The 57,671-nt window shown below is 40.8% G+C and carries 49 protein-coding genes, 1 pseudogene and 1 riboswitch (1 of these 51 running past the window's edge); of the genes and pseudogenes, 9 read left to right on the forward strand and 41 right to left on the reverse strand.

Features of this window, described 5'->3' with window-relative positions:
- Positions 1-183, forward strand: a 183-nt coding sequence (locus ACQKKO_RS07470) for a hypothetical protein (protein WP_498645813.1), incomplete at its 5' end; no start/stop codon positions are given.
- On the opposite strand, the gene ACQKKO_RS07475 is transcribed toward ACQKKO_RS07470, so the two are convergent.
- From ACQKKO_RS07475 to ACQKKO_RS07505, 7 genes are all read right to left on the reverse strand, one after another.
- Complete coding sequence (locus tag ACQKKO_RS07475; protein WP_498645815.1) at positions 177-794, reverse strand: peptidylprolyl isomerase; 618 nt, start codon at positions 792-794, stop codon at positions 177-179. The genes ACQKKO_RS07470 and ACQKKO_RS07475 overlap by 7 nt on opposite strands.
- A gap of 12 nt (positions 795-806) precedes the next feature.
- The gene (locus ACQKKO_RS07480) at positions 807-1,340 is read right to left on the reverse strand and encodes a DUF4269 domain-containing protein (RefSeq protein ID WP_498645817.1); all 534 of its coding nucleotides are present in this window, start codon (positions 1,338-1,340) and stop codon (positions 807-809) included.
- 11 nt (positions 1,341-1,351) lie between these two features.
- Positions 1,352-1,879 carry a hypothetical protein gene (locus ACQKKO_RS07485; RefSeq protein ID WP_498645819.1) on the reverse strand — a complete coding sequence of 176 codons (528 nt, stop codon included), beginning with the start codon at positions 1,877-1,879 and terminating at the stop codon, positions 1,352-1,354.
- Positions 1,880-1,944: 65 nt separating this feature from the next.
- Positions 1,945-2,256 (reverse strand): MGMT family protein, encoded by a 312-nt coding sequence (locus tag ACQKKO_RS07490; protein ID WP_498645821.1) that lies wholly within the window; start codon positions 2,254-2,256, stop codon positions 1,945-1,947.
- A 14-nt stretch (positions 2,257-2,270) separates the two neighbouring features.
- Positions 2,271-3,608, reverse strand: a complete 1,338-nt coding sequence (locus tag ACQKKO_RS07495; protein WP_498645823.1) for an MFS transporter — start codon at positions 3,606-3,608, stop codon at positions 2,271-2,273.
- 134 nt (positions 3,609-3,742) lie between these two features.
- Entirely contained in the window at positions 3,743-5,287 is a 1,545-nt protein-coding gene (locus tag ACQKKO_RS07500) for a PH domain-containing protein (RefSeq protein ID WP_498645825.1), read from the reverse strand.
- Complete coding sequence (locus ACQKKO_RS07505; RefSeq protein WP_498645827.1) at positions 5,280-5,774, reverse strand: PH domain-containing protein; 495 nt, start codon at positions 5,772-5,774, stop codon at positions 5,280-5,282. The genes ACQKKO_RS07500 and ACQKKO_RS07505 overlap by 8 nt, the downstream gene beginning before the upstream one ends.
- Positions 5,775-5,881: 107 nt before the next feature.
- Here ACQKKO_RS07505 and ACQKKO_RS07510 point away from each other — a divergent pair, with 107 nt between their 5' ends.
- The 4 genes from ACQKKO_RS07510 (at position 5,882) to ACQKKO_RS07525 (ending at position 11,038) form a co-directional block, all read left to right on the forward strand.
- Entirely contained in the window at positions 5,882-7,573 is a 1,692-nt protein-coding gene (locus tag ACQKKO_RS07510) for a DUF2207 domain-containing protein (protein ID WP_498645829.1), read from the forward strand.
- A 196-nt stretch (positions 7,574-7,769) separates the two neighbouring features.
- The gene (gene map / locus ACQKKO_RS07515) at positions 7,770-8,513 is read left to right on the forward strand and encodes a type I methionyl aminopeptidase (RefSeq protein ID WP_498645831.1); all 744 of its coding nucleotides are present in this window, start codon (positions 7,770-7,772) and stop codon (positions 8,511-8,513) included.
- A gap of 110 nt (positions 8,514-8,623) precedes the next feature.
- Positions 8,624-9,481, forward strand: coding sequence for a DUF1206 domain-containing protein (locus tag ACQKKO_RS07520; RefSeq protein WP_498645833.1), 858 nt, complete (start codon positions 8,624-8,626; stop codon positions 9,479-9,481).
- Between the two features lie 72 nt (positions 9,482-9,553).
- On the forward strand, positions 9,554-11,038 hold the full coding sequence (locus ACQKKO_RS07525; RefSeq protein ID WP_498645835.1) for an NAD(P)H-binding protein: 1,485 nt from the start codon (positions 9,554-9,556) through the stop codon (positions 11,036-11,038).
- A 182-nt stretch (positions 11,039-11,220) separates the two neighbouring features.
- Here the strand turns inward: ACQKKO_RS07525 and ACQKKO_RS07530 are convergent, their stop codons facing one another.
- From ACQKKO_RS07530 to ACQKKO_RS07550, 5 genes are all read right to left on the reverse strand, one after another.
- Positions 11,221-12,639 (reverse strand): glycoside hydrolase family 1 protein, encoded by a 1,419-nt coding sequence (locus ACQKKO_RS07530; RefSeq protein WP_498645837.1) that lies wholly within the window; start codon positions 12,637-12,639, stop codon positions 11,221-11,223.
- A gap of 12 nt (positions 12,640-12,651) precedes the next feature.
- On the reverse strand, positions 12,652-14,502 hold the full coding sequence (locus ACQKKO_RS07535) for a beta-glucoside-specific PTS transporter subunit IIABC (RefSeq protein WP_498645840.1): 1,851 nt from the start codon (positions 14,500-14,502) through the stop codon (positions 12,652-12,654).
- Positions 14,503-14,654: 152 nt separating this feature from the next.
- On the reverse strand, positions 14,655-15,500 hold the full coding sequence (gene licT, locus ACQKKO_RS07540; protein ID WP_498645841.1) for a BglG family transcription antiterminator LicT: 846 nt from the start codon (positions 15,498-15,500) through the stop codon (positions 14,655-14,657).
- A gap of 222 nt (positions 15,501-15,722) precedes the next feature.
- On the reverse strand, positions 15,723-17,321 hold the full coding sequence (locus ACQKKO_RS07545) for a putative polysaccharide biosynthesis protein (RefSeq protein ID WP_498645843.1): 1,599 nt from the start codon (positions 17,319-17,321) through the stop codon (positions 15,723-15,725).
- A 77-nt stretch (positions 17,322-17,398) separates the two neighbouring features.
- On the reverse strand, positions 17,399-18,673 hold the full coding sequence (locus tag ACQKKO_RS07550) for an ATP-binding protein (protein WP_498645845.1): 1,275 nt from the start codon (positions 18,671-18,673) through the stop codon (positions 17,399-17,401).
- Positions 18,674-18,893: 220 nt separating this feature from the next.
- Between ACQKKO_RS07550 and ACQKKO_RS07555 the strand changes: the two genes are divergently transcribed.
- Positions 18,894-19,676 carry a formate/nitrite transporter family protein gene (locus ACQKKO_RS07555; RefSeq protein ID WP_498645846.1) on the forward strand — a complete coding sequence of 261 codons (783 nt, stop codon included), beginning with the start codon at positions 18,894-18,896 and terminating at the stop codon, positions 19,674-19,676.
- 44 nt (positions 19,677-19,720) lie between these two features.
- Here the strand turns inward: ACQKKO_RS07555 and ACQKKO_RS07560 are convergent, their stop codons facing one another.
- From ACQKKO_RS07560 to ACQKKO_RS07580, 5 genes are all read right to left on the reverse strand, one after another.
- Positions 19,721-20,425 carry a YczE/YyaS/YitT family protein gene (locus ACQKKO_RS07560; RefSeq protein ID WP_498645848.1) on the reverse strand — a complete coding sequence of 235 codons (705 nt, stop codon included), beginning with the start codon at positions 20,423-20,425 and terminating at the stop codon, positions 19,721-19,723.
- A 291-nt stretch (positions 20,426-20,716) separates the two neighbouring features.
- Positions 20,717-23,032 carry an alpha-xylosidase gene (gene yicI, locus ACQKKO_RS07565; RefSeq protein ID WP_498645849.1) on the reverse strand — a complete coding sequence of 772 codons (2,316 nt, stop codon included), beginning with the start codon at positions 23,030-23,032 and terminating at the stop codon, positions 20,717-20,719.
- A gap of 62 nt (positions 23,033-23,094) precedes the next feature.
- Positions 23,095-24,096, reverse strand: coding sequence for a substrate-binding domain-containing protein (locus ACQKKO_RS07570; RefSeq protein ID WP_498645851.1), 1,002 nt, complete (start codon positions 24,094-24,096; stop codon positions 23,095-23,097).
- Positions 24,097-24,225: 129 nt separating this feature from the next.
- Entirely contained in the window at positions 24,226-26,055 is a 1,830-nt protein-coding gene (locus ACQKKO_RS07575) for an ABC transporter permease (RefSeq protein WP_498645853.1), read from the reverse strand.
- Positions 26,056-26,069: 14 nt separating this feature from the next.
- Entirely contained in the window at positions 26,070-26,828 is a 759-nt protein-coding gene (locus ACQKKO_RS07580; RefSeq protein WP_498645855.1) for an ABC transporter ATP-binding protein, read from the reverse strand.
- 373 nt (positions 26,829-27,201) lie between these two features.
- Between ACQKKO_RS07580 and ACQKKO_RS07585 the strand changes: the two genes are divergently transcribed.
- On the forward strand, positions 27,202-28,143 hold the full coding sequence (locus tag ACQKKO_RS07585) for an aldo/keto reductase (protein ID WP_498645857.1): 942 nt from the start codon (positions 27,202-27,204) through the stop codon (positions 28,141-28,143).
- A gap of 282 nt (positions 28,144-28,425) precedes the next feature.
- Here ACQKKO_RS07585 and ACQKKO_RS07590 read toward each other — a convergent pair whose 3' ends face one another.
- The 5 genes and pseudogenes from ACQKKO_RS07590 to ACQKKO_RS07610 all read right to left on the reverse strand — a co-directional run bounded on the left by ACQKKO_RS07590 (position 28,426) and on the right by ACQKKO_RS07610 (position 32,231).
- Positions 28,426-29,004, reverse strand: a complete 579-nt coding sequence (locus ACQKKO_RS07590) for a TetR/AcrR family transcriptional regulator (RefSeq protein WP_498645859.1) — start codon at positions 29,002-29,004, stop codon at positions 28,426-28,428.
- Positions 29,001-29,710: pseudogene (locus ACQKKO_RS07595) on the reverse strand (MBL fold metallo-hydrolase). The gene ACQKKO_RS07590 and the pseudogene ACQKKO_RS07595 overlap by 4 nt, the downstream one beginning before the upstream one ends.
- A gap of 93 nt (positions 29,711-29,803) precedes the next feature.
- A complete protein-coding gene (locus ACQKKO_RS07600; protein WP_498645860.1) occupies positions 29,804-30,415 on the reverse strand; it encodes a TetR/AcrR family transcriptional regulator in 612 nt (203 codons plus the stop codon).
- Positions 30,375-31,655, reverse strand: a complete 1,281-nt coding sequence (locus ACQKKO_RS07605) for an MFS transporter (protein WP_498645862.1) — start codon at positions 31,653-31,655, stop codon at positions 30,375-30,377. The genes ACQKKO_RS07600 and ACQKKO_RS07605 overlap by 41 nt, the downstream gene beginning before the upstream one ends.
- 84 nt (positions 31,656-31,739) lie before the next feature.
- Positions 31,740-32,231: a MepB family protein gene (locus ACQKKO_RS07610; protein WP_498645864.1), complete on the reverse strand. Its 492-nt coding sequence runs from the start codon at positions 32,229-32,231 to the stop codon at positions 31,740-31,742.
- Between the two features lie 380 nt (positions 32,232-32,611).
- Between ACQKKO_RS07610 and ACQKKO_RS07615 the strand changes: the two genes are divergently transcribed.
- On the forward strand, positions 32,612-33,781 hold the full coding sequence (locus ACQKKO_RS07615) for a hypothetical protein (RefSeq protein ID WP_498645866.1): 1,170 nt from the start codon (positions 32,612-32,614) through the stop codon (positions 33,779-33,781).
- Between the two features lie 77 nt (positions 33,782-33,858).
- Here the strand turns inward: ACQKKO_RS07615 and ACQKKO_RS07620 are convergent, their stop codons facing one another.
- The 14 genes from ACQKKO_RS07620 to ACQKKO_RS07685 form a co-directional block, all read right to left on the reverse strand.
- Positions 33,859-35,400 (reverse strand): sensor histidine kinase, encoded by a 1,542-nt coding sequence (locus tag ACQKKO_RS07620; RefSeq protein WP_498645869.1) that lies wholly within the window; start codon positions 35,398-35,400, stop codon positions 33,859-33,861.
- Entirely contained in the window at positions 35,397-36,104 is a 708-nt protein-coding gene (locus ACQKKO_RS07625) for a response regulator transcription factor (protein ID WP_498645871.1), read from the reverse strand. Before ACQKKO_RS07625 ends, ACQKKO_RS07620 begins: the two co-directional genes overlap by 4 nt.
- Before the next feature lie 572 nt (positions 36,105-36,676).
- Positions 36,677-37,930 (reverse strand): cytosine deaminase, encoded by a 1,254-nt coding sequence (codA, locus tag ACQKKO_RS07630; protein ID WP_498645873.1) that lies wholly within the window; start codon positions 37,928-37,930, stop codon positions 36,677-36,679.
- A 23-nt stretch (positions 37,931-37,953) separates the two neighbouring features.
- Positions 37,954-39,180 (reverse strand): cytosine permease, encoded by a 1,227-nt coding sequence (gene codB, locus ACQKKO_RS07635; protein WP_498645875.1) that lies wholly within the window; start codon positions 39,178-39,180, stop codon positions 37,954-37,956.
- Positions 39,181-39,412: 232 nt separating this feature from the next.
- Positions 39,413-40,378: a carbohydrate kinase family protein gene (locus ACQKKO_RS07640; RefSeq protein ID WP_498645877.1), complete on the reverse strand. Its 966-nt coding sequence runs from the start codon at positions 40,376-40,378 to the stop codon at positions 39,413-39,415.
- A gap of 59 nt (positions 40,379-40,437) precedes the next feature.
- A complete protein-coding gene (locus ACQKKO_RS07645; RefSeq protein WP_498645879.1) occupies positions 40,438-41,409 on the reverse strand; it encodes a Gfo/Idh/MocA family protein in 972 nt (323 codons plus the stop codon).
- 32 nt (positions 41,410-41,441) lie between these two features.
- Positions 41,442-42,023 (reverse strand): GNAT family N-acetyltransferase, encoded by a 582-nt coding sequence (locus ACQKKO_RS07650; RefSeq protein ID WP_498645881.1) that lies wholly within the window; start codon positions 42,021-42,023, stop codon positions 41,442-41,444.
- A 78-nt stretch (positions 42,024-42,101) separates the two neighbouring features.
- Positions 42,102-42,743: a YesL family protein gene (locus ACQKKO_RS07655; protein WP_498645882.1), complete on the reverse strand. Its 642-nt coding sequence runs from the start codon at positions 42,741-42,743 to the stop codon at positions 42,102-42,104.
- 15 nt (positions 42,744-42,758) lie between these two features.
- On the reverse strand, positions 42,759-45,083 hold the full coding sequence (locus tag ACQKKO_RS07660; protein ID WP_498645884.1) for a glycosylhydrolase-like jelly roll fold domain-containing protein: 2,325 nt from the start codon (positions 45,081-45,083) through the stop codon (positions 42,759-42,761).
- 25 nt (positions 45,084-45,108) lie between these two features.
- Complete coding sequence (locus ACQKKO_RS07665; RefSeq protein ID WP_498645886.1) at positions 45,109-47,415, reverse strand: helix-turn-helix domain-containing protein; 2,307 nt, start codon at positions 47,413-47,415, stop codon at positions 45,109-45,111.
- 95 nt (positions 47,416-47,510) lie between these two features.
- The gene (locus ACQKKO_RS07670; protein ID WP_498645888.1) at positions 47,511-48,386 is read right to left on the reverse strand and encodes a carbohydrate ABC transporter permease; all 876 of its coding nucleotides are present in this window, start codon (positions 48,384-48,386) and stop codon (positions 47,511-47,513) included.
- 16 nt (positions 48,387-48,402) lie between these two features.
- Positions 48,403-49,323 (reverse strand): ABC transporter permease, encoded by a 921-nt coding sequence (locus ACQKKO_RS07675; RefSeq protein ID WP_498646324.1) that lies wholly within the window; start codon positions 49,321-49,323, stop codon positions 48,403-48,405.
- Positions 49,324-49,443: 120 nt separating this feature from the next.
- Complete coding sequence (locus ACQKKO_RS07680; RefSeq protein ID WP_498645890.1) at positions 49,444-50,958, reverse strand: extracellular solute-binding protein; 1,515 nt, start codon at positions 50,956-50,958, stop codon at positions 49,444-49,446.
- Between the two features lie 473 nt (positions 50,959-51,431).
- Positions 51,432-51,878 (reverse strand): DUF4385 domain-containing protein, encoded by a 447-nt coding sequence (locus ACQKKO_RS07685; RefSeq protein ID WP_498646326.1) that lies wholly within the window; start codon positions 51,876-51,878, stop codon positions 51,432-51,434.
- 118 nt (positions 51,879-51,996) lie between these two features.
- Between ACQKKO_RS07685 and ACQKKO_RS07690 the strand changes: the two genes are divergently transcribed.
- The gene (locus ACQKKO_RS07690; protein ID WP_498645892.1) at positions 51,997-52,188 is read left to right on the forward strand and encodes a hypothetical protein; all 192 of its coding nucleotides are present in this window, start codon (positions 51,997-51,999) and stop codon (positions 52,186-52,188) included.
- Between the two features lie 44 nt (positions 52,189-52,232).
- Here the strand turns inward: ACQKKO_RS07690 and ACQKKO_RS07695 are convergent, their stop codons facing one another.
- The 5 genes from ACQKKO_RS07695 to ACQKKO_RS07715 form a co-directional block, all read right to left on the reverse strand.
- Positions 52,233-53,048, reverse strand: coding sequence for an arylamine N-acetyltransferase (locus ACQKKO_RS07695; protein WP_498645894.1), 816 nt, complete (start codon positions 53,046-53,048; stop codon positions 52,233-52,235).
- Positions 53,049-53,319: 271 nt separating this feature from the next.
- Complete coding sequence (locus ACQKKO_RS07700; RefSeq protein ID WP_498645897.1) at positions 53,320-54,144, reverse strand: MetQ/NlpA family ABC transporter substrate-binding protein; 825 nt, start codon at positions 54,142-54,144, stop codon at positions 53,320-53,322.
- 27 nt (positions 54,145-54,171) lie between these two features.
- Positions 54,172-54,852, reverse strand: a complete 681-nt coding sequence (locus ACQKKO_RS07705) for a methionine ABC transporter permease (protein WP_498646328.1) — start codon at positions 54,850-54,852, stop codon at positions 54,172-54,174.
- Positions 54,845-55,873 (reverse strand): methionine ABC transporter ATP-binding protein, encoded by a 1,029-nt coding sequence (locus ACQKKO_RS07710; RefSeq protein ID WP_498645899.1) that lies wholly within the window; start codon positions 55,871-55,873, stop codon positions 54,845-54,847. The genes ACQKKO_RS07705 and ACQKKO_RS07710 overlap by 8 nt, the downstream gene beginning before the upstream one ends.
- A gap of 161 nt (positions 55,874-56,034) precedes the next feature.
- A riboswitch (SAM riboswitch) is annotated at positions 56,035-56,137 on the reverse strand.
- Between the two features lie 68 nt (positions 56,138-56,205).
- Positions 56,206-57,671, reverse strand: the 3' portion of a protein-coding gene (locus tag ACQKKO_RS07715; protein WP_498645901.1) for a YecA family protein. It continues 652 nt past the right edge of the window; only the last 1,466 of its 2,118 coding nucleotides appear in the window; its start codon lies beyond the right edge, outside the window; it ends in the stop codon at positions 56,206-56,208.

Genomic DNA, 57,671 nt, shown 5'->3' on the forward strand with positions numbered 1-57,671 from the left:
CGATGGACACCCTTGCCGTCAGCTAACAGTTCCTACTGCCAAGCCTGTAGTGGACTTTCACCACCAAGTTATCACCCATGCTGGGCGCACACACGAATGGCGAATGATTCAATTGAAGAATCATTCGCCATTTTTTCATTCATTTTTAGTTTTGTCTCAGGCTCGTTCTTCGTTTATTATTGAACAACAATCGTTTCAATCACTTGCTCTTGACCTTCAACTGGTTTGTCACTTGCGTCTGTTTCGACGGATACAATCTCATCGACAACATCCATACCCTCTGTAACCTTACCAAAGGCTGCATATTCTCCGTCAAGATTTGTTGAGTCTTCCACTACAATAAAGAACTGGCTTCCTGCTGAATCAGGGTCCTGACTGCGTGCCATGGAAACGACTCCGCGTTCGTGACTCAAATCATTTTCAAATCCGTTACTGGAAAACTCACCTTCTACTGAATGTCCTGGTCCACCTGTGCCGTTGCCATCCGGGTCTCCGCCTTGAATCATAAATCCAGGAATTACACGGTGAAAGGTTAATCCGTTATAAAAGCCATCACTGGCGAGTTTCACAAAATTTTCTACGGTTTTAGGTGCCACATCAGGATAGAGCTCCATCACAACCTCTCCCCCGTTTTCCATCGTCATTGTCACAACCGTTGGATTCTCAAGGTCAATATCGACTTCGTTTGCAGTTGATGCATCTTCATTTTCATCTGGCCCTGATGTTCCACAACCGCTTATGATAAATAAGCTTGTCATGATAGCCGCAGTTATTGTTTTAGTCCATTTCACCATTCATGTCACTCCTTAAATGATTCCTCGTTTTTTTCCATACTGAATTAATTCGTGATACGCATCACCTTTTAGTTCAAGTATTTCACAAAAAGCAGGCTCTGTTTTCACTCCTGCGCGCTTTAAAGTAAGGACTTGCTCTCGCATGGAATCCTCTTCCCTTAAAAGCGCTGCCTCAATCACCATGTGTACATAAGCATTCTGTTTGGTAACAGGGACTGGCTGCGAAAACAACTCAATATCAAAACCTTTGTAGCTGAAGTTCGCTTTAAGAGTAGGAGTGCCTCTGACCTCGTAACGCTTCGTACGAAACTCTTGAAAATCTCCATAAAGCCTCTGCATTTCTTGCTGCACTTGGTTGTGAAGCGGGCTATCAATTTCCATAATAATATCCAAATCAGACGTATCCAAATCAAGTCCAATTGGAATCGTCCCACATAAAACAGGAGAATAGATGGACCACATTTCCATAATGTTCAGGTCTTGAATCACTTGATACACACATCGTTGTTTCTCGGTTCCTTTTGATAAACCATTTAATGAGAGCATTCTCCTCCCCCTTAATCATTGATGATAACTTCCGTCTCCCCATTGGCTTTCGTTAGCGTAATGACATTGAAATCAGAGAGGCTTTGACTTTCATCTAAGAATCCACTATAGTTGCCATCGTCCTCTTCTATTTCAAACTGAGCAAGCTCCTCATCGTCTTTTTCAAAGGTAACATGCTCGATGTCCGCCGCATCCTCTCGTTCTAGTAGAATGCCGCTATGTCTTTCAATCCCTGCTAGTGAGACTAAACTAATTCCTTCAGTCACATTGTTTTTTTGTGCCTTTGCTTGAATCAAGTCTTCACCTGATGCCGCCTCTATCATGCCAATGTGGTCCGTATCTTCAAAGAAAAAAACAGATGGACCGTGCTCTTTTTTCTTATGAATTTGAAGAATGGAAACGTTCTGTTCCTTTACATATGTAAGCCCTTTATCAAATGCGCGCTCTGAGGGTGTTGGATAAAATCCAACAAAGTAGATCGCAATCCCAATTAAAGCCACGATTGCAATCCCTAGCGAAACCCATTTTCTTTTTGTCACACCGTTCTCCCCATTCCATAGTACAGTCTTCTCCTATTTTAAGGTGAATAATCAAACTTGTCTAATCACCTTTCCCACATGCAGGAAGAAAGATTAATACAACCATTCAGATGAAAGGGAATTGATTCTGTTTCTAGAAGCTCACGCTGTGTGAACCCTCCTCTAAAAAGAGTACGATCAGGTGCGGGTTCACCTGATCGTTTCACTACACGATGACTAGGAAGTCCAGCAGGTGCCTGCCGCATCGCCCACCCCACAACTCTTGCATTGTGAGGCTGTTCAAGTAGTCGTGCGATCTGACCGTACGTAGCTACTCGTCCTTCTGGGATTTTCTCAACGAGTTCATATACTTGTTCAAAGAAAGAAAGCTTAGTCATGTACGTATCCCCCGTTAGGATAAAGAAGATTCCTCTCTACCCTCTTTTGGTAGTGAAAACTGAAACCATAAATAGATAACCAGCGAGCATAAGATGAGTGCAAATAAACAAACATACACAAACCCATACTCATGAATGATGGACACATTGACGTGAAAGGAAATCAAGATTCCACAGATTGCAACGGATAGTGATCCACCCATGAACTGAGCGAGCTGCATCATGCCCATACCAGATCCAATAAACTCATCAGGTAAAATTCTTGATACCTCATTATTTAACGCGCTTAGAGTTGCAGAGAAAGCGGGTGAGAAAAAGAGATATCCAATTAAAATGACCAGTGGTGACACTGATGTGAACAGCGCAAACACAGCGGCTACTGCTGCGAGAAACACATGCCCCCACAATAAGAATTTCCGATTTCCTAGCTTATCAATTCCACGGCCTACATAACGTGAAATAATGGCTGTCACAATCGCGCCGGGTGCAATGATAAATCCGATATTCATCGCAGATGTTCCAAACTCATTGGCGAGTACGAGTGGCATGAGAAACAGATTTCCTAGGTTTAGTGACATCACACAAAAACCTACTGCTAAAAGCTTTAAGTAAGGAGGCTGCTTTAAGAGCTCCTTTCGTATAAAGGTAGGCTTGTCACGATTCACATAAAACCCATGGATTACAATGGTAACGACACATATAATGAGCAACCAAATAGAACGTTGGGTCACAGCCAATAGCAATGTAATGGTATTAATGACAGTTAACAAGCCACCAATTACATCAAATTGAAACGCTTTTGGCTCTTCTTTTGGAAGGAGCGGAATAATGACCGGGAAGATTAAAATAACCAAACAAGTGATAGCAAACAGTCCAGACCAACCAAAGGTCTGATAGACAACACCACCAACAATGGGTCCCATCCCAAATGCCATGGCACTCGCAGCTGAAATTAAGGCAAGCGCACTTCCACGTCGTTCATATGGAATGTAACGACTCACAATAATCATACCAAGACCTGCAATCGCTCCTGCTCCTGCTGATTGCAAGATTCTTGCCAGAAGAAGCGTGTTAAAGTCAGTAGCAAAGATTCCCGAAACAGAACCGGTTGTCAAAACCGCTACACCGATCGCAATAAGAAGCCGAATAGAAACAGAGTCAGACAGGCGGCTATAAATTACTGTCGTCAAAGCGTAGCCTATGGAGTAGCTCGATATAATCCAAGAACCGAGCTCAGCCGTTACATCTAATTGTCCAATAATGCCTGGTATCGACACATTAAACATGGTTGTATTCATAATAACAATAAAAAGTCCAAACGCCCAAAGTGGCACGATTATTCGATCATTCATTCTTTTTCATCCCAATCTAAGTCATATCGAAACATTATAACGCAAATCAGATTGGAATGCTTACTTCGGGAACCTAACTACTTTTCAACAGAGTGAAGAAAAACGTTAACATAATGCTCTTGCTAGCTCATGCTTTATTTTAAATCATCTTCCTCTAAATCTATATCAACCTCGTTAAGTTCGCCCTCATCATTGTTATTTTTCTCGACATAAACGTGATAACGTTCGTTAACGAACTGTTCGTACCACATATAATAATCGTAGGCCTCACTCTCTGGGATATCGTTAATTATGATAATCTGGACCGGTTTTCCACGAGTTGCGACTTGAATAGACGCGAGCCCAAACCGGCGCTGCAGCCAGGAGCGGGCAATTGTTACCTCTTCCACCTTGTTCATACCGGTTGTCGTCAACTCGTTAAACACACCACCTAATTCATACTGCGTAATCGATTCAGTCATCTCATACCTTGTGAAACGGTAATCCATTAATCGATTTAATATGATTAATACTAGTAGGATAGGTGACAGATACCATAAGTGGCTCCAGAAAATAAAAACAACAACCGTTCCAATGATCCAGAAGTAACTTGGTCGTATCAATTTCACCCAAAGAGCACGTCGCGGTAATTTCCGTTCAGGCTGATGATACACAAACCCAGGAATGATTTGTGGCAAGAGCTCTGGAATCCGTTTAACAGATATGAAAGGAAAGATAACAGCAGAATCCGAATCATCCAGTCCTCCCTCTCCTCCTGCACAAATTAATTTAACCTTGGCCATACCAAACCAGCGCCTAATCAGACTTTTAGAAACCACCACTCCTTGTACCTTACTTTTTAGGATGGAGTTTTCTTTTTCTTGAATGATGCCTTTTTTTATATAGATTCGCTTCTCGTCACTGCGGACTTCAAATCGGCCAAATTGTAAGAAGATTGTTGCCACACCAAACAGGCAGGAGATAATCAATAACCCAATAATTGCGATGGTCAGCCAAATCCAATGATCCCAAAGAAAACTCATGACCGTATCAACATGACCGTCTAGTGAAAAGACCTCATCTATATTGAAGAAGATCGTCATTAAAATTGGAATGAGTGCCACAATACTAAATGATGTAAAGGATGCTTTAATGAGTTCTTTTTTTGTTACTTTATAGTGAAGTGACTTGCTCGGAGCCACTACCTCAGCAGATGATGTGTCCCGGGTCTTATGATTGCTTTTCCACTCAAGAAAGGTTTGAATGGAAGTCGCTTGCGTATGCGTCATCATTTTCAGCTGTACGGTCGAATCTTCCTGCGCTTCGGTTTCAAGTGTAACGGTTGTCACACGGAAGAGTTTGCCAATAAGATTTGTGGCTCTTGAAACATTTTGAATACGATGATATTGGATATATTGTTCCTTTCGTACAAGCCCGCCCTGCTTTATTTGTAATTCGGTTTCTGTGAACTGATAACGAAAATGAACCCATTCCAAAATAGTCGAGACAATGGAGATAGCAATAATAACTAGCACGCCCCATTTTGCAATGAGTAAGAAGGTAGAATCTGAGTTGGCATTCACAATCCACAATAAAATGATTGGAAAAAAGAAGTTTTTAATCGTTCCTACGAGCCCAGACAATAAAAAGGAAGCATGCAGCCGGTACGGTTGATTTAATTGGATCGTTTGCTCATTCATCTTCATACACCTTCGCGAGCACTGCAATTTTTTCACGGAGATCTTCCGCTTCCTCATTCGGTAATGCCGGAATTTGGTGTGAAGACGCCGTTGTCCCAATGGTAATGGTAGATAATCCATATCGTCTTAGGATCGGTCCCTGGTTTGTACTGACATGAAGCACCTTAACCATTGGAACAAGTACATGCACTTGGTCGATTACTCCATACTTCATTTGTATGTATTCATCATCCACCCGATATCTCCACGTTTGTTGCATGTAAATGGGGTAAATAATGATTTTGTATAGCGCATAAAGAACATCAATAGCAATGAACACATATACCACATAACCAATCCACACTACCCATTCATAATAATGATGCAAGAAAAGAACTGTACCAAGTATGAGTAGTGTAATCACATGTGTGATGGCAGAAGAAATTCTCCATACACTTGCTGCTTTCTCAGATATCTTCTGATCTGGTTTTTGAATTGTTTGTCTCATAAGTCACCCCTCTCTATTCATTTACGGAATGATCCAGTTGGCGTTTCACTTTTTGAAACCTTTTTTTCTATGATACGTAAGAATTAGAAAGAAAGCAGGTGCTAATCATGTTGAAACGAATTACGATGCTTATCCCATTCCTTTTACTTACATTCCTCTTCGTCCCTCACCAGGCGTTTGCGATTGATTTCACGATCCCAGAATCAACAATCGATGCCACCCTGTTAGAGAACGGGGACGTCATGGTTAACGAAACACATGTGTACGACTTTGATGATGATTTTAACGGATTAACTAGAACGCTTTATCAAAAAGAAAACTCGGAAATCACAAATGTTGAGGCTTCAGAAAATGGTCAGCCTCTAGAAGTTGAACAAGATGGTTCGCTCTATAAAGTGATGCGTCCAGGCAGCTATGAGACCGTTACACTTGATCTGAGTTACACGATTACAAATAGTACAACCGTGTATCAGGATCTCGCTGACTTCAGTTGGTCTTTTTTCGACTCAAGTGGTGATGTTCCTTATGAAGATATGACTGTGATCATTCACCCACCATCAGAAACAGATGAAGTGATTGCTTATGGTAAGGACGAAACGTTTGACAAAGAAGCGATCCAACAAGATGGAACCGTGATTTTTCATATTGGGACTGTTTCTGAAGGGTCAAACGGATTTATTCGAGTAGCGTACCCAAGTGATTTGTTTCCAGGTGCTTCGGTTGTTGATGCAGACATGAGTGAAACCATCTTAGCGGATGAACAAGAAGTCAAAGACGAAGCAGCTGCGTTTGCTTCCATGCAAGATCGTCTTTCAAGCTTCGCACTTTTTTTTATCCCGCTTGCCGGGCTTTTACTATTGGCTTTAATTCTTGGGTCGTACTTAAAAAGCAGCCAATTATTCAAGTCATTTGAGCGAGAGTATAAAACTTCGAATTACATTCCTAAGCAAAAGCTTAGCATACTAGCAACCATTCTCTTTACGAAGGGCATGCTACGTCCCGAAGCGATGGCTGCAGGTTTACTTGACCTGATGAGAAAAGGGTTTGTGAAAGAACATGATACGAATCAATTCACACTCATTCACAGAGAGGGTGCCTCTAAAGCCGAGCAAATCTTAATTGAATGGCTTTTTGATGCGGTTGGAGATCAAAAGACATTCTCTTTGCAGCAGCTAGAGAGTTATGCCAAGGACACAAAAAACCACGAAGCGTATCAGCAGTATGATCACAAATGGAAAACCGCCATTGGACAAGAGATTAAGGAAGCAACTTTACATCAAAACAAAACAGCTTACCGTTTAACGATAGGGCTCGCAAGTCTGGTCTTTGTTCCACTTTTTGTTCTGTTTCCTATGTATGGTTTGCCGATGTGGTTATTCTTTTCGATTCTACTCTTCATCGGGTATCTCGGGTATGCGATTTTCTATCACCCACGGACAACCGAAGGCGCGCGAATTGTGTACGAATGGAATCAATTCAGTAAACAAGCCGCTACACTTCCGACAACTGAAATGACAAGCTGGAAGCAAGATGATTTGATGCGGGCGATCATTTACGGAATCGGTACAGGAGATAAGAATATAAAAGCTAAAAACACAGAGCTTGAAGAAGTATTTAAGGGTCAGCCCCAAGCCATGGCGGCCTACTCATTTGATGTGACAACATTTATTGCGCTCTCTGTGGTTGCACAAGCGAGCATGAATACGGCGAGTTCAAGTGCAGCTCACACCTCCTCTTCATCCGGCAGCTCTCCGGGTGGCGGAGTTGGCGGTAGCGGCGGGGGAAGCGGTGCTTTTTAGAAAGTGTTTAGAAGACGAGTGCTCATGGAATGCTCGTCTTTTTACTTTCCCGAGAAACTCTAACGTTTTTGTTAATCCATTGATGTACGCTATACTTAAGCGTAGAATAAATGGTAGTGAAGTTGTAACAGACTAAGCCATAGACAAATACACATAGCATAAAGATCGACATCTATATATGAAGGAGAATGCACGCATGATCGTACAAAACGAAAAAGATTTACATGGATTAAAGGAAATAGGAAAGATTGTTGGTGAAATTCGCGAGGAGCTCACCCTTCATACGAAGCCGGGAGTAACAACAAAAGAAATCGACGAGATCGGTGGAAAATTATTTAAGAAATTTGGTGCGACCTCTGCACCTATCAGCACGTATGACTTCCCAGGCTACACATGTATCTGTGTCAACGAAGAAGTCGCACACGGAATCCCTGGATCTCGCATCATCAAAGAAGGTGACATCGTAAATATTGATGTATCCGGCTCATTAAATGGATACTTCGCAGATACGGGTCATTCCTTCGTTGTTGGAAAAGGTGAGCCGATTTTAACAGACCTCATTGAAGCAACAAAAAACACATTCGACGCTGGACTTAAAAAGTTTAGAGCAGGATCTAAACAAAATGGAGTCGGTCGCGCAGTCTTCCAAACCGCTCAAGAGCATGGGTTTACCGTCATTAAAAACCTAACAGGACACGGCATCGGTTTATCATTACATGATTCACCTGAACATATTTTCAACTACTACAATTCACGCGATACAAAGCTATTTAAAGACGGAGAAGTCATTGCCTTTGAACCATTCGTCTCAACAAAGGCAGAGGACGTCTATCAGCTTGATGATGGCTGGACTTTAACAACGGCAGACAACAGCTTTGTCGCTCAATATGAACATACAATTATTGTAACAAAGGATGAACCAATTATTTTAACGAAATAAAAGGGAAGGAAGCTAGTGATTCTCCGCTCGGAATCGCTAGCTTTTTGTTTTGGTTTGGCCTACGGGGAATGGGGAATCTTATAGACAGATAACCGAAAGGAATGAGAATAGTGGCGAAGCACACTCCAACTAAGCAACAAACAAAACAAAAAGCGTCCGAAGCCAAAAATGAGTCAAAGCCTTGGATAAGACGTTTAGGTCGATTTGGGTACATGTCTCAGGGATTCGTGTATATTTTAATTGGTGTGCTTGCTTTTATGACAGCCATTGGCGTTGGAGGGGATACGGAGGATACAAGCGGAGCCTTACAAACCCTTGCTAGTATGCCCTTTGGGGAAGTGGTTTTATGGTTAGTAGGAATCGGGCTAATCGGTTACGTGATCTGGATGTTTATTCGTGCATCGGTTGATACAGGTCATTTTGGTAACGGGATAAAAGGAGTTCTCGTTCGTGCTGGCTTTATTGGAAGCGCCCTTATCTATGCCAGTTTGGCCTTTAATGCCTTCTCCTTTGCGACTCATTCTGGTGGATCAGGCGGTAGTGATGAGGAAACATACTCACAGATTCTCTTATCACAGCCTTTTGGCCAATGGATCATTGGAGCGATTGGCATTGGTATCATTATCTATGCGCTATACGAAGGATATAAAGCGGTCTCAGGCTTATTCTTAAAAGAATTTAAAAAGTCTGAAATGAACAAACATGAATGGAATCTGACAAGAACGATTGGACGAATGGGCTTAGTTTCACGTGCAATTGTCTTTGCGTTGATTGGTGTCTTTCTCATTCAAACAGCCCTTAATGCAGATGCTGACGATACACAAGGAATGGATGGAGCTTTATATGAACTTTCTCAACAACCGTATGGCCAGTGGCTTCTTGGTGTTGTAGCTGTTGGACTTATTCTGTTCGGTGTGTATGGCTATTTTTACGGGCGCTATGTTCATATGAACTTTGGACGGAAATAAGATGAGTGGGTTACAACCGCTCATTCAAGGGTAACCATTCACATAGTGAAGTTTAAACGAGGAGCGTACACAATGGATAACCAAACGACGACCGAAAAAAGACCTGTTATTGCGTTAACAGGAGCAAGTGGATACATTGGGAATAATCTTCTTAAAAAACTCGGAAAACAAGCTGATATCATTGCTTTATCACGTAATGGGGATAAATATGAGGACTCAGAGAACGTGACCTGGAGATCAGCTGACTTATTCTCCCTTAAGGATGCTGAAAAAGCACTTGAAGGTGCAGACTATGCGGTGTACCTGGTTCACTCTATGATGCCTTCCGCAAAGTTAACTCAAGCGAAATTTGAAGATATGGATCTTATTTTAGCTGATAACTTTGCTCAAGCTGCTAAGAAAAATGATGTGAAGCAGATCATTTATTTAAGTGGGATTATTCCACCAGATGCTGATGAGCTTTCACGACACTTACGTAGCCGTCTAGAGGTTGAAAAAGTACTCTCTTCCTACGGTGTCCCAGTGACAACCGTTCGTGCCGGCTTGATTGTGGGCCCTAAAGGCTCCTCGTTTCCAATTGTGAAGAAACTCGTTAAAAGACTGCCAATGATGGCATTACCTAAATGGACACGTCAAAAAACACATCCGATTGCTCTTCAAGATGTGTTGCATGCCTTAAAAGGAAGTATCGGCAATAAGAAACTCTCAGGTGAGTCCATTGATGTGGGTGGTCCAGAAATCATGACATATAAGGAAATGATGATCGACACTGCTGAAGTTATGGGCAAAAAAAGAAAGCTCCTTAATGTTCCGTTTATGACGGTTAAACTCTCTCGTTTGTGGGTTAGTGTGACAACCGGCACTCCTCGCGAGATGGTCTATCCACTGATTGAAAGTTTGATTCATCCGATGGTTGCGAGTCCTGAGAATATGGACAAAGACTTAAGCTATGGAAAGATCCCATTTAAAGAAGCTGCGAAATCAGCACTGGAACAAGAAGAAAAGGAAAAGAAGGAAAAAGAAGAGCAACAAAAACAGTCAAAAAAATCGTCTGACTCAAGCTCCCCTTCAAAGCCGGTCATCTCTGATGTTCGTTCCGTTCAGCGGGTACTCCTTCCCGAAGGAAAAACAGCATCGTGGGCTGCTAGGCGTTACATTGAATGGCTAGGAGAGTTTGGACGACCACTGATTCGAACATCTGTTGATCAGGATGGGAATGCGAAGATTTACTTGCTTGGTAACGAACCATTACTTTCGCTAACGTACTCACATGAACGTAGCCAAGAAAACCGTGCACTTTTCTACATTACAGGGGGCACCTTTGCTAAAAGGGAGGAAACACCTGGAAGAGGGCGTCTTGAATTCAGGCAGATCCCTAACTCTCAGGAATGCATTATTGCCATACATGAATATAAGCCCTCCCTGCCCTGGTTTATTTACACATTCACTCAGGCAAAGTTCCACCTATGGGTGATGTACTTCTTCAAACGTCATCTGCTTAAACAGATTAAACAGGAGAATCAGCACCCAAAATTGATTATTGAGATGGAAAAATGATTAAAGAGGCTGGCACATAACATTAATATGAGTAGCAAACCACGAACATAGCACAATATCCGCTACAGGAGAATTTTTCTCACCTGCTCGTTTGATAAAATACGAATGGCGAATGATTCAATTTAAGAATCATTCGCCATTTTTTCATTCATTTTTAGTTTTGTCTCAGGCCCTTTTTATATTTATTCTGAGAACAATGAAGATCCATTCGTCTCTATAATCTTTTGGAATTCATAAAAGCTATCTTTCTTGGTCCGTTCCAATGTACCATTTCCTTCATTATCTTTATCAACATGAATAAAACCGTAACGCTTTTTCATTTCTCCTGATCCTGCGCTCACAATATCAATTGGTCCCCACCATGCAAACCCTCTTACGTCGCAACCATCTTCAATTGCATTATAAATTTCAACTAAATGTTCCTTAAGGAAGTTTGTCCGGTCAATATCATGAATGGAACCATCCTCGTTAATTGAATCGACATCACCGTATCCGTTTTCTACTATAAATAATGGAACATTATATCGATCTGTTAACTCATTGCAGACGATCCTTAAACCAATTGGATCAATCTGCCAACCCCACTTCGATTTTGGCAGATACGGATTATCGATACCTCTAACTCCACCTGTATGAGTTAAAATTGGCATTCCAGCCTTATGGGTGGAGCTTAGGTAATAACTAAATGCTAAATACTCGCATGTGTGGGCTTTTAGTAATTCCAAGTCTCCTTCTTCCATATCTATAGAAATATTATGCTCTTTAAAGATACGATCTACATAAGTTGGATACTCTCCTCTTATCATTACATCAGAGTAGAACAAGTGCCTTCTTCTATACGTGTTTGTTTCAAGTACGTCTTCTGGTCTGCAACTATTTGGATAGAGAACACTTAATGAGAGCATAGCCCCAATCATTGAGTCAGGAATGATTTCTTTACATAATTTTACTGCATGTGAGTTAGCAACAAACATATGGTGACTAGCTTGATAAATTTCTTGGAGTGGTTCTTCTTCATTTTGAATTCGAACCCCACCCGTCGCTAAAGGAATCTTATGCATATTGTTAATCTCATTAAATGTTAACCAGTACTTAACTTTGTCCTTATAACGCTTAAAGATTACTTCACAAAATCTTGAAAAGAATTCAATTAATTGCCGATTAGACCAACCACCATATTCGTCTACCAAATGAATTGGCATCTCATAGTGAGAGATTGTTATCATTGGTTTAATCCCTTTACTTAAAAGTTCATCGAATAGATCATCATAAAATTGCAAACCTTTTTCATTGGGCTCCTTCTCGTCACCCTTAGGGAAGATTCTTGACCAAGCAATGGATGTTCTAAATAGGGAGAACCCCATATCAGAAAACAGTTGAACATCCTCTTTATAACGATGGTAAAAGTCTATTGCTTCATGTGAGGCGTAGTAAAGGTTTGGATCGATTTGCTTATCTGTCTCACCAGATATGATGCCCCCTCGTGTCATATCTGCTTGTGATGCACCTTTACCGTCTACATTCCATGCACCTTCCGCTTGGTTTGCAGCAATGGCTCCTCCCCACAGAAAATCTTTTGGAAATACCTTTTCTCTATCCATAGTTGATTCCTCCTATTTAATAATAGTTAAAATTGATTGAGTTTTATCTACTTGTCCTTCAGCAACCTTAATAACGTCTAAGTAATTAGTAGTGTTTGTGATGATTACAGGAGTACTCATATCAAACCCTTTTTCCTTTAAAGCATCTAACTCAAAAGTTGCAAGTAAGTCTCCTTTTTTTACTTCTACCCCACTTTTCACAACAGGATTAAAGTGTTTACCCTGTAATTGAACAGTATCAATTCCTAAATGAATTAACACTTCTATTCCATCATTTGAAGTTAATCCATACGCATGCCCTGTTGGAAAAGCCATAGTTACTTCACCGTCAACAGGAGAGTACAACTTACCTTCATCAGGGATGATAGCCATCCCTTTACCCATCGCCTCAGAAGAAAAAGCGTCGTCTTTCACTTCACTTAATTTAATCGCCTTTCCTACCAATGGACTTTTAATCGTATCCTCTGAGAATTGGCTTTTACCTGATTCAGGTTGTTCATCTTCCTTTTTTTCAGATGGTGCATTTGGTTCTTCAAATCCTAAAATGTATGTTAGAACCACACTTAGAATAAAGGCTACGAAGAAACCAACAACATACCCCGAGAAGCCTGGACCAATGAAAACAGGGAAGGTTAGTATACTTTTAGGAGCAAGAGTTAAAGCACTTGCCTGAAAGTATCCTGCAATCCCGCCACCAATTGCTCCAGAGATTAGAGCAGCGATAAATGGTCTCTTCAGCTTTAAATTAACTCCATATATTGCAGGTTCTGTGATTCCAAAAAGTCCTGTAATACAAGCTGAAAGAGAGATCCCTTTCATCTTCTTATCTTTTATCTTTAGAAATACACCTAATGCAGCTCCAGCTTGTGCTACAACAGCTGGTCCATACAATGGTCCAATTGGATCGCGTCCATAAAGGGATAGATTATTAAGCATTACTGGAATTAAGCCCCAGTGAAGACCAAACATAACAAGCAGTTGGAATGATCCACCAATTAATACCCCCGTCATCGTCGGGCTTAGATCGTATGTCCAAGAAACAGCAGCTGCAATACCGGTACTAACAGATGTACCAACTGGGCCTAACACTAACAATGTTAAAGGTACCATAATGACTAAGCTTAATAATGGAACTAAAAGTCCTCTAACGCTTTCGTGGAACAGTTTCTTTAAGAATTTCTCAACGTAAGATAAAGCGAAGATTGCTAATAAAATTGGGATTACCGTTGTTGCATACTTCATTAATATAACTGGTAACCCTAAAAAGGAAATAGTTTCACCATTATCTAGCATGGCTGTGATATCTGGATAAACAAGTGCAGAGGCAATGGCCATTGCTAAGAATTGATTCGCATTAAACCTTTTCGCAGCAGTTAGAGCTAAAAAGATTGGTAAGAAATAAAAGAACCCATCTGATGCGGCAAATAGAATTCGATATGTACCGCTGTCTGTAGTTAACAATCCTGTTGTCGTAAATAAAGCTAGTAATCCTTTTAGCAATCCAGCCCCTGCTAAAACCCCTAACAGTGGACTAAAAATACTTGAAATGACATCAATAAATCGATTTAAAAGACTCTGCTCGGAATTATCATCTTCATTATCTTCTTTTTGATCTCCTAACGATGTTTGATTTAATACCTCTTTATAAATGTCACTAACATTGTTTCCAATGACTACTTGAAAGGTTCCTCCACTTTCAACGACAGATAACACACCATCTAATTGCTCAATCTCTTTGCGATTCGGTTTAGAGTAGTCTTTTAAAGTAAAGCGCAGGCGAGTTGCACAGTGTATAACGTGACGAACATTCTTTTCTCCACCGACTTCATTTAATATATTTTGAGCTAATTTTTTCTGATCCATATTATATCCCTCTCTTTTTTATCTATTAGGTCCAAACAAATTCTTCTGCAGCATCACCCCTTCCAAATAAAAAAACCTGAATAAATAAGAGACCCTTGGTCCGTTATTCATTCAGGTTAAGCCTGCTTACCAGTAACTTTTCTGAAATAAAATCATGTAGTTGTTTGCTCATGTGAAACAATTCGTTCAATGTGAATGATCAGGTAGACCTTATCGTCTATGCTCATTGTTGAATCATACTTTGCCTCAATATGTTGTTCAATTTTCCTCACACAATCAAATGCTTTTGGATAGGTAGATTCCAACACTTCATATAGAGGATTGTTCACTGTAGAGCGAGGTTCTTTATGAACGAGCCTCTGAGTAAAAAACTTTAAGTGAGTAATGAAACGATAATAGTTCAAAGAGTTCTCATCTAATTCCACTTTATAATGATATTTGACGATAGACAGGATATCTTTCATGAGCTTGGTAATACTCATAACATTTTTCACTTTGTCATTTAGCTCTGCATTAACAAGGTGAAACGTAATGAACCCAGCTTCATCTTCCGGTAGGTCTATGTGAAGTCTCTCTTTCACCATTATTAAGGCTTTCATTGATACCTCAAATTCTTCCTGATACAGCTTCTTAATATCCCACAAAAGTGCATTTTTGATGGTATGACCTTTTTTAATTCGGATTAAAGCTTGGTTAATATGATCGGGCAAAGTAATGTAAAGACTTTCATTTAGTTCTTTCTTTAACGTCCTTTTCGCTAAACTTATGAAATCGTCCGTGAGGTGAACAATTTCACCTGGTACCTCATCCACAAGTTTTACAAACTTATGATATAGCTTCTGATCTTCTAACCTGAAGATCTTTTCAACCTTGTGTTTAGTGATAGGGTCATTAGACTTCTTCTGAAATCCAATTCCTTTTCCCATTGCTATAACTTCTTGCCCTTGTTCAGTAATAGCGCTTACTAGGTTATGGTTGATAACTTTTTTGATTTTCATTGCTCTCACCTTTGATTAAGAGATAAATTGAATATAAAAAACCCCAGCACAAAAAATTCAGTGTGCTGAGGTTTGCCTGTTTACCAGTAACAATTCTCAGAAAAAGCATGTAGTTTTTAGTAGAGGTACTCATTCGAAAGCGCCTTCACATAGAATATATACCATAGTAATAAAAAAATCAAATGAAATAATTTCCAAATGTAAGTGTTTTAAAACTAGTTATTACCCTCTCCTAACAATCAACCGAATCAAACCAGTCTGCTTACTCACAACAAAGTACACACCGGCTCCAGCCAATACAGATACTCCTGTAACTATGAAAGAAAGTGGATAGTTTCCGATGACATCGGTTAAAGCCAAACGAACGAGAAACTCAGTCGCACGTACAACGACTATCATCAGGATAACCATTAAGCCAATTGGAACAAGTGGCTTTAGAAGCTTTAGAACAGGGATCTTTACATTCCGGTAAATGACTGCTGTTAAATAACAAACAGATACAAAGTAACCAGCATACGTCGCGATGATTGGACCAAGCTCGTAGAAGGTAGGAATGAGTAACGCATTTAGCACAACTTTGACTACAACTCCTAGTCCTAAGCCAATAATCGCCTGTTTTTGCTTGTTAATTCCTTGTAAAATGGCTGCGGCAACCGAGAATAACGAAAAGAGAATTCCCATTGGTGCATACCAGGCAAGTATCCGTCCACCGAGTTCAGGCTGGTTGTTCTCGCCAAAAATGCTGGTATAGATCGGATCACTTAACAATGTCATTCCCACAACTGCAGGTAGCAGAACAAACATGAGTAAAATAAACGTTTGTTTAATCTTATCTGTTACGTCCTTCATATCTCCCTTGCTAAAAGATCCAGTAATATTTGGGATAAGCGATATACTAAAAGCCGTCGCTAGGGAAACAGGTACAAGGACAAGAATTTGAGCAAGACCGATGATCGCATTGACCTGCTCCGCCTCCATCAGGCTATATCCGGCATTTGTTAACAAGTTATTAATCGAAAAGGTATCAATATTTTGATAGAGCGGAATGGCAAGCCCTACTAACACAAAAGGAATGGCATAGCTTGTCAGCTCATTAAGCATCGGCAACCATTCAATTGGTTGATGTTCTCCATGTTTATTTCGAAAGGCTGGAAACAAATCCTTCCGCTTCACAAAAAACCATACAAGCAGCCCTAAGCTTGCCAGACCTCCTACAAACGCCCCCATTGTACTAATTCCAACAGCCTGAGTGGCTGTTCCATCAAAAATGTATAAAACGGTAAAGGAACCAGCTAGAATAAAGAGAATGCGGACAATTTGCTCCAGAACGGTACTAAACGCCGAGGGTCCCATTTGCTGATTTCCTTGAAAAAACCCTCTCATCATACTCATTGGAGGAATAATTAATAGGGCAATACTTACGAGTCGAATGACGTATACAACATCTTCATGAGTGTTCCCGCTCACATCTCCTTCTTTTATAACAACCGACGCAAGCGAAGGCGCTAAAAAGAACAAGGCCAAGAATGTCAGCACACCCATGCCCATCATGAGTTTTAAGCCTTTATTTAATAAGTCTCTTCCTGCCTGATAGTCTCCAAGACTATTATATTTGGCCACATATTTAGAAACAGCCATAGGTAACCCAAGTGTTGCTACACTCAGCATTAATGTATAAGGCGCATACGCGTATTTATAGAGTGCATAGCCCGAGTCTCCTACAATTAGAACAAACGGCATAATGTAGATAAATCCAAGTATTTTCGATAGAAAGGTCGCTCCCGTTAAATAGAAGGTTCCCCTTAGAAATTGATTCTTCACAAATGATCTCACCTTTTCATGACAGATACACAGCTAGAATAAGAATATCATACTCTACTGTTAGGTGGTATGTTGTGTTAGAAACCCATCCTTCCACTCTGCTTTATCCAATCTCCTTTCTTACTTTTTTGATGCTCACCTTGCATGCTTTTAATCATGTGAAGAGCACTAACCTCTCCGTTTTTATGCCAGGTCAGTGCCATGCTAACAAAAAGCTCTGAAAGCTGTGCAAACGAAAAACCATCTGTTGCTTCAGCAGCCTCTTGTATCTCTTCATTATCCAAGAATGATACAAACCCTCTTTGCTTCATGTACTGTACTCGTAACTCTTTAGTAGGTAGACTAATTTCATAGGCCCGATCAAATCGACCCCCACGGTTCATTAATCCTGGGTCAATCTTTTCAGGATAATTAGTGGTTCCAATTAAGAAGATTCCCTCTTTTGACGTTGCCCCATCCAATGTGTTTAAAAAGAAGGAACGTACTCCCTCCGGCATTGAATCAATGTCTTCAATCACTAGAACCATAGGCGACAACCGTCTCGCTGCGGTAAATACTTCTTCAATGGAGTCGCTTGTCGTAAATTCAGTGATTTGCCAGTACGCAATTGGAGCATGTATGGACCCTGCTATTGATTTAACAAGTGTTGTTTTTCCATTGCCCGGTGGTCCATATAGAAGAATTCCTCGTCTGTACGGAATATTATACGTTTGATAAAACGTACGATCTTTATCAAAAAACTGGTCTAAAGATTGATAGATATCATCTTTCACACGCAAATCCAAAATCACTTCACTTCGCTCAACGGCATGTGTGACTGATTCTTCTTTTCGATTTATCCCATCCTCGGAATCAGTATATACGGTCACTTCCTTACAGCTTTCTTCCCAGATTCTCGTATGAACCGTTTCAAGGAAGGCAGCCAGTTCTTGATCTCCTATGCAAAACACGCAGTTTCTACTAGCTATACTCCCTCCATATTCTTCAAACACAGGGATTTGCGCAAATGCAACTCCTTCTTTTTCATAACAAAATACGTTATTTAACAAAGAGAGATGTACCTTGTAGTCAGGCTGTTCTTTCTCTTCCTCGTATGTAAATGTTCGCTGTTGTAATTTCTCAAAAATAGTCGCCACATGGTGAACCTGATCTGATGATTTTTGTACATCCTTCTCTAGTAGCGTCCAATGATCAAAGAAAGGATCTTCACTTGCATATAGATGAAACATTTTACCGTATCGGTCATTTAAAACGTTTTGAATTTGGCTAATAATACGTTCAAATGATGCATAACCTGTCGCATCACCTTTCTCAGAATCTCTTGTGTGATAAATAGCTGGTACTTGGTTCATGTGATAACTCCTCAGTAAAAATGAGGACCATGCTTAAATCCTCACTTATCTTTTTATGATTTTTTTAATAGTTTATAGATACCAACTATATCCTGTCAACTTTCTCCAATTTTCCCCTATTCTCTTTTTTTAGTTAATTAAGCTTTTAATCCAATAAAAAACGGGTATAATCAGATAGCGGTTTTATCGCAAATAGTAGAATAGCGGAGTGGTAATTTAAATGGAACAAGCTTCATTAGAACAAGTTGAGCAAATGGCACTAAACAAAGGAAAAGCTTACTCAGACAATCGTATGAGATATTTGATGCGTTCGATTCTAGCTACCATGTTTTTGGGACTTGGAATTATTGTGTCTTTCCGAACAGGCGGATATTTCTATGAGGATGGGTCGTCTCTTGCTTATATAGCTGGAGCACTTACGTTTGGCGTGGGTATTCTCTTAATTAAACACGGAAATGCAGATTTATTTACAGGTAATACGTTTTATTTCCCGTATGCATCATTAAAAGGAAAAATGACTTGGTCTACAACAATGAAGCTGCTATCTATGACATATATCGGAAACTTAATTGGAGCTATACTTTTTGCTTACTTCTTGCTTGCGACAGGCATTTTTAAAGATCCTAGTGCGAATGGATTCTTGATGAGTGTCGCTCAACACAAAACAGAAACTTCATTGAGTGAGCTTTTCTTTCGTGGAATTCTTTGTAACTGGTTAGTTTGTCTGGCATTCTTTATTCCACTAGGAATGAAGAATGAAATGGCTAAGATTTTTATCATGGTTCTTTTAGTTTTTAGTTTCTTCGTTTCTGGTTACGAGCACAGTATTGCTAACATGGGTACATTTGCCATTGCTTACTTACACGGTGCGCCTGATTTGACACTTGGCGGGATCGTTCACAATTTAATCCCGGTAACAATTGGGAACTTTGTTGGCGGAGCAGTATTTATGGGCTTATTGTTACACTACTTGAACCCGACTAAAAAAGAGAAAACGGCATAAAATGAAAAGAAAGACGAATGCATTTGAGGCATTCGTCTTTTTGCTTATGATTCATTTATTTTTAATGTAGGTTCCACGACAGGTACAAGACTTTCTTCTTTCTCATCGAGCCTTGCCATCTGTTTACGCCAGAACCCTATTGACGCCTGCATAACTGGTCCAATCAAAAAGACCGAAAGAAATGTTCCAGCAGCAACCGGTCCCCCAAGTAGCCACCCCAGTAATAACGCCGTGCCTTCAAGAAGCGTCCTGACAAGTCGAATGGATAACCCTGTTTTCTTTGCAAGCACAAGTGTCATGCCGTCTCTTGGACCAGCACCAAGCCCTGTTGCTACATACATTCCCGCACCGAATCCGAGTATACAAATACCTCCGAATAGAAATAACAGGCTTTCCCACCAGAGCATTTGAGTTGGATAAATCGGTAAACGGAGCATTCCGTCTAAAAAGAATCCAATCAATATAATGTTAATGAAGCTACCCACTTGTGGTATTCTTCGATCAATCCAACTAGATATGCCAATCATAAGTAATCCAACAAGTTGAACCCATAGCCCGATCGACCAGCCAGATTTAAGGGATAATCCAATGTGCAATACATCCCATGTTGCTGAACCATACGCGGACTTAATCATAAACGCGCCACCTGTTGCTAAAACAAGTAACCCCATTAAAAAAACAGCCCACTTAATCATTATCGTGGTGAACCCTTTTCTTATTGACGTACTTTCTCCTACCCTTTGTTTCATTCTTACCCTTCTCTCTATAGCCATTCAGTACTTCGTTTTACTAAATAAGTATAAAGAAGAAGGGAGATGATCTCAAGATGCAAAATAAGTTAATGTTTTGGCTTAAGCTAGACAATCCAATCCGTCCCTGTCCGTATCGCATTCTCATCAGCAAATAATCAACCAAATGGAATGAATCGTTAGTAAACAGTTTGACCTGCGTCTGAAATCATGGTTTCTACTTGATTTTCCGAATGGACACATTAGAAAAACCGGATCATCTATGTGATATCCGGTTTGAACACTGTGCCCCTACAACTCGATTACTACTTCTTCTACCCCGGAGCTCATTGTAAGCTCTACTCCATCCACTGTTTGCTGCTGGTCACCATTTGAGTGTGAACTGATCGAGTGTACATTACGTAGCACAATTGAATAGGCAGATGTTAATCCACTTGTACGTACGGTAATTGTTGAGTCCGTTTTTGTCGCGGTAACAAACCCAGCTTCTTCACCTGACTCACGTACAAGAAGTGCTTTCGCTTCCTCTCCTTCTTTTAAAGAGAAAAGGTGAAGTGCGACATCCTCAGTAAAGTCGTAGCTCGCCGTTGAATCGGTTTGACCAAACACCAAAATGGAGTTCTCTCGAGCCATGAGTGGTAAGGATGTGTAGTCATGTGTTTCTGTGACCCACCGCTCCCCACTCACTTTAGCGTTGGTTATCAGGTTGGTCCATTCTCCCTTAGGTAAGTAATAGCGCACCTTCCCTTGGTCACTGAAGATCGGCGCAACAAGGAGCTCGCTTCCAAGTGCGTATTGTCGATCTAGATAATGACATGTTTCATCATCTGGAAATTCAAGCACCATTGGCCTAAGCATCGGCACACCTGTTTTGGTCGCTTCCACTGCTTTTGAATATAGATAAGGCATAAGGCGACATTTTAACTTAGTGAATTGACGCGTAACCTCTACCGCTTCTTCGTCGTAAAGCCAAGGTACTTTATAGTCACCACTACCATGGTAACGACTGTGCGAGGATAGGAGACCAAATTGAGTCCAGCGTTTGTATAGATCTGGTGTTGACCCAGTCTCAAATCCTCCGATATCATGACTCCAATAAGCAAAGCCTGCAAGACTTAGAGAGAGACCTCCGCGCAAGGTTTCAGCCATAGATGAATAGTTAGAGAAACTATCACCACCCCAATGAACAGGCATTGTTTGACCGCCAACAGTGGCCGAACGAGCAAAAACAACGGCTTGGGACGTTCCGAATCGCTTCTCCAATAAATTAAACACGCTTTCATTATAGAGTTGTGTATAATAGTTATGCATTTTCTTAGGACATGATCCATCTGCGTAAACAACATCAAGAGGGATACGTTCTCCAAAATCTGTCTTAAAACTATCTACCCCCATATCAATCAGTTTATCTAGATGATCTGTGTACCACTTTGTCGCAGCTGGGTTTGTAAAATCTACTAAGCCCATCCCCGCCTGCCACTTATCCCATTGCCACACACGTCCATCTTCTCTTTTTAAAAGAAAACCAAGATCTGCTGCCTCTTTAAATAGTGGAGACTTTTGAGCGATGTACGGGTTAATCCAGACACAAATCTTTAAACCCTTCTCCTTCAATCGTTTTAACATATTGACCGGGTCCGGAAAGACGCGATCATCCCACTCAAAATTACACCACTCTAGTTCCTTCATCCATAGGCAATCAAAGTGAAAGACATCAAGAGGAATATCTCGTTCAATCATCTCATCTACAAATGAATGCACGGTCTTTTCATCATAGTTTGTTAGAAAAGACGTGCTAAGCCACAGACCGAAAGACCATGATGGAACGAGTGGTGGTTTTCCTGTTAGCTCTGTATAGTTGTGTAGTACCTCTTTTAACCCTTCACCTGCAATGATGTAATAATCAAGGCATTCCCCTTCCACACTGAACTGGGATTTGGATACCTTCTCAGAAGCCACTTCAAAGGAAACGTGTTCTGGATGGTTTACAAATACGCCGTATCCTTTATTGCTAACGTAAAAGGGAATGTTCTTATAGGTTTGCTCACTCCCCGTTCCCCCGTCCTCATTCCAGATATCAACGACCTGACCATTTTTCACAAACGGAGTAAATCGTTCGCCAAGTCCATAGATCAGTTCCCCAATATCAAGTGAAAGCTGTTCACGCATGTAGGGCTCGCCTTTCTCATTATGAATATAGCTAAGTGATCTAGATTCACTCGACGTCAGTAGCTTCTGATCAAACTTAAAATCAATTTTCCACGGATCTCGCTTCACATGTGCACGCAGCAGTCCAGATGAGAAGAGAATCTCGTTCTCTTCTTCCTTTATGTGCACATTGGGCTTTTTATTTGTGCGAGCAAAAGATGGCTCCTCTGTAACCGATCCTATATGATGATAGGCTTTTACTCGAATCACATTCTCAAGTGGTGAAGACAGTTCAACCGTTAAGACCCCTCCATCAAGGGTCTGCCCAATATGATGAATCTTCTGAAACGGAGCATACAGTGTCAACTGTCCTTGATCCTGTTTCCAATCATATATCTCGGCTGGGCTTTTAATGACATGGCCTTCCTTATCCATCCAACATCCATTACTAAACTTCATAGACATCTCCCTTTTATAAAAATGATTATCGTACCTCATTTATGTGAAAAGAAAAGCTAAGCTTATAAATAATACGTAGCATTTTCCTTCATCACCACTTCTAACTTTATGATTTGTTGCTCTCTTATATCCTCTTCAAAAGCAAGGTAGCCAAATAATTGAGTCAACACTAAGTATCCTTGGTTAAATGGTTCTTGAGTAATTGTAGCTGTAATAACTCCAGCATTCAGATATTGATAGATTTTGTTGCTTAAATCATGACAGATGAGAACGGTATCTGGTCTCTGTGATTGCAACGCCTCTGCAACTTCAAAAATATCTGAGGTTGAAACATACACTCCATCAATCGATTCGTCTTGGTTATAGCTAAGGAATTCCTCAACAGAGAAAGGCCCAATCCCACAAACGTTAGGATATGTTTCAACTGCTTCGAGAAACCCTTGATTTTTTGTCCGTGTCTGCAAGTCATCATTTTTGCCTACAACCGCCACTCGACCTTTTTTACCAACAAACTTGCATGTTAATTCAGCTGCAAGCTTGCCCGCCTGCTCATAGTCTACACCTACATAAAACAATCGACCATTCGATTGAATATCCTGATTAAACGTGCAGATCGTTATCCCTCTAGTCTTTGCTTCTTTTATCACATCATCAAGTGGTTCTTCACCAGCTGCTATAGCAATGGCGTGGTATTGATCTTGATCGATAATGTTTTGAATTAGTGTTTGCGCTGACACTTCTGCTTCGTTCATTCGATAAACGGTAAATTCAGCGCCATAATCAGTTAGCTCTTGAATGGCTTTATTCAACCCAACCTCTACTTGATCCCAAAAATACTGACCAAAGGATGGGTAGATAATAGCAATCTTATAGTTTATTTTTCGTGATAAGACAGAAGCCAATTTATTTGGCTTATAACCCAATTCATCGACCATATCCATGATGCGTTGATAGGTTTCCTTTTTAACATTTCCTCGATTATTCAAAGCGCGGTCTACAGTGGCTATGGATAAACCAAGTTTTTCTGCTATGGTTTTGGCTGTTGTTTTTGTAACCGCTATCATTTCTTCTCTCCTTTTTTCTTTCTTTCCGTTATCGTACATGAAGGCGTTAAAATCAGCAAGATAAATTATTTAAATAATGAGAAAAGTACATAGAAAAAGAGGGAGACTCTCCCCCTCTTTTCCTCGGATTCAATTTTTTATTTTAGGAAGGACAATCCCTTTGTACAAGTTGACTGTGATCAAATAATAGATCGTGTAAATGGCAAGAAAGAGAGCAATCGGAATCCAAATTTTATAGTAAGGCTCTACCAAGATAAAGGAGAATAGGTTCATCCCAACTAAGACGTGAGTAATACCAAAGACTCCTGGGAACAAGAAGATCATAAATAGCTCCTTGTAGATGGAACCAGATAAGACACTTGGTCTTACACCGATCTTACGTAGCATCTCGTAACGGCCAATATCCTTCGTTGCACCTGATAGTACCTTAAACATTAGACAGCTTGCCATCATCGTCAAAAAGGCAATGCCTAAAAAGAAGCCCATAAAGACGGTTCCACTTGAAAAGCTGTTTAACATTTCGTAGCTCGCATATTTACTATAATACATAACTGATTCAAAACGCTCCTGCTGGCTTTCGTTTATTTGCTGCCACTGAGGTAAGTAATCAGTAAACGACTCTGTTTTCCCGATGAACACTGTCTTCTCAGGTTCATCTATGCTTAAAAAGTCTTCAGTTGATACAACAACAGCACCAGAATCAGGCCAGTTCGGTTCACTAATACTAAAAATAAATTGGCTCCATTCTGGATCCATGTATTGTTGTTCATCCGTAAGATCCCGAGTGTCCACAGGAATTTCGGCTTCTAATCGCTTTGTTTCCGGCCTTAATTCTCTGTTCATTTGATTTTCATAAATAAGTGGGCGTTGGGTATCAAGGTCATCGTCTAGGAAATATACATACTCGTCATCGATCTTGTAGAGATATTCATTTGTCTCAGTAAAATCAACTGACTCTAAGACATTCTTCTCATTATTATTTGGATCAAAAATGGTTACATCATAGACATCTGTATATTCTGTTAAGATACTGATATTGTTTTGAAACGCCATTCCAGCTGAGATGGCACCGGCTCCGAGTGCAATCAGCATGGTTACAGTTGCCAGCATTTTTTTAAGTCCATTCATGCGGAATCGCAGCTGAGAAAACGTAAAGGCCTGAATGCCCTTTTCATTTAAGCTCTTCGTATTTTTCAGGAGATTAACAATCGTTGGAATAAGGGATGAAAAGATCAGGTACGTTCCAAGCGTCGTTGCAAGTGGAGCGAGTATCAGCCCTAGCTCCCTAAGAGTCTCCATATTGATTAAGGCATAATAACCAATTGAAAGTGAGATAACCCCAAGAACTGCTGAAATGATTTTTCCTTTCCCTTTCATAGGTAGACGATCCGTTTGTGAATCGGCATGTACCAATTCCAGAACCTGAAGTCGTGCTAAGCGAATCGAATTAATGATGCCGTTTATCAAAAATAAGAGGACAAAAAACACAAGTGTAATCGCTATTGCTGGTAAGAAAAAGGAAGAATAAGTAGTGCTTTCAAAGTTTAATGTACGCATTAACAGCTTTCCAACAATTTCTGCAAGCAATACTCCAATTCCAATCCCAATGAGGAGAGATATTACACCAACCATCATTGTCTCTAAAAACATGATCTTCTGAATTTGCTTTTTCTTTGCCCCAAGTAGCATATACATTCCAAATTCCTTCTGGCGTAACGATAAAAGAAAAGAGTTGGTATAAAGGATATAGAAAAATGTAACAACTGCAAGCAAGACAGAGCCTACGTTGAATACTAACTGAATACTATTGATCATTGAGTTTTCAGATGTAAAGTCTTTGTTCCAAGCAAGTGTTTGAAACATATAGAAGATCGAAATGGACATGACGAGTCCAGCTAACAAAACGATATAGTCTTTTAGCTTACTCTTAATTCCAGATAGTGCGAGTTTTGATAACATACTGGTCCTCCTTTCTACGACTGCGTGCCTAGTGCCGCTAATTCGTCGAGTATTTGTTTAAAGAAGTCTTCTCGTGTCCCTGTTCGTGTAATTTCCTTATAGAGCTCTCCATCTTGGATAAAGAGGATTCGTTTGCAGTAGCTTGCCGCATTCGCATCATGAGTCACCATCATAATTGTGATGCTGTGATCTTCATGCAAATGTGTCATAGTCTCAAGCAGACTCTGCGCATTTTTTGAATCAAGTGCTCCCGTCGGCTCGTCCCCAAGTAACATGCTAGGATTGTGGACAAGTGCACGTGCTGCCGCTGATCGTTGCTTTTGTCCCCCAGATAGTTGAGCAGGATACTTTTGTAAGATCGATTCAATATCTAATGTCTTTGCAATTGCATGAACCTTTGGTGAGATTTCTTTTGTTGATACATTTTGTAGCGAAAGTGGTAAAGCAATGTTTTCATATACCGTCATACTTTCAAGTAAATTAAAGTCTTGAAAAATAAACCCGAGCTTTTGCGCTCTAAAATCAGCAAGCTGGTTTTGATTCATCGTTGTAATGTCCGTACCATCAATTTCAATTTGCCCAGCTGAAATGCCATCAAGAGTTGAGATCACATTCAATAATGTTGTTTTACCAGAACCTGATGGACCCATAATGCCTACAAATTCACCTTTTTCTATCTCCATGCTGACATTGTTTAATGCCTTAAATTGATTCTCCCCTTTTTTGCCGTATACTTTCTCCACGTTTGATACACGTACAACTGAATTTGTCATTATGCCGTCCTCCTGTGTTTGTTTGTACCCAAAGGGTATCACGCGGTATTGGACCATTCGTATCGATTTAACTAACATGTAGCTTACAATCGTGTAAGCTTCAGCCAAAAGTAAGAAATATAAAAAGGCTGTACCATGCGTCAAGGTACAGCCTTCAAACGAAAAACTACTTATTCTTATTTGTTGGAAGCTTACTTGTCAGAACGATCGTCATGATCATAATCAACCAGAAAAAGATGGGTACACCTACATTAAATAACTGAAACAATGACCTCACTCCGTTTTTTTAGTAGGGTGCCCACAAGCCTTAAGCATATTCTTCGTCCCATATGGAAAGCTTTGCTATCATAGACGTGAACCTATAAATGAAAGGATGTTGACATTGTCTAAAAAAGTAGAACTTGGTACATCTGGTTTATTTGTAAATCCTATTGGTCTTGGTACAAACGCAGTTGGTGGCCATAATTTGTTTAACAATCTAGATGAAGAAACAGGGAAAGAACTTGTTCGGACAGGTCTGTCAGAAGGAATAAACTTTCTAGATACAGCTTTCATTTATGGTCCTCGGCATTCCGAGCGCCTTGTGGGTGAGGTTGTGAAGGAGGCAGGCAATCGCAAGGATCTTGTCATTGCAACCAAAGCGGCACATCGCTTTGAAGGAAGTGATGTGAAAGTGGACAACTCCCCAGCCTTTCTAAAGCAATCGGTCGACGATGCACTCCGCCGCTTACAAACGGATTACATTGATTTATTCTATATCCACTTTCCAGATGAGCACACGCCTAAGGACGAAGCAGTGGGTGCACTAAAAGAATTAAAGGATGCAGGAAAAATCCTTTCAATCGGTGTATCAAACTTCTCTATTGAACAACTGAAAGAAGCAAACAAAGATGGATATGTTGACGTCTTACAAGGTGAATACAACTTGTTCACACGTGAGGCTGAACAGGATGTGCTTCCGTACATCGTTGAAAACAAGCTTTCGTTTATCCCATACTTTCCACTCGCAGCTGGATTACTCGGCGGGAAGTACACAAAGGATACAACATTTGATGATATTAGAGCGAACCATCCTTTATTTAAAGGAGACGCGTTTGAACGGAATCTAGAAAAAGTAGAATCCTTAAAAGAAATTGCAGCAAACAAAGGCGTAGAAACTGCTCATCTCACACTTGCCTGGTATCTTCAAAAGGACGGAATCGATGCGCTCATCCCAGGTGCCAAGCGCCCTGACCAAGTATCTAATAACCTAAGAACACTCGACGTTTCCCTCACTGCTGAAGAGTGGAAGGCGATTGATGAGATTTTTAAATAAGTAGGAAAAGAGGGTGGGACATAACAGTAAATCACTCACTTAAACACGAACACAGCAACAAACCCGCTACAGGAGAATCCCTCGCTTTCCACGGGTACGGCCTCAGCCCCTTACGCGGAAAAAGCGCCGCTACAGTGTCTTCACCACGTACTGTTCCGTAGGAGTCTCAGGTTCTCCCTCCGCTCATTTTGCAAAAACACGAATGGCGAATAATTTTGTCATTGAATCATTCGCCATTTTCTCATTCATTTTTGAGTAATGTTCCAAGCTCTTTTTATACAACTAAGTTAAATCATCAGTAGCAGGCGGTAACCCTTTCAAAAATGTACGAATCATTACGTCAAGCGTTTGATCTACGTCATACGGCAATCCAAATCCTTGCTCCTGCTCAAGCGTCACAAACCCATGTAACATACTACGCAGCATTCGAATAACGTGAATGGCATGATCGTTCTCTAAGTTAAATTCCTCTAGCACACGCTTGATCACATGTACAATCTGCCCTTGCACCTGTTTTAGTTCAACATTCTCTTCCTCCGCTGCACGCGAAGTCGCTTCGTATAGTCCAGGATGCTCCTTGGCAAATGTCACGTATGCATAACTAAATTGCTTAACGGCATCCTCTTTACTCACATCTAAAATGCTCTCTTCTAATCTCTCTAAAAGCTTTTGACATCCATGAACCGCAAGTAAGTCATGAAGCTCATCGAGGCCACGAACATGATTGTATAAAGAGGGTGGCTTGATCTTTAATTTATCAGCCAATGCTCCGATTGATAACTGCTTTAGCCCTTGTTCATCAGCAATAGTAGATGCTGAATCTACAATGTCTGATATCGTTAAACCTCTTCTTGGAGTCATCCACTGTGCCTACTTTCCGCTTCTTTTATTGCCAAATTGATTTGTTCAGCCGGAGATGCAATCATTTGTCCATGGCCAGCAGCAAGTAGTGTTGGTTTTAACTCACGGATTTTCAGTGCGCTTTCTAGAGCCTTTCCTTTACTCCACGTTGCAAATGCAGGTGCTGGAAAACGCCATTTCATCACACCTGATACAGCAATACCTCCCCTAACTTGAAACGCATCCCCTACGATGACTGCATTTGATCGAGTATCGAGAAGACTGATAGAGCCGGGTGTATGCCCTGGAGTTTCAATAACAGACAAGGAACCAATTTGGTCGCCTTCCACAAGCAACTGATCTGGTGACGTTTGAATCGATGTTGGTACACCGCCTCGAATGGGCGTATCTTCTTACCCTGTAAAAGTCCTTTATCTCCTTTTAATAGCCTAGCATCCCTTTTTGAAATGCTAACTTGAACATGCGGTAGCAGCTCTTTTAGTTTATCTAAAGACCCAATATGATCACTGTGCGCATGCGTTAAGATGATTTGCTTAATCGGCTTTCCAATCTTCTCTGCGGTCTGCAGGATTTTCATATAACTAGATGGTAATGCTGCATCGATTAGTGTCAGGTACTCACTTTCCTCTATAAGATAACAATTAACCGGAAATAATGTGGGCAAAAAAGCAAGCTGATAAATCTGATTACTCTTTGTTACCTTCATTTTCATCACCCTTCCCAAAATAAACTAATCTCATTAGTTTTATAATAACTAATGAGATTAGTTTACGCAACTTTTTTTGATTTGTGATGAAGCTTAGTGTATTCCTAACGCATTTCTTAGATAGATTTTTAATCCTTCAATTAGCCCGCCAATATCTGTTTCCACTTCTTCTCCTAAATTACGATGGAGAATTAGACCATCTGTTAAAATGATGATATATGAAGCGATGACATCAGGTGTTTGAATTGGATTAAATTCTCCTGCTGCTGTTCCCTTTTCAATGACATCAACATAAAAGCCTCGTACGTTTTTTAATCGTTTTTCTAAAAAAAGTGTTCGATCTTTGTTTGCATCTCTAAACCCCGCTACAAAATATTCGTAGTTTACTAAGCCTATCGGATCCGTTGGTACTGTATCGTGCGCTTCGACAATCGCTTCAAGAACACCCCAACTTGTTTCATACTTCTCATAAAGTCTGTCTTTTTGCCCCGTGAATGCTTCTTCTCCTTGATCCATTAAGGCTCTCATCATCTCCTCAGTACTTGAGAAGTATTGATAGACCCCACCGCGGCTCATTCCTGATTCTTCCACTACATCATGCATCGTTGTTCTTTCAAATCCTTTTCGGATAAAAACGGTTTTAGCCGCTGCAATAATTTCATTTCTACGCTTTTCCTTGTGCGCTTGCGATACTTTCGGAGACATGGATGTGCCTTCTTTCTACCACGTATTTAACAGGGATTGTGACAAGCCCCAGTACAATAAGCAAGCTCCCTGATAAAATAAATGCTACCACAACTCCGAATCCTTCCGATAGTAGTCCACCTGTTATAATGCCGAGTAACATGCCGAATGTGGTTAAACTGTTGATAAACCCAAAGACACGTCCAGTCTTATCCACAGGTGTTTGTTTTTGAGCAAGAATATTTGTGGTAATTGAAACAGCTCCAATGGAAAAGCCCATGACAAAAAATAATGCGGGATACACAATGGTGAGGACAGATACAGGAAAACCACTTATAAGTGCCACGGATACCAAGACAAACCCCATTACGAGTGTGGCTGTAAATAATATCGTTAATGTAGAACGAATCTTTTTACGCGCATAATAAGCATTCGCTAAAAATGTCCCTGCTCCAGCACATGCGATGCCGTAGCCCATCACCTTTGTTGGATCTATGAAAATGTCACGTAAAAGAATAATAATTTGAGTATCTGCAATTTGGAGAGCGAGCATCATAAAACTGAGTAGCAACACACTGATTAATACAACTGGAATGGTGCGAAGAAATAGAAATCCTTCTCGTAAATCAGCTTGCAATGTAGTGATCCAGCTCTTTTTTGTTGGTTGAACGTTTTGAGGAGTTTTTATTGATTTGGGTACCTTTAATAGAAGTAATGTAGAAACAGCAATGACGATTGCGTTTGTGATAAAGGAGCCTTGGATCCCGATCACAGCCACCAAAAGCCCACTTAGAAAAGGCCCGATGATTTTTGACGCATGATCAATCATTCCACTGATTCCCATCGCTGCTTGAATGTGTTCCGTGCCAATGATTTCTTTAACCTTCCCACTCTTAGCAGGTACAAAAAGCGTCTCAAAAAACCCCCGTACAAATACCAGCGCATAAACCTGCCAAAGAGCAGTGGAAAACGCAATGCCGAGGACAAGAATAATACAAACAACATTTGAGATAATCATGATATGTTTTCGTTCAAACCGATCCGCAAGCACTCCCGCAATGGGCGCTAGAAGTACCATTGGAGCCACAAACATGAGCATCACCCCGGACATTTCAAGTGGCGACGCATTCCATTTCAATGCAACAAGCCCCATTAAAGCAAGCATATCCAGCCAGCTTCCGAGCGATGATAACGTTTGAGCAGCAATCATATACACATATCCCTTGTTCTGAAACAACTTTTTAGCCTCTACATTCCCCAACTAAACCCCTCCAATAAACAAAAGTGACAACCTTGTCGTTATTATAAACGACAAGGTTGTCACTTTACAAGATTTTCTTTTGGATTATTTTTGAAAATATAAATCGTCTAACTCTTTTATTGAATGATCTCCTGATAAGTCTATGAAGTAAAAGCACTGCCACTGCTGCGTTTTTCTAGCAGTAGTGTTTAATCCTTCTATCCAATCTGGATACACTCTAAAAGCCATTTTCCCTTGTTGATCCTTGGTTTTTAGAATTCCTCGCTTGATCAATTCATTCTTTGGAAAGATGAACTGTCCCCTCTTGTGCATAGCCTGATCAATGACTGAGATGATGACCTTTTCAGTCATCTGATCTACTGCATAGGCTTGATTCTTACCCTGATTATCCTTTAACCAAAGGGCTACAAAGTACCCCTTCTTTTTCGGAGTCGTTTTTGCAAGACGACTTCGAAAAGAAACACCATCAATGCTTATAGAAAAGCCCTCATAATCTTTGTTACTATCTTCTTTTACAAGGTTTTTTAATAGATGATCCCCCCGAAAAATAGCTTGTATAAGTGACTCTGATTTCATAAACGACAACTCCCTTTCTATAAAAGTTTCTCAGGCGATTCAGCATACCACTCTGTATATCCACACCTAATACAGACAATGGGCTTGACCACTGAGAGCTTACTGTTTGTAAATAGCTTTGCTCCCTCAGGATTTTTGACCAAAAATCCAGATAACCCCTGGTCAACATGACATTCGATCGTTTCACTTCCACACTTTTACTAATGTCTTACTACTTTCTACGGAGAGCATCCTTTGAAGTTTCACGCAGGTACTTCACACATTCGTTGGGAAAGTGTTTCATATATGTTCAAAATGGGAAAAGATTGAAGAATTCTTCCTTTGCACCCTTGTAAGAAAACAGCTATTCATCAAAGAATAAAACAAAAAGGAGACATGTAATGAGAAAAAAATGGATTAATGGGACAATTGTAAGTTTTTCTATCATGGCGTTGTTAAGCGCGTGCGGAGACAGTGAGAGAGGCGAGTCAAATACATCAGCTAATGCTGATAGTAGTTCAGAGCAAAATGAAGAAGGCAATGATACAGAAGTTGAGCTTGAGGGATATAGTGAGGTTGCAGAAATTCCTGTTGATGGGAATGTTTCTGATCCTGTATTTTATATAAGCGGGAATGGAGACAAACTACTTTGGGCAGAACAGCCTGGACAGTTCGCTCATATTGAGGGCTCGAAGATTTGGATTGATGGCGAGATAAAAGAAGCTGACATTCCTGAGCGTGATCCTGCCATCCAACCAATGCTTTCGGAAAGTGGAAAGATCGTCTATTCTCACTCGGATTTTGACAAACCTGTTGAAGAGCGTTACTGGGTCAGTGAGCAAGATCCTTCAACTGGAGAGGAAACAGATACTTATATGGATAATGATTGGGATCAATATGTTGTCACAATGGGGTCAAATTATTCTGAGGATCCAAGACGTGTCATTGGAGTTCTAGACCACTATGACGAGGAAGTTGTCCATATGTACATTTGGGACATGGACTCAAATGACATTAAAGAAATTGATCTAACAGAAACTGTGTCAAATGAGGTTGAACTAGAAGAGTTAACCTTATATCCACACGGAGCCATTACCAGTGATGGTACTCAACTGTATGCTGTACTTGCTGATGTTGGGATCCTTCGATATAACTTAGAGGATGAAACGTCTGAGTTCATTTACTCTGCCGATATTGGTTTCTTCGCAAACAATGAGAAATCTCAAACAACCATCTTAACCTCAGATGATCGCTACATCCTTTACGCGATACTGGATGATGATCGAAACATGACTCATTTTGCATATGAAATTGAGTCTGGTGAATCGATTGAACTTGGTGAAGGCATTGCAACCTATCCATTGGCAGATGGGACTGTCATGATGTTTAACACGAACAATGAATTTATTCATTTTGATCTTGATACAGAAACTTCTACCGTTGCCCACACTCCTGAATTAGATGAAGACGACCGTATTGATAGTTTTACAGTAAGCAAGGACGGGACCACACTCGCTTATGCCGTTCGTGATCACGATGAAACCGTTATTCGATTAATGAAAAATGAATGATATATGTAACTAGCAATGATAAACTCTTAGACCTCTGTCTAAGAGTTTTCATTTTGAGGAATACCAAAAAACTCCGTTCAATTTGAACGAAGCTCTTTTTGATTATATAAGTGAATCGTCACTTTAAACAAATCGCCGTCAATTTCAAGCTTCAGTTGACCACCGTGTAGTTCAGCAATGGATTGTGCAATAGCCAGGCCTAGCCCTGACCCTTCCGTATGACGTGCTTCATCGGCACGCTTAAAGCGCTCGAATAGCTCCTCTGGATTCTCACTTAACTCATAGCGCGAGATGTTCTTAATGACAATGTCTACTTGCCCGTTTAGTGCCGTCACTGTTAAATAGACACGTGTACCCGGCTGCGAATATTTTGAGACATTTAACAAGAGATTATCGAGCATACGCCAGCATTTCTGCCCGTCTACATACACAAACAAATCCTCTTCCGGCATATGCAAGCGAAGGTCTAGCCGCTCCTGATCAAAGGCTTCTTGGTGCTCAACAATTGCTTGTTGAATCAGCTGCTTCAGCTCAATATTTGCTTTTTTCAGTTCAATTTGACCACTTGCCATTTTTGACACATCAAATAAATCATCAATAAGGACTTTTAATCGCTCTGACTTTCTTGCAAGAACGTCCACGTAGGATTGACGTTCCTCCGTTGGCAAGTCAGGATTTTTAAGTAGATCAGTGTACGTAATAATTGATGTTAACGGAGTTCGTAAGTCGTGACTGACATTTGTAATGAGCTCCGTTTTCATCCGTTCGCTTTTTGCCTGTTCATTCATTGAGTGAGAAATCCCTTCACGCAGCTGGTTGATATATTTGGCATGAGTGGTGATAAATGAGTGACCTTTTATTTCGACAGGTGCACGAAGCGTACCATTAGTAAGCTGCTCAGTTTGTTTGATCACTTGGTTAAGGTAGCCAAGTCTCAGTAGGAAAATGGTGAGTGCTGGGATGCCGAAGAATAAAGTACTGACAACAAATATAAGTGCTGCCAGATCCGGTGGAGCAATAAATAATGATAGAGTTCCAATCCCCCATATTAACATGCTGATCATAAAGAAAAGGATCTTGAGCAATAAAGGTATATTTGAGAATGCATCACGAATGGTACGATACGTTCTTAGAATAACTCCTTGTTTTAAGCCCTCGATTAAATAAGTGCCATCCTTGATCTCAAGATAAAGCCATACTACTTGATGGAGTGCGAGCCAGATAAAAAAGATGTAGAAAGCAAAAAGGATAAAAAAACCTAGATCAATGTAATACAAAAAGCTAAATGAATCTAATTGTGCTCCCAAAGAAAAAGCAAATGCAAAAATTCCGGTTAAAGCCAATAGAAAAAACCGAACATCAAGTGCCATTGCTGAATATCTTGTTCTCATTGAATTATCTTTAAACCAATTCAAATTTATCTTAAACCTAGTGAATAAAAGGACACTTGCTCCTATACTGATCAGAATTACAACAGGAATTAAAAATGACACAATTAGTCCGACTGAATAAAACATACCTGATAGATTCCCTAGGTTGCCTAAAAAATTCAACACACCCACCAGCGCAATCCCTAGCAACAAACTCCAGCTTATCGTTTTTCCAAAATGCTCTCTCACAATTGATTTGCCTCCTTTTCAATCAGATAGCCTACACCCCATACAACTTTTACATAATGAGGGTTTTTAGGGTCAACTTCGATTTTTTCTCTGATCTTTCTTATGTGAACGGCCACGATATTTTCTGAATTATAAGCGGGTTCGTTCCACACTCGCTCGTAAATCTCATGAATGGAAAAGACACGTCCAAGATGTCTCATGAGTAGCTCGGTTATGCGATATTCAATAGGAGTCAACTTGATAGTCACACCATCAAGTTGTACACACTTTGCCTCTTGATCAAGGGTGAGTCCGTCCACGCGTATGACCGTATCCTTCTTTTCATACGTGCCGAGCTGTGTATACCTTCTCATTTGTGATTTCACACGAGCCATTAGCTCCATCGGATGAAATGGCTTTGTTATGTAATCGTCCGCGCCAATGGATAGACCATGAATCTTGTCTGTGTCCTCAGACTTTGCACTTAGCATGATAATGGGAATGTTGCGCTCTTGCCTTATTTTAAATGTAGCCTCAATTCCATTCATCTCAGGCATCATAATGTCTAAAATAAGCAGATGAACCTCATTTTCTTCAAGAAGATTTAATGCCTCTTGCCCATTTTCTGCCTGAAGTACCTGGTATCCATCATTCTTTAAATAGATATCAATACCGTCGCGAATGTCTTTATCATCATCCACAACCATGACTGTATAGCCTGCCATTGTCTAACCTCCGCTCAACCTTTTCTTCATAGTCCTATTGTACCCCCCATATCTGAAGTTTCCAGTACTGAAAAACTGAAGAAATTCTTAAGAAATCGCTGTGGAGATTAAGAATGATTGAGAATTGTGCCGTATTAGGTGAGGAGGGGGAGGGCATAAGTTTAATTATGCATATAGTTTTTTTGAGCAGGTTCCTCGGGGTTTTGCGCATTCTAGTTTTTTTGAGCATGCACCCTGCTTTTTGCGCATCTTAGCTTTTTTTGAGCATGAACCCTGTGTTTTTGTGCATCTTAGCTTTTTTTGAGCATGGACACTAGGTTTTTGCGCATTCTAGCTTTTTTTGAGCACGTACCCCGCTTTTTTGCGCCTTTTAGCTTTTTTTGAGCACGTACCCCGCTTTTTTGCGCATTCTAGCTTTTTTTGAGCATGGACCCTGCTTTTTTACGCATTCTAGCTTTTTTTGAGCACGTACCCCGCTTTTTTGCGCATCCCGCTCCGCACCTCCATCCCCGCGCAATCCTCATCCACTGGCCCCCCAACAAAAAAGATCGCCCTCGGGCGATCTTCACTTCTTATATCGTAAATTCTACTTCGCCACCATCAACGATTCTTTCTGCTGGCTTTGTTTGAGCGATAATCTTTCCTGCTCGTACGGAGTACAAGACTGGAGCTTGCTGTCTGATCATCGTGAATTCGTCTGGTGCGCCGACGATGATGAGGTTTGCTGGTTTGCCTTCTTCAATTCCGTACTGGTCTTGGATGTTGAGGACTTTGGCACTGTTGGCTGTGATGAAATCAATGGATTGTTTGATTTGATCGTAGCCCATCAGATGTGTGACGTGTAGTCCCATGTGCAGGACCTGCAGCATGTTGCCTGTTCCAAGTGGATACCATGGGTCGAAGATGTCATCGTGACCAAAGGAAACGTTGAGTCCGGCTTCTTGTAGTTCTTTGACTCTTGTAATGCCGCGACGTTTTGGATAACTGTCGAAGCGTCCTTGAAGATGTGTGTTGACTAGTGGATTGGCGACAAAGTTTAGGTCTGCCATCTTGAATACACGCATGAGCTTAGCGACATAGGCGTTATTATAGGAATGCATCGCTGTTGTGTGTGATGCTGTCACTTTAGCGCCCATGCCTGTTTGATAGGCCTTTGCTGCGACAACTTCAACAAAACGAGATTGCTCATCATCAATTTCATCACAATGGAAATCTAACAGCTTGCCGTATTTTTCAGCTAGGTCAAAGGAAATATTGATGCTTTCTACACCCATTTCACGTGTCAGTTCAAAATGAGGAATGCCACCAACTACATCGGCGCCTAGTTGAATCGCTTCTTCAAGTAGTTCTTTTCCTTTTGGATAAGAGAGAATGCCTTCTTGTGGAAAGGCTACAAGCTGTACGTCTACTAAATGCTTCATTTCTTCTTTTACTTCAAGAAGGGCTTTAAAGGCTGTTAGCTTTTCATCTGTTGTATCAACATGTGTGCGTACAAATTGGATACCCTGCGCGGCTTGCCATGTTAAGGCTTTTTTGGCACGTTGTTTGACGTCTTCATGCGTTAATTTTTCTTTTCGCTCAGTCCAGCGCTGAATACCTTCAAAAAGCGTACCGGACTGATTCCAGTTTGGATCGCCTGCTGTCATCGTTGAATCTAAATGGATATGAGGCTCAATGAATGGCGCAAGAACCATATTTCCACCTGCATCGATTACGTCCTCGCCCTCCATCTCAATACGACGATCAATTTTTTCAATAGCATGTTCATTTAAAAGTAAATCCCAAAGTCCTTCGCGATCTCGTAAGGTTGCATTTCTAATGATCATATTGTTCCCTCTCTCTGTTTGTTTTATTTTTTATCTGTTAGCTTGCTTATGATCACATAACTAATGCCAGCCCCAAGTAAGGAGTTGAGTGGTGGAATGCCTGGTATGAATAAGGCGCATAGTAACCCAATCAACCAAGCAGCAATGGCCTGATAGCGGACTGAGACCGAGCTCTCCTCAAGCTTTCCATACTGACCTTTGCTCCGGATAAGGTAGTCAGCGATTAGGATGGCTCCGATCGGCGGTAAGGTTAAGTTTAAAAAGTTCAGCCAGCTCATAAAGTTGTTGTATAACCACATAGCGAGTAATGTACCAAGCATACCGTTAAAAATCACTAGTTTGTTTTTAGGTAGCTTTGTAATATTTGAAAAACCAAGTCCAGATGCATATAACGAATTATCATTTGTTGTCCAGATGTTGAGACCTAAGATGATGAGTGCGGGTATGATTAACCCTTGCGTGAACATGACCTCAGAAATCTCTGATTGACCTGTTGAAATGGCGCCAATCGCTCCAAACAAAAACATTAAGGAGTTACCAAGAAAAAAGGCGAGCAATGTGGTCGAGACGGCAATCTTTTTTGTTTTGGCAAATCGTGCAAAGTCTGGTGTCAGTGTTCCTCCACTAATAAAGGAGCCAAGACAAATCGAGATAGCAGCAGCAATACCTAATGTTTCGACGGGCTGATAGGCCATAAGCTCTTCGAACCCACCCATAGAACTAACGGCTCGAGTACTTGAGACCGTTCCAAGGACGGCGATGGCCGGGACAGCCACAAAGCTAAGGACTGTTAATGCACGAATGCCTAAGTAAGCGGTCGCTGTCATTAGCATCCCCCCAATAATAATGATGAGCCAAATGTTTACTCCAGTGACCTTTTGAAAAGGGAGCGCAAACATCATCACGCCAACCCCAAACCAGCCAATTTGTGTAATGCTTAAAAGAAACGAAGGAAGATAAGAGCCTTGATGGCCAAATGAATACCGTGTTAATAAATGTGTGGATAACCCTGTCTTTGCCGCGATATACGATAGGGTGCCCGTATACGCACCAAGCAGAAGATTCCCAATGAGAACGGTGATAATGAATTGTGAAAATGTGAGCCCCTGACCGAGCGTGCCTCCTGCCAGCATACTTGCTGAGAAAAACGTAAAGCCTACCATCAGCATAGTCATTTTCCAGAAGCCTCTTCTATGCGTTGCTGTTACAGCCTCCAGTGCAAAATCATGATCTACATAATCCTTACCCATCTTTACTTCCTCCATTCATTCTTAGCAAAAAAGCCCGGGAAGAATCAATGGATTCTTCACCGGACTTTTCCTCCCAGTTTAAGCATCAAAGATGCCGCTTCCCCGGACCTGGCCCCTCGTACGTATGTAACTTGAGCGGAACCCTGAGATGCTTACTATGTGTTTGAAGGAAGTATATCATACGAAATTCGTCAAAATACGACAATTGTCAAATTTTCTGACATTCTTTATTTTATTGCTCTCGTTCCAAAAAAGCGAGCACTTCTTCTCGTGTTGGCAAAGCGGTCATGGCACCTTTTGTTGAGGCAGCAAGAGCACCAGATACAGCGGCGAACGTACCCATCTGTTTGAGCGTCTCTGGTTGGATCTCCTGTAGTGTACACTCTAAATCATTCAATTCGGCAAGAACACTTGAAACGAACGCATCTCCTGCACCTGTTGTATCCACTGTATTCACCTTAAAAGCGGGAACACTTATTTTATGTGTATTGGTGTAAAAGGAGCATCCCTGCTCACCCTTTGTAATGATGAGTAAAGGAATGGCATAGTCCCTCAGCTTTAATACTGCTGCCGTTTCATCAGTTTCACTTGTTAGAAATTCAAGTTCTTCCTCAGAAAGCTTCACAATATCACTTGTGAGAAGGACAGCTTTTATTTGTTCCAGCGCAGAAAGCTCGTCCGGCCAGATGGAGAGACGAACGTTTGGATCAAATGAAACAAGCATTCCATTTTCTTTTGCAAGATGGATGGCCTTATGAGTGGCTGCTCGACTTGTATGATGAATGGTTGAGATAGAGCCGATATGTAAGATCTTAGCTTTCTGAAAGAGTGCCTCGTCCAAATCATCTGCAGACAGCAATTGATCTGCACTTTCATCAATTAAAAATTCAAAGCTGCGCTCGCCGTTTTCAGCAAGCTCCACAAATACAAGTGGTGTCTTAGCAAGCGTTGTTTGCTTTAACCCATGCGTATGAACACCATAGGATTGCAATGTGTTTTTCAGGAAGTTTCCTAAAAGATCCCGGCCAACAGATCCGATGAAATAACTCTCTATACCCAGACGGCTTAAACCTACTGCGACGTTTGCAGGAGCACCACCAGGACTTTTTTGATAGTTGGTATTCTCTTGATCTAAAGGGATCATATCAACCAATAGTTCCCCGAGCGAAATGACTCCGTTCTGATTTCCCATCCTCATACCCACCGCCTCTTCATCTTCTGCTATTACTATAGCATGAATGGCAGAAGATAGAGAGATTAGAGGTTGATACGTTCGCCAGTTCGAGATGATTCGATAGCTGCCCAGGTTAATTGTAGACTCTTGATGTTATCTTCAATAGATGTAGGTGGAATGGTATTGTGTTTGATGGATTGAATGAATGTATCCAATGAGATCATTCGGTCTGATTCCGAAAGCGTGACGAGTGGCATTTCCACCGGCTCATCGGTCTCTCCTTTATAAAAAAACACACGATCATCAACCAGCTCAATGGCTCCTTTTTCACCAACAAACCGGATCGTCCCATTCCATGTTGTTTTCTTTCCAAAACCAGCCCATCTTCCTCGGTATTGAACACGTGTCCCTTTTTTAAAATGTATGGCTACATCTGCATGAGGGTTGCCTTTAAACCAACTCCAAGAAGGCTTAAAGCTTGTAGCTTGAATGGATTTGGCTTCATCATCTAATACATACCGGAGTAAATCAAAGTGATGGATCGCCATATCCTGAAGGAGAATTTCCTTGTACTCATCTCTCCAGCCACCAAAGTGTGTTGCCTTATTAAAATCATAATCAATGTATTCAATGAACCCAATCTCCCCTGTTGAGGTTAGCTGCTTCACTGTTTGAATTTGCGAGTTCCAACGATAATTTTGACTGACCATAACGTGCTGGTCAAAGGATCGACTAAAACGTAAAAGCTCTTTTGCTTCTTCCTCTGTATCTGTTAAAGGCTTTTCCATCATGACATGTAATCCAGCCTTTAATGCAAGTTCAGCTAGCGCTTTATGTGATTTAGGTGGCGTAACAATTAGTGCAAAATCGGCTTCCACTTCACTCAGCGCTTCCTCAAAGGATGTAAATGATTGAAACGACTGAATGCCGATTAGACTCTCAGGCTGTTGATCAACCACCGCGACAATCTCTACTTCTTGATGTGCAAGCATCAGCTCCAGCCACGACCTACCAAAGCCACCTAACCCAACTTGAATTGCTTTTACCCTTTTCATTTTCTTCCCCTCTCGTGCACGGGGACGTTCAGCTACCCTGTGCTACTTCCATTCATGTTTAATTTGGCGTAAACACATGTATCACGATAGGACCTGCCATCGGTGGACAGGCTATTTTGTTTTAAGATTGCTTCTAGCTCATAACCCAGCTTCTCCGGAATCGCTCGACTTAATGTATTAGCTGGATCACAGTGAATTTCAAGGCGATGTACGCCCAGTTGTTGAAAGGCAAAGCCTGTAATGCCTGCTACGGCCTCGGTCATATAGCCTTTTCCACTATGACGCGTATCCATCCAGTAGCCGATTTCCATCTTCGGCACGGACCAGTTGATATTATGAAGTCCGGATGAGCCAACAAACGCACCTGTTTGACGATCAAATAAGTGAAGTCGCAGGTCTTTCTTTCGCATAAATTGTTCGTGCGCGTATCGTACTCCATTTTCCGTTTGTTCAATCGTTGTCTGATAATGAGCCCAGTGAATCCATGGCAGCATCTCCTTTAATGAAGCTTGTTGCGCTTCAAAAACGGCTTTCCCATCCCCAGGCATAGGAAGTCTAATAAACAGCCTTTCCGTTACAAACGATTGCGGCACATTAGGCAGCATATTCAGCATACATACACCCCGTTTCACTTCTATACACAAAGTATAAGTGTCACGAGCAGGTCCTATACTAAACTTTTGCATCAAGAATTACACGGTGGCAGACACCATGCTTGCCTGCTTTAACTCTAATTGAGCAAAGGTACGTAGGACAATGTAGAGCTGGATAAAGCAAAACAAACTAATTCCAAACAGAAAAAGGAGCACTGGAAACAAAAAGAGAATGTGATAAACCGTTAAGACAGCAGCGACCATATATAGCGTACGTACCGGCATATACAAAGCAATGAAAAACGACTGCTTGAATGAATCTAACAGCGTCAGATCAAAATGAACGGTTGCCGGGAACACATACAGGGCTGTAAGTATGAGTAATGCCGCTACAAGGAATAAAGCATATCGGACAAAGATAACAACCCATGCAGACTCCACTATAAAAAAGGTAGAATTCACATAAATCATGAAGGCGCTGAGGAGAAGCACAAACGTTAATCCATTCCCTCTCAAAAAATACGTTTTATACTGTTGCCAAAATGTTCGCCATACAGGTACATCTGCCTCTTTTCTCATCCATCGCCTAATGACGTCACACATGGCTAATGTACTTGGACCAAATCCAAAGAGCAGAAGTCCCGCGACTGTCCCGATTAACCACAGCAGATTCAATTTCACTAGAAATAAAAAGACTTCGCCAACTGCATAGATTCCACCTGTTACTCCCTGACCTAGCATTGAAAACCCTCCTCACTAATTGGTTAGCAGAACAGGTCCAAGTAAACCAGATTCTCTTGCAACCCGATCCATCTCGTTTGCCTTGCTATTAGTAACGATGAGAACAAATTTGTTTAGTCCTTTCTTTAACAGCCCATCAGGTATAACGAATTGATACGGGGCCCAAAGCTTATTACCAATGTGGGTCTCATTAATCCAAAGCTCTGCTATCTCAAACAGTGCACCGGCATCCAGTTTCGAGAAACGCATACACTGTTCATGCGTCAGTTCTACTTTTGCCCTGTATTGAACTGTACCTGAAAAATGTGACCACTCTTTCCCCCATGTGATCCATGATGCAAGCTTTGTTTGAGCGATCAGTTCTTCACAGCAGGTAATCTCCCAGCCTTCATTTGGTATCTCTAAAAATGAACTAGATTGATCTGTATCTATTCTTTTCTTTTTTGTATCATCCTTTGTAGGAACAAGGATGATGCTTTCACGGCGTTCAAGTACACACTCAAACAGGTGATTTGATTGTTTCTTTACAGAGGCAATTGTCCCAGTCCAGGGGTTCCATGCTTGTAGTGAAGACGTATGAATTGTACATGTTCCCTCAAATTGTTTCTCTCCTTCATTTACTAGGAGATAAAAAGATTGCCCATCCTTCTTCACATGTGATACTCGAATGGCAGGTGAGTGTGGAGTCAGCTTCAAGGTGCACTCTGAAAGCGGATCTGCATGATGAAGGACGTTTCCCCCCTGTTGTTTAAATGCATCTAGCCATCCCTTTGTTTCTTCTTTTAATCTGATCTCATCCAGAGCAATCACTGTTTGATAGCATTGACTACCAATTACAAGGGTTCCCTCCTCTATCAATGCTCGATCTAAAAGATTCTCCTCCAAATAGTTAAATTCTATTTGATGCTCATAAAGTAACTTGATTGAGGTAGAGGGTAAGTCGTTTTCTGTGCAGAGAACAGCTACCTGTGCCTGGTTCACCGAGTCTGTCATAAGCCAGCTTAAACGTTTCATATAGGTTGAGAATTGATTGTAGTATGGCCACCAGCTATTGTGCATGCCAACATCAGGTGGACGCTCATGGCTACGCTCTTTACCTAAAACAGAATAGTAGAAGGCATGTGGACAAAATAGATTCACTCCCCGAACAGCTAACCAATCGATATACCACTTCATATCGTCCGCTGTAAGTGTCCAATCTCCATCCTTACTGCATACACCAAGAAATTCATTCAAATTTCGACGTTTGCCAGTGTGCCTCGCCGCATCAGCACCGCATTTAGCAGCTGTAGAATGCGGACCTTCCAACGCTTTATGATCTTCCGGCGCCACCCACCTCCAAACCACATCCTGTCCTGGAATGTGAAAGTGCTTTAACAACCCAATATCCGTACTCGCTGCCGGGTGCCCCGTTAAGGCTAGGTTGTTTTCTTCGCACCAGTTGGCTAACTGTTGATAATAAGCCGCAGATAATCGTTCATTCACTGCTTGATTAAAGTGACTGCGAATGGAATCCGATCCACGGCAGTTGAGCCATAAAGCAGCCAGCTCTTCTTCAGAACCACCATATCTAATAAAGTCTTCAAGGAAATTCTCTGTCCATGGTCTTAAGGAATCGGACGTGTTTCGACCGAGAATATCCGGTTCATCGGTAAAAAATGCAGTGATAGTTGTACCCATCCACTTTCCAACATACTGTTTGTAGACATCATGTGTATGACGGATAAATGATTGAACAGCTAATGGGTTCAAGAGATCAGCCGATGCTGGTGCCCCAGGCTCCCCGTCATCCTCCCCAACATGTACACCTCGAATGGTTCCATTTGATGGCCTATCAACAAATGCATAGACTACCTTATTTGGAGGATTCGTTTTAAAGGCTTGTAAAGATAGGATTTGAACATTTGGATCTCCATTTACGTTTTCGATGATTTGAAGTGAGACTAACCGTTCATCCGTTGCCAACTCCAGCCCTTCTCCTGGTTGTATCTCCATCATTTCAAGTCCTCTGCTTGCAAACATTGGATGATCCTGTACGACACGTCCATGCGCAGAGCCCGATGGATACATGGCCTCATCGTACAGCATGACATTCATGGATAAGCAACTCGCTTCTGCTACAGCCGTTCTCACATAAGACATAAATTCATCTGAGAGATAGCGAATTGTCTTAGGAAGTCCTAGACGAGGGTGAATCACAAATCCTTCAATGCCTTTTTCATAGAATTGATGAATCTGACTCTTAATCTCCTCATGTGTTAACGTATCGTTCCAGAACCAGAAAGGAACTGGGGTGAATTCACTTGGCGGATGAAGAAAGTGTTCTCTGAGTGATGTCATCAATGATCCTCCTGTCCCAATGTCTTTATTGTCCGTGCTTCTTGCGAAATTCACTTGGTGAGAGATCCACCGACTTTTTGAAGATTCGATTAAAGTAACTATGCCTGTAGCCGACTTGTTCTGCTACTTCATGAATCTTTAAATTGGTTTCAATCAACAATTTCTTTGACTGATTAATCCGAAGATCTGTTAAATAATCAATAAACTTTATACCTGTTACCTTTTTAAAACTTCGACTTAATGTGTGTGCATTGGTTTCAAATGTTTCTGCACAGTGATCAAGGGAGATTTCATGCATATACGATGCTTTAAGATAAGTGATGACATCCTCAACCAGTCCCTTCACCTCTTGATTAACCCGTTCCTTTAAATGAGCTAAGTAAGGTTCAATCACATTTGTTTCCAGCCAGATCAACATTCTCACTGGTTCTTTAATAATACTCAGCTCCGCATAGAGATTCCGGTTCAAAAAGATCTCTTCTAAATGGATGTCTGAATGAAGAATCTCGTGCTGAATTCGGCTAAACAACTGCAACATCCCCATTTGAATACTTTCCCAGGTTTTCGCATGAGAGACTAATTGATTTAGAAAACGTTCGAGTTGATGGTGGATCTCCTCTCTATCACCTTTACGAATGGATTGAACCACCTCTCGTTCTACTTCAAATGGATAGCTAGACTGGTTACGCTTATGTTCTTTTTGCGTTTCTTCTAAGAATAGAATCTGGTTTTGGTTTTTAAATCGGCGTTGGTATTTGCCTTGCCTCGTCTCTTCGAATAATGCATGAATTCTCTTAACCTGACTGGATGGCTCACTTACTGAAATAATGAGCTGAAGCTTCAGAAGTCGATTCACAATGGAGGTTAACTCCTGTACAAATGATCGAATCGACTGCGTATGAGATGGCTCTTCAATAAGAAACAAGCTAACAGACAAATCGTAGTTATCCAACACCGAAAATTGATCAAAATACCTTTCACAAAGCTCTTCAACAATGTTTTGAATAGAGAATGTGATTAACCCTTCATCACTTGTAATGAAGCTATGATTTCCTTCTTCCATTCCAATTGCTTGAATATCTATCACCCTAAAAACACGATTATCAACTTCCCACCCATAGTTTTCCATTCGTTCGGTTAATTGTTGCTTCGTTTGTTGGTATAAGTATCCTTGACTCAGTTGAATTAAGAAGCTTTTTTGTAGTTGTGGAGTTTCAGATGATAATCTTGATTTTAGTCGTTGCCTTTCTTGATAGAGCTGGGTAAATCCTTTCTCTAACAAAGTAAACTCGCCTTGAGGATGATCAGATTCATCCCCTTCATCCTCTTTCTGAACTTTTTCGATTAAGCGTTCGACCGGGCGATAAATGGTTTGTGACCCAAACCAGGTGAGAATGAGGGCAACAACTAATCCAGTGAACGAAATGATAACAATGCTCGTAGAAATCCACTCGATAGGAGCGGTAATCGCTGATAGAGGAACAGCTGATACGTAGGTCCAGTGATCATTTACTCGGTCAAATGTACCAAAGGAAACAGAGTAGCTATCTCCGTTATAAACGTATTCAACGGAACCAGAACTGTCTTCAAGCTGCGCTACCTCATTTTTTAAAGCGCTTACAAAATGAGCGTTACTTGAGTCCATTTCGGGAACAATCATCTGTTGACGGCTATTCATAATAAAGGTGATACCTTGCTCATCCGTTTTTAACGTTTGGATAAGTTGACCGAACGTTTTCTGATCGAGCGTCACACTCAGCAATCCAAGTGGCATTTGACTTGCACCTGGAATGGAATGACTTAATATTGTAGACTCTTCTCTATCTGAACGAGGCTGCTCTGTGTGAGTCCAGCCCATTGAATGGTCAGATTTTAATAATGATTGATAATATGCATATTCTACTGGCTTCACTTTACTATAGAATGGGCTAAATAAGAGTGGTTCCTCGTCTTTATTAATGTATAGTTCTACTCGTTCAATTAAGGGATGACTTCCTTGAATTACCGTAAGTAGCTGCATCATATCTCGTGTTTCAAGAATGTCTTTTACAAAGTTACGGTCCATTAAATCTGGACCAAAGCGCTTTTCAAACGCCCAGTATGAGAGTGATAGTTCTAGATATTCAAGTTGATCATCTACCATTTCGGCTGTTTCAGCAATTTGAATGGTATGACGTTCTCTTAATTCCTTTTTAACAGCCGTAACCCCAAACCATTGGATACCTACACCTGAGGTAATTCCTGGTATAAACGTAATAATTAAGATGAGCAAAAAGTTTTTTCTGAAATACTCTCGACTCCATCCTGTTTTAATTCGCTTAATCAGGTTCAACTTGATTCCTCCTCTCGTACAGTGGCACATGACATTGTACATTCTATTCTATAGCACGAGAGGTCAGGAAAGAAGTCTTTTCCAATTATAATCAGTTATCCTTTAACCGATCCAATCAAGATACCCTTAGCAAAGTGTTTCTGTAAGAATGGATAGAACAGCAGGATTGGTAAGGTAGCAACAACAATAACCGCGAGCTTTAAGGTTTCAGCAGGAGGTTCTTGGAACATCGTATCCACCTCTCCACCAAGTCGAGTATCCGCAACATTCATAATCTGTTGAAGCAATAACTGAACCGGCCATTTGCTGCTATCACTAATGTAGAGAAGCGCCTGAAAGAAGTCGTTCCAGTAAAAGACAGCATAAAACAACGTGAACGTAGCAATCACCGGTTTAGAGAGAGGAAGGATAATCCTCCAAAAGATGCCGATCTCCGAACATCCATCAATCTTAGCCGACTCCTCCAATTCATGAGGAAGCATTTGAAAAAAGTTTTTGACAATAATTAAGTAAAACGGATTGATCGCAAGGGGGAGAATTAATGCCCACAATGAATCGAGTAACCCAAGTGTCCTGACAACCATATAGGTAGGAACCATCCCCCCACTAAACACCATGGTGAAGATAATCATGTTCAGAAGCATGTTTCGTCCAATTAACCCTTTGCGAGAGAGTGGATAAGCCATCGTCAAAGTGAGAAACAAGCTGACAATTGTTCCACCAATCGTAACTAAGACCGAAACACCAATACTTCGAACGAATGTAGTCGTTGAAAAGATATATTCATAAGCATTTAAAGAAAATGTTTGAGGCCAGATAAAAAAGGATCGCTCAATGACTTCGGATTCGGTAGCAAATGAACCAGCAACAATATAGACAAATGGCAGAAACGTCACCAGTCCAATGAATAACAGAATGATATGATTAAACACGTCGAAAACTCGACCTGCAGGAGTGTTATGGATCTTCACCTGTGTTCCTCCTTTTCTAGAAAATACCGCCTTGACCAAATCGTTTGGCTAAATGGTTCGCTCCAAAAATTAAAATAATCCCTACGACGGCTTTAAATAAACCTACCGCGGTACTGTAACTAAACGCACCCTGGGTAATCCCCATAAAGTACACATACGTATCAAACACATCAGCTACATCACGGTTTAATGAGTTTGTCATCAGATAAATTTGCTGGAACCCTTGATCTAAGAAATTTCCTAGTCTCAAAATAAGTAAAATGACAATCGTACTTCTTAATGCCGGAAGCGTCACATGCCACATTCTCCTGAAGCGACCAGCCCCGTCCACAATTGCCGCTTCATATTGCTCCTGGCTTACACCAGCTAGAGCCGCTAAAAAGATAACCGTTCCCCAACCACTTTCCTTCCAAATAATCTGGGCAATAATCATTGGTCTGAACCAATCAGGATGGGAAAGAAACGAAATCTGGCTTCCTGTAAATCGTTCCACTAAAACATTAACAATGCCTCCACTCGTTGTTAAAAACACATACGAAATACTTGCAATAATCACCCATGACATAAAGTGTGGCACATAAACTAGAGTCTGAATGGTTCGTTTGTAGATCGAGATCCTTACTTCATTTAATAGTAAGGCTAAAATAATTGGTGCCGGGAAGAAGAAAATCAAATCGTATATCGCTAAAATCACTGTATTTCTCATTAACCTGACAAAGTCAGGATCACTAAAAAATCGCTGAAAATGCTCAAACCCTACCCACTCACTCGCCCAAAATCCAAGAAAGGGCGAGTAATTCTGAAAAGCGAGTAAGACCCCCCACATTGGTAAAATCTTAAATAAGAGAAAGTAGATCACACCCGGTAAAAGCAGCAAATACATCCATTTATCCCGTAGGATCTTTTGAAATCTCGATCTTTTTGGCGGTACTTTTATGGGTGCCTGAAGTACAGATTCACTTTTTAGCCTTGTCACAGAGCCACCTCCATCATCTTTTTGCCTATACAAAAGGCACAGGTCGATTACACGTGAGCTGTGCCTCGTTTTGAACGTCGTTTAATTGGTTCCTGATTGAGCTTCTTTATATAACTCATTCATTTCATTGACGTAATCCTCGCCCCCAGAATTCATCCATGTTTGCACTGCTTCGTCAAAGCCTGCATCATCCAATTCACCAATGATGTACTGAATGCGAGCATCTGCAATAACATTATCGAGCTGTTGACCTCGTTGAGCATAGATTTTTGATACGAGTGGGTACGCTGGATCTGGAAGTACAATCTCTTCGTTTTGAACCATAACCTCAATGGACCGTTTCGTAAGATCTGATTCCTCTTGCTTTAAAAATTTCTCTTCAGGAAGATACATTTGAATCTGGTTTAAATCCTGAAACTCATTGCGCATTTTCTCATCATCAGCGACAAGGCTCACTAAATGACCATCCTCTACTTCATAGTGGCGACCTTCAATCCCATTAATCGTAAGGTTTTGTGCTTCCTCAGAATTTAGATCATTTAAGAATTGAAGCACTTCTTTTAATTCTTCCTCATTTTTTACCGACGTTTTTGAGACGGAGAATACGCTGTGATAACCTGTTGTTGGTTTGGTGACTAGACCATGGTCCCCACTGACCGCCCCAAAGACATCTAGAACATCATCCAGCTCTGGATCTCGATCCATCATCGCTTTGTTAATTCGACCAGCTGTATCCGCTACATCAACAATTAGTCCCACTTCTTCGTTAATCATCGGATTAGTCCATTGCGTTGGATCCATAATGGCAAAGTCCTCATTAATCAGACCTTCCTCATAAATTTGATTAAACCACTTAATCGCTTCACGGTACTCATCCGTTGTAAAGTCTGGAATTAATTCTCCATCGTCATCAAAGCCCCATTTATTTGGCGCACCAAACCACGTTTGCATAATGTCCCATGGACCCTCAAATTCTGAAATCGCCATTCCATACGTGTCATCCTCACCATTTCCATCTGGATCGTCATAAGTAAACGCTTTCAAAACTTCATGAAAGTCATCTAATGTTTCCGGCATATCCATTCCTAGGTTTTCAAGCCAATCTTTCCGAATCACTACAGCATTTCTTCCAAGAGGTCTCGCTCGTGGAATCCCGTAGATACGACCCTCAATTGAGACATTTTCTTTTACAATATCGTTGACCTTGAGATTCTCATAGTCATCAAGATAATCCGTCAGATCCCAGAACGCACCGTCACGTACAGCGCTTATATAACTTGGACTCTTATCGCCAAGCATCACATGAGGTAAATTTCCTGAAGCAAGCGTCACGTTAAATCGATCGCCATACGTTGTAGAAGGAACAAATAACATATTCATCTTCTTACCCGTCAGCTCTTCCAGCTCTTTAATGACTGGACTATCATTCTGTGGAGGCTCAGGTGTGTAGCTCATCGTCATGATATCGATCGTATCGATGGCTGCTCCCTCCCCACCCCCTTCAGTAGAAGATCCTTCTTCACTACAGCCTACAAGAAGTACAACTCCCACGCTTAATAAGGACAAGCTTAACTTTGCTTTTTTCCCTCTAAACATCTAAAACGTCCCCCTCTCAACTTTGCAGGATTGTCATGTTCTGCCATTCAAATATAGAATGGACTGACTTTACCGACAATAGTTAATTTTTGTACTGGTTAATCGCTATGTATCAGTACTTTGAGTCATTCCTAATACTTTTTTGCACACTAATACTTTTTTGACACACGGCAAAAAGAACCTGGGATATAAAAGTTATTTAGAATAGAAATTATGATTGTAGCAATTCAGCCGCTACAGGAGAATCCCTCGCTTTCCGCGGATACGGCCTCAGCCCCTTCCGCGGAAAAGACGCCGCTACAGTGTCTTCACCACATATTTTACCGCAGGAGTCTCGGGTTCTCCTTCCGCTTATTTTGTTAAAAATACGAATAGCGAATGATTCGATCCTGGAATCATTCGCTATTCGTATTTGTATTTTTTATTAAACCCTAAGCTGCTTAATATGGAGTAGAAGGTTCTGTTCACTCTCTTCATCCATACTTCTTCTGATGTTCCTTCTTCACCTTTAAGTACTCTTCGTCCTCACGCACAGTGATCCATTTTTCTTCAAAGATCTCTGCTGATTTGGCTTTTGTTTGATCAATATCACGCTCGTTTAAATCTCCGTTTTTGTCGTACTTTTTGCCACCGGGGTAGTTAGCGTAGCGGCGTGCTCTTGTATAGCCCATCTGTAAAAACTTTCGTGCCATATCCATTCCAACAAAATCATCGTTTTTTTTATAATCACAGTATTGCTGATAAATCGTATCCGCTGACTCCTGAGCAATATCTGGTGTTTTGAACCGCCAATTAGGCAAAATTTCTCCTTTATAAGGCTCAACCATTAAGACACCTTGCTCACCACGACCAACCTTATACTTATGTGGTTCTTTGCGAAAATCAGTGTTATCAAAGTCAACTGAATCGTAGTATCCCATTTTCTTCACCTCACCCTTCGTGTACCCCAATCCGGCTTCATCCACACTTCTATGGAAAACAGCTCAGTATTGATTTATAGTATGATTAGATCGGTTTAATAAAATGAGGTGTTAACAAATGAACATGAACGTATTACGAATGATCCGAATCCTGATGAATGTGATTCTTCTAGTGTTGGCTATTTTTCATATTGCCGGTATTATCACAATCTCTCCAACATTGTTGCTTATTCTAGCTACAATCGTCCTGATTAGTATCTTCTTTACAAGAAGAGCTGAGACAAAAGAAAAGCGTGAACAAAAAGAATAGAACGTAAAATAAACCGGGCCATCTTATCATGACCCGGTTTGTTGTCATTCCTTTACAAATACATTTACTCCCCGCTTCTCAAGTATCTCCATAGCAGCTCTTATCGGCATGCCCTTCAATTTAAATTCCTTATCAAGCACTGTCTCCATTTCATTAACAGTTGACAAGTAAGTAGTCGTTCTGTCTCCGTTATTATTTTCAATCGTAAACACATTATTGAAAAGAGAGAGTGATCGGTCCCGATTGTTTTGCCATACTTTACAACGGAGAATCTTCATAAAAGATGCTTCAGGTTGAACTGACTTACGATAAATCGGTTTAAATTTATCAACCTCAGCAATCTCATTTAATTGAAAAGTCCAATTCATCTCTCGCTTTTGATTATCCTTCCACCTCAAGTATTCATATCCCGAATCTGTTTGTATGATTTGTATTTTGTCAGAACCAAATATTCTAGTGGAGGGTTCAATTAGGTCAAGGTTAATCGGCTTGAAAATCGGTGCTGCAGATCCTACATCCACATAAAAGTTCGCTTCGTTTAACGTCACGATAATCGCTAAATGATCTTTTCCGACTTTTACTGGTGAACAGTTAAACCCAATTTTAAGTAATAACTGCATAAATGAAGTGTTTAACGTATAGCACGTTCCTCCAAAATAATGCTGTGAGTAATTCTCAATAAATTGCTCTGTAGATGGTATCCAATCTTCACCTGAATCTGTTAGGATCAACTTACTAATGTTTTCAAATGCAAATGTATGAAGGTGAGCATGACACAATTGATACAAGTAGTCATATGATGGCTTATTTAACTCCATATTTAAAAAAGCTAAATAGTGTAAGCATTGATCGTTCCTCATTAAAACCCCTCCTTTCATTAAGGTTACATTAGATACAAGACTATTACGTGGTTCATATGACTGAATTGAACTAAACCATTTGATGTAGAACATTAAGAAAAGGAGCTGAGACATAACATTAATGTAGCGAGTAAAACACGAATGTAGCAAATAATCCGCTACAGGAGAATCCCTCGCTTGTTCAAATAAAATCACGAAAGGCGAATGATTCTGCTATCGAATCATTCGCCTTTTTAAATTGATTTTTAGCTATGCCCCAGTCTCTTTCATCTTAACGAGGGTAGCTATTTAATTCCTCTAAAGAAATAAACGTTGGGATCGTTGCCCCTTTGTATTCCTCTTCGATGTATTCTTTTACTTCATCTGATTGATAAATTTCAACGAGACGTTGCAGCGTCGGATCGTCGGCATTGTCTCCGCGTGCAGCAATGATATTGATGTAAGGTGTAGCTGTTTCGTCTTCACGAGCAAGTGAATCTTCTGTTGGGCTTAGTCCTGCATCAACAGCAATTCCATTATTAATGACAGCAGCATCTACGTCTTGCATTAACCTTGGAGCATTCGCAGGAACAATCTCCGTTAGTTTAAGATTCTTCGGGTTGTCTTTAATTTTGTCTAATCCACTTGTTACACCAAAGTCATCATCAAGCTCAAGCAAACCTGCCTCTTGTAAAAGCATAAGATTACGCGCTTGATTTGTTACTTCGTTAGCAATTAGAATTTCTGCTCCATCAGGAATGTCTTCGATGGAATCGTAACGATCAGAATACACACCAAGTGGCGCAAGAATGGTTGTACCAATCGCTTCTAAATCCAAGTTGTTCTCTTCTCTGAAGTTATCAAAGTAAGATACGGTTTGGAACGCATTTGCATCAATATCTCCGTCCGCAAGCGCCTGGTTCGGTTGAACATAATCGTTAAAGCTCACAATTTCAATGTTAATGCCTTCTTCTTTAGCGATATCAGAGATAAAGTCCCACTGACGCGCATCTGTTCCCGCAATACCAATTTTGACCGTTTCTTCATCTCCTGAACCACATGCGGTAAGTGCTGCGAGTCCAAGTCCTGCTACCAACAATTTTAATGTGTTTTTCATAATACTCTCCACCCTTTTCTCTCTGTTTTATCTTCTTCTCGATCTCTTAGCAAGTAAATTTCCAAGTGATTGCAAGCCTTGAACCATAACAATTAATAAGATAACTGTGATTACCATTGTGGCATTGTCAAAACGCTGATATCCGTAAGTAATGGCAACATTACCAATTCCACCTGCCCCGATGGCACCTGCCATTGCAGTGGCACCGACAAGTCCAATCGTTGCAGTTGTAATACTTAAAATGAGTGAGCCTTTTGCTTCCGGTAATAAGAAACGGAAGATAATCTGTGTTTTTGACGCTCCCATTGAGTCAGCCGCTTCAATGATGCCGGGATCGACTTCAAGTAATGAGTTCTCAATTAACCTGGCAATATAAGGTGCTGCGTATACAACAAGCGGTACAACAGCTGCTTCCATTCCAACAGCACTTCCAACAATAAAACGTGTGAATGGGATTATTGCCACCATTAAAATAATAAAGGGAATTGAACGCAGCACATTAATAATTGGATTCAATATGTTAAAAAACCATGTACATTCAAGAATATGCCCTTTACGTGTCACAACGAGTACAACACCAAGTAAAATACCAATGATCGCTGAAAATAATAAGGATAAGAACACCATATATAACGTTTCATAAAGGGAGGTGATCAGTATATCCGTTGAAATGTTTGGTCTAATGGATTCTGGTAGGCTCTCAAGCATCAAGTTTCACCTCCGTTACAAGTAAATCTTTGTCTAGAATAAATTGAAACGCTGCTTCAAGTGACTCCGGTTCACCTTGTACTTCAACAGTTAAGCTCCCGAATGGTGTATCCTGGATTTCTGTAATGTTTCCAAAGAGTACATTGACATCAACGTCAAATTTTCTAACAAGCTCAGACAAAAGTGGCTTCCCAGAAGACTCACCTATAAATTCTATTTTGTAGATTCTCGTTTTTTCCGACCCTTGCTCCAGAATACGTCGTACACTTGCTGGAATTTGATCATTTACTACTGATCGAACAAAGTTTTTTGTAGTCTGATGCTGCGGTTTAGAGAAGACATCAAGAACCGTACCTTCTTCAATAATTCGTCCGGATTCCATCACGGCTACGCGATCGCAGATTTCACGGATCACTCCCATTTCATGAGTAATGATTAAGATCGTCACGTTAAATTCTGTATTCACTCGTTTAAGAAGCTGGAGGATGGCACTTGTTGTTTCTGGATCAAGAGCTGATGTTGCTTCGTCACATAGAAGAACGGCTGGATTCGATGCAAGCGCACGGGCGATCCCAATCCGTTGCTTTTGTCCACCAGAAAGCTGTTCTGGATAGCTTTCCGCTTTATCTGATAAACCAACAAACTCTAGTAATTCCGCTACTCGTTTCTTCACTTCTGCTTGAGGTGTACGAACAAGTCGCAAGGGGACAGCTACATTCTCAAACACCGTTTTTGATTGAAGCAAATTAAAGTGTTGAAAAATCATACCGATATCGCGCTTTGCCTTCTGCAATTGGCTTCCCTTTAATGACATAATGCTCTGGCCATTTACGATTACGTCCCCATCAGTTGGACGCTCAAGCAGATTCACACTCCGTATTAATGTACTCTTCCCTGCTCCACTAAATCCGATGACACCAGCAATTTGTCCTTTTTCTACACGAAATGTCACGTCATCAAGTGCCTTTACTTCGCGATCCGTTGTTTTAAATACCTTACTAACTCCCTTAAATTCAATCAATGGTCGTACCTGCCTTCCCTTAAAAATAGTCTATATCGATGAGGATACTAAGGTTTGAAAGCGATCTCTTACCCTTACTCTCATGTTTTCCTAAAAACAATAAAAACCCTCTTATTTAACTAAAAATAAGAGGGTTGAAATGATTGTTGTAAGTCATTCAGCTCTTATTATCCAGGTCTTTCACCTGCAGGAATTAGCACCTTCCGCAATTGCGGGGTTGCTGAAGCATCATCGGGCCAGTCCCTCTGCTCCTCTTAATAAGAATATGTGGTTGTGTTGTGTTAAAAACACAATATCAGAATTTGTCGAATCTGACAAGAGGTATTTCTTTTTTACAAGTATTGATATGCTTCTTTAGGATAAACGTTTAACAGTTTTGCGAGCTCAGTCTGCTGATCTTCAGCTACCTCCACAACTGCTTCAAAGATTAATCCTTCGTTCGCCAGGTTTTGTGCTTTTTTCGGCAAAACAAAGGTTACTGTATCTTTTGTATCCATCGACTTCACATGAATACGATCTTCAGTCACTTCCGTTACCTTGAACAGTCCACCTGTTGCTTCAGGATCGACCTTTTGATACTGAGGTAAAGAAAAACGTCCTGAATCAGATGACAGATTATACACTTGAACAGCTTCAATTAAAGAAGTCTCAAGCTCTGAGCAAACCGCAGAAGCGTCTGCATGAATGGCTGTTCCTACGTTCTGATCTAGCCACTTCGTAAATGCTTTAATTGTACTTAGTAGGTCTTTTACCTGTGTTTGGCTAATGACATCATTTTCAAAGAGATCAATAAGTAAGTGTTTTTTCCAGAAGTCTTTTGTGCAATCAGACCAATTCTTTGTTCTCTGTACTTCTAATGAGTAACGAATGGTGAATAAGCTTGTCCGGTACTTACGAACAGTACCTGCTGCCTTTCCATCTGTTTTCTCTTTAAAGAAGCGTAGAATAGGGTCATGGTAAAATGCATCAATCGTGTTTGGATTAAATCCTAAGTCCTCATATGTCTCAATATCCTCTTGTTTAACAGAAAGGAATTGATTGTTATGGTAATAGATTGGCTTTAAGCTACTATCCCGATTCTCTTTTTGAGTCACAAATGGCGACTCAGGTAAGCCTGCCTCTTTTCGGAAGTGATTGATATCAAATGTGATATCCACCGTTTGATACTTTGTAATCACTTGATCATATAGATTAAACTCGCTTTGTCTAAACCAGCTTTCAGCCTCTTCCATCCGGTTGTTATCAACCAGCTCGTAGATACTATGCTGATCAAGTGCAGGAATTGGCGCACTTAAGTCAAAGGATTTAGCTTGTTCCGCGTAAAGAGCAAAATATTCCGGTGGCTCCCCTGTCATTTGCAATAATTTATTCGAAAAGGCCATGGCCCCAGCTGGTTGTGTCTTGACTGATTCCTCTAGACTACCCACAAACTGCGGATAAGCCTCCATCAGTTGTTTAAACCACTCTGCCTTCTCTTCTGAGTATGTCGTATACGTCATGTGAGATCCAGAAAACTCAAGTGTCGCAACTGCATCGGCCATCAACACTTCGCTATCAACTGCACTATCTTTATACGTAGCCCAGTTTTCTGCTTGTGTTAAGTGTTTTTGCTGGTCGCGCCAATCGTAAACGACAAATTCGTCACGATCTTTTAGCAGTGTAGCTAACGTATTCTCTTGGTCCACATCTGCTTCAATTGTGATTTGAGTCAATTTTGACTGGTTCATTGAAGAAGGACGTTGTTCTTTTTGAAGCAGTGCCCCAAGTACTTCAGGGAAGAATTGTGTCATAGCTTCAA

Origin of the sequence: Alkalihalobacillus sp. NPDC127517 (assembly GCF_050276055.1) — a bacterium.
GTDB lineage: Bacteria > Bacillota > Bacilli > Bacillales > Bacillaceae_D > Alkalicoccobacillus.

What these genes read in the sequence shown, in the direction of transcription:
- ACQKKO_RS07475 (WP_498645815.1), bottom strand. Translation starts at nt 794, where the DNA reads ATGGTGAAATGGACTAAAACAATAACTGCGGCTATCATGACAAGCTTA.
- ACQKKO_RS07585 (WP_498645857.1), top strand. Translation starts at nt 27,202, where the DNA reads ATGTTGACATTGTCTAAAAAAGTAGAACTTGGTACATCTGGTTTATTT.
- codA (WP_498645873.1), bottom strand. Translation starts at nt 37,930, where the DNA reads ATGATCATTAGAAATGCAACCTTACGAGATCGCGAAGGACTTTGGGAT.
- ACQKKO_RS07525 (WP_498645835.1), top strand. Translation starts at nt 9,554, where the DNA reads ATGGATAACCAAACGACGACCGAAAAAAGACCTGTTATTGCGTTAACA.
- ACQKKO_RS07510 (WP_498645829.1), top strand. Translation starts at nt 5,882, where the DNA reads ATGTTGAAACGAATTACGATGCTTATCCCATTCCTTTTACTTACATTC.
- ACQKKO_RS07680 (WP_498645890.1), bottom strand. Translation starts at nt 50,958, where the DNA reads ATGTTTAGAGGGAAAAAAGCAAAGTTAAGCTTGTCCTTATTAAGCGTG.
- licT (WP_498645841.1), bottom strand. Translation starts at nt 15,500, where the DNA reads ATGAAAATCAAAAAAGTTATCAACCATAACCTAGTAAGCGCTATTACT.
- ACQKKO_RS07685 (WP_498646326.1), bottom strand. Translation starts at nt 51,878, where the DNA reads ATGGGATACTACGATTCAGTTGACTTTGATAACACTGATTTTCGCAAA.
- ACQKKO_RS07505 (WP_498645827.1), bottom strand. Translation starts at nt 5,774, where the DNA reads ATGAGACAAACAATTCAAAAACCAGATCAGAAGATATCTGAGAAAGCA.
- ACQKKO_RS07555 (WP_498645846.1), top strand. Translation starts at nt 18,894, where the DNA reads ATGGAACAAGCTTCATTAGAACAAGTTGAGCAAATGGCACTAAACAAA.
- ACQKKO_RS07580 (WP_498645855.1), bottom strand. Translation starts at nt 26,828, where the DNA reads ATGACAAATTCAGTTGTACGTGTATCAAACGTGGAGAAAGTATACGGC.
- ACQKKO_RS07535 (WP_498645840.1), bottom strand. Translation starts at nt 14,502, where the DNA reads ATGGATCAGAAAAAATTAGCTCAAAATATATTAAATGAAGTCGGTGGA.
- ACQKKO_RS07660 (WP_498645884.1), bottom strand. Translation starts at nt 45,083, where the DNA reads ATGACATCACTCAGAGAACACTTTCTTCATCCGCCAAGTGAATTCACC.
- ACQKKO_RS07610 (WP_498645864.1), bottom strand. Translation starts at nt 32,231, where the DNA reads ATGAAATCAGAGTCACTTATACAAGCTATTTTTCGGGGGGATCATCTA.
- ACQKKO_RS07590 (WP_498645859.1), bottom strand. Translation starts at nt 29,004, where the DNA reads ATGACTCCAAGAAGAGGTTTAACGATATCAGACATTGTAGATTCAGCA.
- ACQKKO_RS07570 (WP_498645851.1), bottom strand. Translation starts at nt 24,096, where the DNA reads ATGATAGCGGTTACAAAAACAACAGCCAAAACCATAGCAGAAAAACTT.
- ACQKKO_RS07615 (WP_498645866.1), top strand. Translation starts at nt 32,612, where the DNA reads ATGAGAAAAAAATGGATTAATGGGACAATTGTAAGTTTTTCTATCATG.
- ACQKKO_RS07495 (WP_498645823.1), bottom strand. Translation starts at nt 3,608, where the DNA reads ATGAATGATCGAATAATCGTGCCACTTTGGGCGTTTGGACTTTTTATT.
- yicI (WP_498645849.1), bottom strand. Translation starts at nt 23,032, where the DNA reads ATGAAGTTTAGTAATGGATGTTGGATGGATAAGGAAGGCCATGTCATT.
- ACQKKO_RS07490 (WP_498645821.1), bottom strand. Translation starts at nt 2,256, where the DNA reads ATGACTAAGCTTTCTTTCTTTGAACAAGTATATGAACTCGTTGAGAAA.
- codB (WP_498645875.1), bottom strand. Translation starts at nt 39,180, where the DNA reads ATGGGTAAGGATTATGTAGATCATGATTTTGCACTGGAGGCTGTAACA.
- ACQKKO_RS07705 (WP_498646328.1), bottom strand. Translation starts at nt 54,852, where the DNA reads ATGCTTGAGAGCCTACCAGAATCCATTAGACCAAACATTTCAACGGAT.
- ACQKKO_RS07530 (WP_498645837.1), bottom strand. Translation starts at nt 12,639, where the DNA reads ATGGATAGAGAAAAGGTATTTCCAAAAGATTTTCTGTGGGGAGGAGCC.
- map (WP_498645831.1), top strand. Translation starts at nt 7,770, where the DNA reads ATGATCGTACAAAACGAAAAAGATTTACATGGATTAAAGGAAATAGGA.
- ACQKKO_RS07600 (WP_498645860.1), bottom strand. Translation starts at nt 30,415, where the DNA reads ATGTCTCCGAAAGTATCGCAAGCGCACAAGGAAAAGCGTAGAAATGAA.
- ACQKKO_RS07640 (WP_498645877.1), bottom strand. Translation starts at nt 40,378, where the DNA reads ATGAGGATGGGAAATCAGAACGGAGTCATTTCGCTCGGGGAACTATTG.
- ACQKKO_RS07645 (WP_498645879.1), bottom strand. Translation starts at nt 41,409, where the DNA reads ATGAAAAGGGTAAAAGCAATTCAAGTTGGGTTAGGTGGCTTTGGTAGG.
- ACQKKO_RS07625 (WP_498645871.1), bottom strand. Translation starts at nt 36,104, where the DNA reads ATGGCAGGCTATACAGTCATGGTTGTGGATGATGATAAAGACATTCGC.
- ACQKKO_RS07690 (WP_498645892.1), top strand. Translation starts at nt 51,997, where the DNA reads ATGAACATGAACGTATTACGAATGATCCGAATCCTGATGAATGTGATT.
- ACQKKO_RS07575 (WP_498645853.1), bottom strand. Translation starts at nt 26,055, where the DNA reads ATGTTATCAAAACTCGCACTATCTGGAATTAAGAGTAAGCTAAAAGAC.
- ACQKKO_RS07655 (WP_498645882.1), bottom strand. Translation starts at nt 42,743, where the DNA reads ATGCTAGGTCAGGGAGTAACAGGTGGAATCTATGCAGTTGGCGAAGTC.
- ACQKKO_RS07480 (WP_498645817.1), bottom strand. Translation starts at nt 1,340, where the DNA reads ATGCTCTCATTAAATGGTTTATCAAAAGGAACCGAGAAACAACGATGT.
- ACQKKO_RS07700 (WP_498645897.1), bottom strand. Translation starts at nt 54,144, where the DNA reads ATGAAAAACACATTAAAATTGTTGGTAGCAGGACTTGGACTCGCAGCA.
- ACQKKO_RS07560 (WP_498645848.1), bottom strand. Translation starts at nt 20,425, where the DNA reads ATGAAACAAAGGGTAGGAGAAAGTACGTCAATAAGAAAAGGGTTCACC.
- ACQKKO_RS07695 (WP_498645894.1), bottom strand. Translation starts at nt 53,048, where the DNA reads ATGAGGAACGATCAATGCTTACACTATTTAGCTTTTTTAAATATGGAG.
- ACQKKO_RS07650 (WP_498645881.1), bottom strand. Translation starts at nt 42,023, where the DNA reads ATGCTGAATATGCTGCCTAATGTGCCGCAATCGTTTGTAACGGAAAGG.
- ACQKKO_RS07550 (WP_498645845.1), bottom strand. Translation starts at nt 18,673, where the DNA reads ATGAACCAAGTACCAGCTATTTATCACACAAGAGATTCTGAGAAAGGT.
- ACQKKO_RS07500 (WP_498645825.1), bottom strand. Translation starts at nt 5,287, where the DNA reads ATGAATGAGCAAACGATCCAATTAAATCAACCGTACCGGCTGCATGCT.